Raw genomic sequence first — 57,671 nt, 5'->3', positions numbered from 1 at the left:
TATAAATATAAAATATAACATAAAAAGTATTTTTATAAATTACAGGAATTTAAAGTTAGATTATTATATTCATAGAAAATAGGTTTGGGGAGGAGACAACGTGGCTAATAGAAAGAAGAAAGTACTTCTTAGAATTATTATAACGAGTGTAATTATTTTTATATTAATATCAAGTGGATTTGTTATATGCATAAAATCTGTAAAAATTTTATTGAATGAAGGAAATGAAGCAACTATTACAGAAATTTCTGATAAAAATGCGATAGTTGTAGAAGATAAAATAAAAGGTACATTTGACTATATGAAATGTATATCTAATATTTTTAGTCAACAAAGCACATTTGATATTGATTCAATGTTGAGTTTCTTAAAAACAGAAACTGAAAGAACTTCATTTTTAAGAATGGGAATTATAAATTCAGAAGGTATTTTAAAATCAACTGATAATATAAGTTTAAACGTATCAAACACAGACTATTTTAACAGAGCAATGAATGGAGATACTATAATATCCAGAGAGGTCATTGATACAACAACCAAAGAAAAGGTTTTCATATATACTACTCCACTATTATATGATGGAGCTATTAAAGGTGTTATATATGGTACTGTACTGTGTGATAATATGGAGGAAATATTGTTATCAAATGCAGGCTTTGAAGGAAAGGTAAAATCTTGTATAATTGATAAAGATGGAAATATAGTAGTTGGTGCAAAAAATTCAAAGGAAGTAGTTGAAAGAGAAAATATATTTACAAATGAGAAATCTAATGAAGAAAGTGATAAAACAGAATTAGAAAATTTTAAGCAGGATTTAATAAGTGGAAATGAAGGAACGAGAGTTCTTGAAATAAACGGCAAAAAGTCTCTTTTTAGTTATTCAAAAGTAGAGAATTTACAAGATCACTATGTTTTATCACAAATAGAGCAATCTATTATAAGTGATAAGGATAATCATATAAGATCTATGATGATTTTGTTAGGTAGTTTTATTTCTATAATTTTTGTAATGTTATTAATTTATATAAATGAATATAGAAATAAAAAAGAAAAACTAATTAAAGATATTGCTTTTGTTGATGACATTACTGGTGGAAAAACTCTAATGAAATTTAAAATGGATATTAAAGAATTACTATCAAATAATAAAAATGGTTCTTATGCTTTGGTTGAATTTGATATAAATAGATTTAAAATCATTAATGATATATGGGGATATAAGACTGGTAATTTATTATTAAAACATATTTCAGAAGTGTTAGAAGAGAAGTTATGTTTTAACGAAATGTTTTGTAGGGTTCGAGATGATTTATTTATAATGTTATTAAATTATAGTAATTATAAAGATATGTTGGAAAGACTTAAGGTTTTAGATAATGATATTCGCTTTTTTGAAAAAAGGGAGCCAATTCCTAATTTCACCTTATCTTATGGTGCATATGTGATAGATGAATCTGAAGCAGATATACAAAAAATGATAGATAACACAGCACTTGCAAGAGAGACTTCAAAAAACAATTGTAATAGTATAATAGCATTTTATGATACTAAATTACAAAATAAGTTAATTAAACAAAAGCAAATAGAAGATGTTATGCATAGCGCTTTAATAAGTGGAGAATTTGAAGTATATTTACAACCTAAATATGATATAAAATTAGGAGTTTCAATTGGTGCTGAAGCTCTTGTTAGATGGAGACATCCTACGAGAGGATTAATAAGTCCTATAAACTTCATACCATTATTCGAGAAAAATGGATTTATAGTAAATCTAGATATGTTTATTTTTGAGCAAGTGTGTATAAAACTGAATGAATGGAAAGGAAAAGAATCAAGATTAGTTCCTATTTCAGTAAATATTTCAAGAGTTAATTTGAAGAATGTAGAGTACTTTATTAAAAATATTACAAGGATATTTGATAAATATGACATATCACCAAGCTTAATAGAAATTGAAATAACAGAAAGCGCAGTATTTGATGATTATGAAAATATATTTGAGGCATTATCTAAGTTAAAAGAAATAGGATTTAGTATTTCATTAGATGATTTTGGTACAGGCTTTTCATCACTTAACATCTTGAAGGATTTACCGATTGATATTATAAAGCTTGATCGTGAGTTCTTAAATAGCAAGGATAGTTCTAAAAAGGGAGAAATAGTTATAGAAAATATAGTTAGAATGGCTAATGAATTAGATTTAACTGTAATTTGTGAAGGTGTAGAAACACATGAACAAGCTGAATTCTTAAATAAGGTAGGGTGTAACAGAGCTCAAGGATATTTATATGCAAGGCCAATGCCTGTGAGGGACTTTGAAGAAACTGAATTATGGCCTAAAAGTTAATATATAAGTTCTAATTAATAAAATTCATTATTTGCAAAGCTAGCTTGTTGCAATTTCTAAAAGTACAGATTCAATTTAAATGAACAAACTTTTTTAGAACATATATATTAATAATATAATAAAAAATTTAATAAGAAGTAAATATAGATGAATTTGTATAAAAAAATTCATCTATATTACTTCTTATTTTTATTAAATTTTATATAATAAGTTTAATAGAAATATAATTAAACTTAAATTATTTTGATTTATATTAATTTAAGTTTAACTATTAATATTCTATAAATAGGAATTATTGTATCTTTTAATTAAGGATATTATTTAAATATAGTTCACCTTTACCAAAAATAATTATAGAATCACCTTCCTTTAATGTTCCTACAGAGAATGGATAAGGCTTTCCTGAGTCCTTAGAATCAAATCTTTTAGAATATCTTTGAATGTTATTATTATCTATTATATATACATAAACAATAGAGTTAGATGAGATTAATTCAACTTTATATTTTCCAGGGACAAAATTTGCATTATTCTCACCTACTTTGTATATACCTTGAACTACTATATTGGTATTTATAGGGTTTTGTGAAGCAAATGTTAAATCACCTGTTGTACAAATAAGTAACATTATTACAATAAGTATATTTATAAATCTCTTCATAAAAATTAAAAACTCCTTTCAATTAATAGATTTTAATTATATTTTATATTTAAGTAAATTATTTATTCATTAGAAGTAAATAATATGGTGACATGATAAATATCTATTGTTGACTCAAAGTAGTCCAGTCAGCTTTTTGACTTCTTTATTATAATTAGTTTTAGCTTTATAATATAATTTAGACATTAAAATAAAGAATATAAAAAAATATATAAAAAACTATAAGGATAAAACAGTATTATTTTGATAATAACTTAATAAAAGGGAGTGAATTTATTTTGTCAAAAACTATAAGATTATCAGGAATTGCTTATGAAAGTTTAGTAAATGGACCTGGAATGAGAAGGGTATTTTTTTCACAAGGGTGTAATCATAACTGTAAGGGGTGTTTTAATCCGGATACTCATGATTTTAATGGCGGAGAAGAAATGGATATGGATGAATTAATACAAGATGTGTTAGGTAATTCAATGATAAGAGGAGTGACTTTTAGTGGAGGAGATCCTTTTGAAAGAGCATATCAGTTTTCATATATGGCAAAGATATTTAAAAATAATAAATTAAATATATGGTGTTATACAGGATATACTTTTGAATATATAATGAGTCATTTAGAAAGTAATAATGCATGGAAGGAGCTTTTAAGTAATATAGATGTGTTAGTAGATGGACGATTTGAAGAAGATAAGATGGAAGATGGATTAAAGTTTAGAGGATCATTGAATCAAAGAATAGTAGATGTTCAAGAAAGTCTTAAACATAATAAAGTGATTAAATTTAAGGAATATGAAATAAAATAAAAAGTGATAGAAGATGTGGACATTAGCAATGGTATAGATAGATAAACTTAAATAATTAAGGCATATTTTTGATCTATTGTTTTCTTTCATGTGCTTAAGAATAATAAATATAAAGATTAATAAAAAGTGTGGTGATCTAATTTGATATTAAATAAAGAATTTTATAAAGGGAATGCATTAGAAATAGCTAAAAATTTGTTAGGTAAAACACTTGTAAGATCTATTGATGGTATTACGTTAAAAGGAAAGATTGTAGAGACAGAAGCATATATTGCAGAAATAGATAAAGCATCTCATGCTTATAATGGAAGACGAACCGACAGAACAGAACCTTTATTTAGAGAAGGCGGAATAGCATATGTTTATTTCATTTATGGTATGTATCATTGCTTTAATGTAATAACTGGTGAGAATAATAATGCACAGGGAGTTTTAATTAGAGCAATAGAACCTTTAAATAATTTTGATTATATTTCTTTAAATAGATTTAAAAAGAAGTATTGTGAATTATCTTTAGCTAAAAAGAGGGAATTAACAAATGGACCATCAAAGTTATGCATGGCTTTTTCTATAGATAAAAATGATAATTATAAAATTCTTAGTGAAGAAAGTGGATTATACATAGAAGAAGGAAATAATATAGATTATGATATAGTTGAAACCACACGAATAGGTATAGATTATGCAGAAGAAGCAAGAGAATTTCCTTGGAGATTTTATATAAAAGATAATAGATATATTTCTAAGAAATGAGTACATAGTGTTTTTATTAAAAATATTTAAAAGACCTCTGTTTTAAAAACAGAAGTCTTTTGTGTAAATAAATATTTTATTTTTTTAGTATAATGTATAGGCATTACACTAAATTAGGGGAACTGATTATTATATCGTGGATACATTATTATTATGGACAAGCAAATAATTTTTATACACAAATATAAAAATAAATATTATTTTTATATTAAATATTTCACTAAAATTTATATTTAAGTAGTTCCTTTACATTTCATATCGTATATTGGTTATAACTATTGAAAGTTCTTCTATTAGATTAATTTCTTCCCCTATTGTATTGGTTTTAGAACTTTTAAGTATTTCTACAATAGGTCTTAGTGGAAAATTAGGTAAAGTCTCTTTAACTATAGCTATATCACCATTGCTAAGATTAACTAGAGTTCCATTTGAAAATGGAACCACTACTTTACAAAAAGTATTAACTATATCATAATCAAACATTTTACCAGCATTAGACATTAAATATTCTAAGACATCACTTGGAAACATTGCTCTTTTGTTAGGTCTGCCTGATGATAAAGTATCATACGCATCAGCGATACTTACAATCTTGCTAAAAATACTTATTTTATCACCACATAATCCATCTGGATAACCTAATCCATCTGGTCTTTCATGATGTTGTAATGCTACTGATTTACTATTAGCACTTAGATTATAAGAATCAGATAAATAATTATATCCCAATCTTGGATGTTGTTCTAGAAGTATATTTTCTTCTGGAGTTAATTCTTCTTCTGTCATTAGAACTTTTTTAGGGACAAATGATTTTCCGATATCATGAATTAAAGCTCCCATACAAAGATATTCTAACTTTTTCTTAGGAAGTTTTAAAGCTATACCAAGAATCATCGATATTATAGCAACATTTACAGAATGAGAATAAATATAATTATCCATACTCCTTATATCTACTAATGAAAGTAATACATCCTCATTAGTTAGTATATTCTCCATTAACTCTTCTGACATAGTTTGGATATTTTTAAAGTAAACTTCAGATTTCTTTGAAAATTTATCAGCAATAGTAATTTTATTTATATTAAAAAAGGCGTCTTTTATTGTTAAAATTGCCTTTTGCCTCAATTCTGGCTTAATAATATCTACAATTTCATCAGAGCTATATTCATCAACTATATATAGTGATAGAACATTTATTTCTTTTATCTTAGCAATCATTCTCTTTGTTAAAACCATTCCAGATTTTACTAGCATTCTACCATCAATAGTATATAATGTTTTACCAAGTATTGTATTTGGTTTTACATATTCAATTGGAATTAGTCTCATATATACCCTCTCCTCAAGTGATTGTTTTTAGTATAAAATATCGGCAATAAAATTTCATTAAGATATAAAGTATTTTTAAATATAAGCTCATTATATCAATAATATGGATTTATTTGTAGTATTATAGAAAAAAAACAACTATTTAATATATTATTATCGATTTGCAGAATATATTATAATATATCAGATTTAATATCATTTTCATAAGCTGAAATTTAATAATATGTAAGGTATTTTCAAAAAATAATTAGTTAGTATACAAGTTTATTTAGTTAAGACATAGCGAATTAGAATATAAATATTAAAAAAAGGCTAACTTTCTTATGTAATTTGAGAATTCATATAGAAAGATAACCTTTTTATATTTTAAAGTTTAAATTTATTTACTAAGCACCAAATTCATATCTTTATGAGCAACAAATATTTGAAACGTTTGGAAAATTTTAAAAAGCATTTTCCCCATAAGTTCTAGTTTTTTTAGATTCAGAATGTTTATAAATAATCAATATATATTTCTAGTTTTTCTCTTGCAGAATTTAAAAGGTTTAAATCTTATGGATAATTTATATCAACCTGAGTACATTTTGCATTAACAATAAGGGTGTCTTAATTAGTTTGACTAGAAGTATTGTCATTATCATTAATTAAATACATATAAACTCACTCCTAAGTGCAAGGGTATTGAAATATCTATGAGATTAGTATTACATGAAATAACTACTCTAAGCACTTAAGCAAATTTGGGCAAATCATAAATAATAGAATAATTTAATATTTAAATTGTAATATATTATTTATAGGATGGATATATTATTATAAAATCAATTAAATTAGAGGTAAGTATGTATTTATCAATACCAAAAAAAATTATTGTACCAGTTTCTTATGTTGAAAAGGAGAGTCTAGATATTGAAGAAATAATATTTTTACAACAAAAAAATTCTGATGAAAATCTTACAAATGAAGTAAATAGAATTCAAAAACAGTTTATAAATATTATGAAAGAAAATATTTATAACAATTATTATAGAAATTACTATAGAGATAAATAAAGCTTTATTATTAAATCAATCATTTATGGAAGAGCACTAAAATTAAAAAGCTGACATATATATATTATTACATTATTAATTTAAAGGAGTTATTATTTTGGAAAAAGACAATTCAAAATTGGGGAATGATATGGATATAGCTGATATGAAAGAAATGATGCAAATGATGTACATTATGTCTATGATGCAAGCTATGCAAGGGATGCAAGGCATGCAAGGCATGGATGGCATGAAAGGAATGCAAGGCATGGATGGCATGAAAGGCATGGATGGTATGAATGGAATGCAAGGTATGAATGGCATGAGTGGAATGCAAGGCATGGATGGCATGAAAGGCATGGATGGTATGAATGGAATGCAAGGTATGAATGGCATGAGTGGAATGCAAGGCATGAATGGAATGCAAGGAATGAATGGAATGAGCGGAATGCAAGGCATGAATGGTATGAATGGAATGCAAGGAATGAATGGAATGAGCGGAATGCAAGGCATGAATGGTATGAATGGAATGCAAGGCATGAATGGAATGAGCGGAATGCAAGGCATGAACGGCATGAATGGAATGCAAGGCATGTCAGAAATGAAACCAATGAAAGTAAAAGAAAAATAATGCAAATTAAAATGTAAAAATATATCTTTTTAAAATAAATTTATTGTTTAGGAGGACTTATTTTTAGTCCTCTTGTTTCTAAAAAAGAGAAAACAATAATACTCTAGAATTTGCAATTTATTTTGAAACAGACTATTAGTTAATTAATAATAATATATATTATAATGAGGTGATAACGTGTGAATAAATATAAAGATATAAATTTTAAAGATAATAATCCAGACATAACAATAAATAAGATAAAAACTATTTTGGATAAAATCGGAATAAAAACATTTGAAAGTAATTGGCGTAATTCAATTGAAAATTACTATTCAGTTACAATAAGGATTAATAATAGTAATCTAGCTACTAATGGAAAAGGAATAAGCCCTTCATATGCTTTAGCAAGTGCCTATGGAGAGTTAATGGAGCGACTTCAAAATCAAGCATTTTTTAAGTTATCTGTTGATGTCAGCCAAAAGGCACTTAAACATAAAGGATTTTATTATTGTCCAGATGAAAAATCTATGACGTTTGATGAAGTATTGAAGTTTGAGAATGATTGGTTTAAAATTCAAGAAAAGCTTATTAGAAAAACTGTTTATAAAAGAGATCTTTTAAAAAAATGGATGCCAATTGCATATGAAAATTTCAATACAGACTTTATCTCTATTCCATATATAAATATATTAACAAAAAGAGAATCATATATACCAATAAAAATGGTTTCGAAAATGTATATGTCTAATGGTATGTGTGCAGGCAATACAAAAGAAGAGGCTCTTGTTCAGGGATTATCAGAAATATTTGAAAGACACGTTAATCAGAAAATATTAATGGAAAATATTGTTCCACCAGATATACCAATAAGTTATATAGCTAAATATCCACTAATTGAAAAAATGTTAAAGGACCTAGAGTTATCTGGTAATTATAAAGTCATGGTTAAAGATTGTTCGCTCGGTAAAGGTTACCCAGTAGTTGGAGTAATTATAATTAACAAATCAGATCAAACATATTTTATAAAATTTGGTGCACATCCCAAATTTGAAATTGCGTTACAAAGAACACTTACTGAATTATTACAAGGTCAACACATAAAAGTGCTCAAAGGTGTTACAGAATTTTCTTCAATTCCACAGATTGGAAATGTTCATGATAATATGATCGGAATTTTAGTAAATGGCTCTGGACTTTATGATAAAAATTTATTCTCTAATAAAGAATCATATGAATTTAAAGAATTTGATAACGTGCAGGGTGATAGCAATTCAGATATGTTAGAATATTTATTAAATATATTGAAAAGAGATGATTATTCTATATTTATCAGAGATGTGTCTTTCTTAGGTTTTCCAAGCTATCATGTAATTGTGCCAGGATTTAGTGAAGTCGAGAGTATTAATGATATTAAATCTCTTGACAATTATAGTAACTATATTAAAATTAAGAAATATTTAAGAGATATTGACAATATAAGCGATGTTGAAATTACTGAATTAATAAATAATCTAAATAGTACAAGTATAAAAAAGAAAATATCAGTACCGGAGATATTAAATATAAATATATTTGATAAAATTAACTGGTACTATTCAGATATAGAATTGTTAAAATGTGCATTGTCTTATAAAATAGGTAAATATGAAGAAAGTTTTAATTATATAAATAATTTCATAAATTCATTAAACTATCCTAACAATGATAAATTTAATTATACTTATTACAAATGTGTTAGAGATTATATTGGTAATAGAGTTTCTAATTTTGATAGTAACACTAGTATGGAATTATTAGAGCAGTTTTATCCATCAGAAATAATTCATGATGTAATTAAAAATTTCCATAACAATAAAAACGTTATTGAGAAGTTTGGTGCAATTTCTTGCTGGAATTGTGATAACTGTGATTATGTTGATAGTTGTTGGAGTAAAGAACATGATAGAATATTTATGATTTTAAAAGATCAGTATTCTTCAAATATTTAGAGTATTGTTTATTAGACAATATGACCAATGTTTACTTAAAAGAGGCTGATTCACAAGTAGTTTTGATCAGCTTTTTTAGTGTGCGAGGAAATTATAGAATTTTCAAAGCTGAAAGTCTTATGAAATCTAGTGTTAGAGGCAAGATAAACTATTCTTTTTGTAAATCGGTTGAAAAAAAGAATAGTTTATTTCTTTTAAGGCATATGGAATAAGATACCAATTAAAAGACACTTATATAGATGTCTTTTACTTTTATGATTTTATACTATGTTAATATAACACTTTCAACATATATTATCTTTATGGATAAATAAACAAAAAGGGGGCACTTTTCTAATATGAGAACTATTTTTATAATTATTGAATCAATATTTATATGTTGATAAAGTCGCAAAACATTGGAATTTATAGAACTTTATAAGATGTGATAGAATTTATAAAAATGTATATGACGGCTTCCGCTGAGAGTACAATATATTAATTTTCAGATAGAAGATATAAGTAATTCAAGTTATTCATTAGAGTATTTACTGTATAAGAAAATTGATTTATAGAAGCAAAAGAGTAATAAAATATATAAGATAAATTCAATAAAAAATAATAATATTAAGGTATTCATCTATATAGTGAGTACCTTTCATTATATTTAAAACAGTATACTAAAAAATGATATTTGAAAAAAAGATAATATATAAATATATATATTTTTTTATAAATTAAGAGAGGTAAAAAAATTTTACCTCTCTTTTTACCCTTTATAGAATAATATAAAACAAGAATGATAATATAGCACAGGTTGATGTATATTAAAAATCGAACAATTAGAACTCGCTAGTTCCTGGAGTTCTTGGGAATGGAATTACGTCTCTAATGTTTGTCATACCTGTTATATACATAATTAATCTTTCGAAGCCTAAACCAAAACCTGCATGTTTAGTTTCTCCATATTTTCTTAATTCTAAGTACCACCAGTAATCTTCCTCATTTAAGTTTAACTCAGCCATTCTAGTTTTTAATTTATCTAGTCTTTCTTCTCTTTGGCTACCACCAATTATTTCGCCTATACCTGGTACTAAAAGGTCAGTAGCAGCAACAGTTTTATTATCTTCATTCATTCTCATGTAGAATGCCTTAATTTCTTTTGGATAATCTGTTACAAAAAGAGGCTTTTTAAAGTGCTCTTCTGTAAGGTATCTTTCGTGTTCAGTTTGAAGATCAATACCCCAAGAAACAGGGAAATCAAATTCTTTTCCACATTTTTCAAGGATTTCAACAGCTTCTGTATAAGTAACTCTAGCGAAGTCTGATGAAACTACATGATTTAATCTTTCTAATAAACTTTTATCAATAAATTGATTAAAGAATTGTAGTTCTTCAGGACACTCTTGCATAACATACTCAATAACATACTTAAGCATAGCTTCAGCAAGTTCCATATCATCTTGTAAATCAGCAAAAGCTATTTCAGGTTCTATCATCCAGAATTCAGCTGCATGTCTTGTAGTATTAGAGTTTTCAGCTCTAAATGTTGGTCCAAATGTATAAATATTTCTAAAAGCTAAAGCAAAACATTCAGCATTTAATTGTCCAGAAACAGTAAGGTTAGTTTCTTTACCAAAAAAGTCTTTGCTATAATCTATAGCTCCATCTTTTGTTAGTTCTGGAGATTTTAGATCAAGAGTAGTTACTCTAAACATTTCTCCAGCACCTTCACAGTCACTTCCGGTTATTATTGGTGTATGAGTGTATACAAAATTTTGATCTTGGAAGAACTTATGTATTGCATAGGCAGCAACTGAACGTACTCTGAAAGTTGCTGAAAAAGCATTACTTCTTGGTCTTAAATGGGCTATTGATCTTAAGTATTCAAAAGTATGTCTTTTCTTTTGAAGTGGATAATCAGAACTTGACATTCCTTCAATAATGATTTCCTTTGCTTGAACTTCAAATGGTTGCTTTGCATTTGGAGTAGCAACTAATGCACCAACAACTGTAATTGAAGAACTTATAGGTAACTTTGATATTTCTTTAAAATTTCCTAATTTATCATCAAAAACTACTTGGATGTTTTTAAAGAAAGAACCATCATTTACTTCGATAAATCCAAAGGCATTAGAAGCTCTTAAAGTTCTTATCCAACCTGATAATGTTATTTCTTTTGATAAAAATTCATCAGTTTCTCTATAAATCTTTTTGATTAAAACTACATTTTTCATTTATATAACCTCCATAAGTTAAGTTATTAGACAACTTGAAATAAAATAACTAGCTCAATATAAAAGAATATTGATTGTAATTTTTTAACAATGTCTTATATAAAAAAAACCTCCGCCCCTATAATGGGACGAAAGGTATTATTTCGTGGTACCACCCAAATTGTCATATAATATATTTTTATATGACCTCTTTGTCAAAAGCAAAATAAGTGCTTTTATAACATATAACGGGTTAAATCCGTCTAAGCCTACTAATAAAAAACGTTCGGTTAGAAACTCAGAGATGTTTTTCAGAATAGATATCGTATAAGGCTTACACCATTCCTCACTCGCTAAGACTATATTCTAAACTTACTCTTCTCATCATAGTACTTAAAATATTACATTGTGTATAATTTTACAATATTTTTTGAATAAATGCAACTGGACTTATTCTAATCCTTTTTCAAAACTTTGTATTAATTTTGATGGAAATTTTAATATAGTCATATCTTTAACTATTCTTTTATATTCATAAGGTATTTCTTTTATTTGAACATTAACACGATTACTTTTATTTATCTCTAATATACAGTAAGTAGCATTAGGTCTTCCTATTTTAGGCTTACCAACACTACCACAATTTATATAAATTTTATTTTTAAAATCTTTTACATAAGGGATATGTGTATGAGCACAAACTAAAACATCTTCATTAAGAGAAGTCATAATTTGAGATGTATTTTCATCATCTTCAAATAAATATTCATTAATTACGTTAGGACTACCATGAACGAATAGGATTTTTTTATCTACAATATTTAATGAAATTGAAGAAGGTAAATTTTCTAAAAAGTATTTATTCTCTTCTCTTAGTTCATTAAAGGTCCAAGGAAGAGAAAAACTATTGATTTCAGTTTCTCTTATAAAAGAATATTTATTATCAATAACGGAAGTATCATAATTTCCTTTAATGCAAACAATATTACGTCTTCTAATCATTGCAATTACTTCATTAGGGTGAGGACCATATCCAACTAAGTCACCTAAACAAATAATTGTATCTACTTTTTGATAGTCTATATCTTGTAATGCTCTAATAAGTGAATAGATATTTCCATGAATATCTGAAATTACTGCTATTTTCATAAGTAAGCCCCCTAATATTAAATAATAAGGATATTATATCATTTAATGTTATTTTTATATGTAAAGTTATATAATAAAACTTATAAAATATTTAAAAAAATAGGAGGAATATTAATAGTGAAGGAAAATAGAGTATCAAAAGTAATAAAAGAAATGAAAATTCAAGGATTATCACAAATTATTGTTACAGCACCATCATCTATATATTATCTTACTGGAAAGTGGATGTCACCAGGAGAGAGGATGATAGCTCTTTATATAAATGCTTCTGGAAATCATAAATTTATCGTTAACAAACTTTTTCCAATAGAAGAGGACTTGGGTGTAGATATAGTTTGGTATACAGATAGTGATGATTCTATTGAATTATTAAGTAAAATAGTAGAAAAAGATAGTATATTAGGTATTGATAAAGACTGGAGTGCAAAGTTTTTAATAAGATTGATGGAGCTTAATGTAGCAAAGGGATTTGTTAATTCATCTGTAATAATTGATAATTTACGAATGATTAAGGATGAAGAAGAAATAGACCTTATGAGAAAATCTTCACAAATAAATGACAGAGTTATGCTTAAACTTCAATCAGAACTTAAGGAAGGGTTAACTGAAAAATACTATCAACGATTATTAGCAGAAATATATGAACAAGAGGGTGCAGATACATTTTCTTTTACTCCAATAGTAGCATTTGACACTAATGGAGCAGACCCACACAATGAATGTGGTGGAACAAAACTTAAAAAGGGTGATACTGTAGTTTTAGATATTGGGGGAGTGTATAATTATTATTGCTCTGATATGACTAGAACTATCTTCTTTGGTGAAGAACCAAGCAGTGAAAAAAAAGAAATATATGAAATTGTAAGAACAGCAAATTTAAAAGCAATTGCAAAGGTAAAAGAGGGTACTAAATTTTCGGAAATTGATGCAGGAGCAAGGGATTATATTGAAGGAAAAGGATACGGTGAATATTTCACTCATAGAACTGGTCATAGCGTAGGATTAGAAATACATGATAAAGGTGATGTTAGTTCTATTAATCATGATGAAGTTAAAGCAGGAATGATTTTTTCAATTGAACCAGGTATATATTTAAAGGATAAAATAGGTGTGAGAATTGAAGATTTAGTGTTAGTAACCAAAGATGGTGTAGAGATATTAAATTCAGTAACCAAGAATCTTACAATAATATAAGATAATCAATTAAATTTGCCTATGTTTTAAGTAAATGTTTATATTGTAATATAAAGCTCATGGACAGTGGAATTCGCTTTAAGAACTGTAAAATAAACATTAGTCCTATTAATGCATGCTCCCAATCAAAGATTGTGACAAGCAATTAATAGGACAAATATTCAAGGAAACTCGACTCACATTCGCTCGCTGAGTAAGTTTGAGATACCAAATATAAAATTTGGACTCTCACTTAAGAGTTCTACAAAGTAAATTCCAATGCCAGTTCGCCTTTATATTAAAATATCAACATGGTTTTAAAACAGAGCCAAGATTAAAAAATTTCAAGGTGCATTCAAAAAATAACAAGTCAGTATGTCAGACAAAATATACGTCATATCTTTGACTTGTTATTTTTTTATATGCCTTAATTATTTTTGACTTGCTTCATTTAAGTATTTTTCACCAACTATAACTACATCTCCAGCACCAACTGTTAATAATAAATCATTTTTTGAAAGATTTAATTTTACATAAGCTAATGCTTCATCATGAGAATGTACATTAATACATTTAATATTTTTAGATCTTAATGCATCACCTAATTTATCAGAAGATATTAAGCCAGTATCCTTTTCACGAGCAGCATAAATATCCATTAAAATAACTTCGTCTGCATCAAAAAATGCATCTGTAAATTCATTAAATAATGTTTTTGTTCTAGTATAAGTATGAGGTTGGAATACACAATAAATTTTATTATGTGGAATTTTCTTAGCTGTATTTAAAGTAGCTTTAATTTCTACTGGATGATGAGCGTAATCATCTATTATAGTAATACCATCTACTTTTCCTTTGAATTCAAATCTTTTATGGGCACCTTCACATTCTAATAAGCCTTCAACAATACTATTAATATCAACGTCAAATATAATAGAAACACAGATTGAAGAAAGTGCATTTAGTATATTGTGCTCACCTGGAGTATTTAAAGTGATGTCAGATAGTTTAACATCTTTTTGATAAACTTCAAAAGAAGCACAACCTTTTTCATTGAAAGTAATATTTTTTGCGGTAACATCTGCATCTTTAAAACCATAGCTTAAAGTATTACACTTAGCTTTAGATATAACGTCTTTTACCCTAGAATCGCCATTATAACCAACTAGATATCCATCCGTAGGTATAAGCTTTGAAAACTGTAAAAATGTATCTGCAATGTCATCTATATCTTTATAATAGTCTAAATGATCTGCATCAATATTTAGAATTACTCCAACATAAGGGAAAAATTTTAAAAATGAACGTTTATATTCACATGCTTCAGTCAAGAAAAAATCACTATTTCCTATTCTAAAGTTACCACCAATAGCATCTAACTCACCGCCAACTAAAATAGTTGGATCTAAATTTGCTTTTAATGCAATATTAGAAATCATAGAAGTACAAGTTGTCTTTCCATGAGTACCAGCTACAGCTATATTGTATTTATGTCCTTTCATAATTTTTCCTAAGAATTCTGCTCTATCCATTAAATCTATGTTTTGCTCTTTAGCATATATAATTTCTGGATTATTTGCAGGTATTGCTGCTGTATAAACTACCAAATCAACATCTTTGATATTTTCTTTTTTATGTCCTATGTAAACTTCAGCACCTGAAAGCTCTAATTTTTTAGTGATTTTAGATTCTTTAAAGTCAGATCCAGAAACTTTAAATCCACTATTTAATAAAATGGCAGCAAGACCGCTCATGCTAATTCCACCAATACCTATAAAGTGAACTTTTTTATCTCTATCTTTTATAAAATCGAAAGACAAAATATCAACCCCTTTTTATTAATACAACTATAATTATATACATTTTTTTAAAAATGAACCATATAAAAAATAATTACTTAGATATTTTATGTGATTTTTATAGATATGTGAAGAATTTTTATTAATGATAGTAGTTTTATGGTTAAAAACATTGCTATTGAACAAAATTTAGAATAAAATATGAATGTTAGTATAGATTAATCAAAAAATAATTCGGGAAATAATATGTGTAGGTGATTTTAGTGGAAAAATTAAGCAGAAACAATAGGGTAGTTGCCATAACTAAGATATTAATGGAAAATCCTAATAAAATAATAGGACTAAATAAATTTTCGGAATTACTAAACGCTGCAAAATCTACAATAAGTGAAGATATAGTTATAGTAAGAGAAGTATTAGATAAGCTTAATATGGGGAGAGTAGAAACAATTGCAGGGGTAGCTGGTGGAATTAAATATATTCCCGAAATCGGGAAAAAGGAAGCAAGAGAATTCTCTTTGAAATTATGTGATCAATTAAAAGATGATGGAAGAGTTATACCTGGAAACATAATATATATGACTGATTTAATGTATAATCCAGAAATAATTAGCACAGCTGGAGTTATGTTATCATCATGTTTTCAAGGATCAAATGTAGATTATGTTATAACCGTTGAAACTAAAGGAATTCCTTTGGCATATGAAGTAGCTAGGAACTTAGGAGTACAACTAGTTATAGCAAGACGAGATAGTCAAGTTACAGAAGGCACTACTGTTAGTATAAACTATGTTTCAGGAAGCAGTGGTAGATTACAACAAATGGCACTTTCAAAAAAATCAATGAAGCCTAAAAGTAAATGCATATTTATTGATGATTTTATGAAAGCTGGGGGAACAGCACTTGGAATTAAGGATTTATTAAAGGAATTTGAAAGTGACTTAGTTGGAATTGGAGTTTTAGTAGATAATAAAGAATTTGATAAGAAATTAGTAGATGAGTATGTTTCTATAGTAGAATTAAAAGCTGTAGATAAAGAATCAATAATAGAGATTCAACCTTCAAAAAAATTTATTTAAGGCATATGAAAGAAAATAACAAGAAAGATGTTACAGACATTTTGTGCAAGGCAAGGAGTTAAGTTTATCCAATAGCGGGCTATTAGATAAACTTATTGACGCTGTATGATTCAAAATAGACTAACATATTAACTTGTTATTTTTTTTTTTTTGAATATGACTAAACTGTACTTGGATATAAAAAAACAAATTTTCTAAAAATTCAATCAAATATAAAAGGAATTTTAAGGTTTGTAGAGAACTTACTATAATATAAGTATTTTTAGGGAGCTGAAAATAAATAACTAGTCAAAAATAGATCATCATACTGACTAATTATTTTTTTGAAGCTCCCTTAAGCAAAGCAACTGGAGGTGTAGTGAAATGCAAATCACAGACGTTAGGGTTAGAAAAATAACTTCAGAAGGAAAAATGAAGGGCATAGTTTCTGTTACTTTTGATAATGAGTTTGTAGTACATGATATTAAGGTTATTGAAGGACAAAATGGATTATTTATAGCTATGCCAAGTAGAAAAACACCAAATGGAGAATTTAAGGACATAGCGCATCCTATAAGCATGGAATCAAGAGGAAAAATTCAATCTGAAATTCTAAATGCTTATGAAAAAGCGGTTTCAGAACAAGGGTTAGAAGAGTAAAACTTTAATTAATTAAAAAAATAAAAGAAAGTAAAAATGACTTTCTTTTATTTTTTTGGCAAAAATATGGAGAGATTGACACTTAAACGATTACACAACTTGAAATAAAAACATGTTTCAAATATAATTAACTAGTATGAATTTAATAAACGGATTATTAGCGTAATTTGCTAATAATAATCTGTGAATGAGGTGGTATATTAATGTATAAATGTGCCTTAGTTTTGGCAGCTGGACAGGGAAAAAGGATAAAATCAGATTTGCCTAAAGTACTACATAAAGTGTGTGGAAAGGAAATGGTAATCCACGTAATAGATACAATAAGAAAAGCAGAAATTAATGATGTAAATGTAATTGTAGGAAATGGAGCTGAACTTGTAAAAGATAGGACAAAAGTTAAAAATGTAGAATATTCCCTTCAATCTGAACAATTAGGTACAGGGCATGCAGTAAAATGTGCCTCTGAATTTCTAAAGGATAAAAAAGGTGTAGTAGCAGTTTTTACTGGTGATACTCCTTTAATAAGTGACGCTACAATTAAAAAATTAGTGGATAGTCATATAAATAATAATAATTCAGCTACAATTTTAACTTCAATAGTTGAAGATCCAACAGGTTATGGAAGAATAATCAGAGATGGTAATGAAGTACTAAAAATTGTTGAACATAAAGATTGTAATGAGCAAGAATTAAAAGTTAATGAAATGAATGCCGGAATATATTGTTTTGATATTGAATTATTAAGTAAATCTTTAAACAAACTAAGTAATGATAATGAACAAGGAGAATATTATCTTACTGATCTTATAGAAATATTAAAGTCTGAAAATAAAACTGTAGGAGCTGTTATAACAGATTATGAAGAAACAATAGGTGTTAATTCTAGAGTACAGTTAGCTCAAGCAGAAGAAATATTTAAAGATAGAATAAATATTAAACACATGGAAAATGGTGTTACATTAATAGATCCTAAAACAACTTACATTGGTGTAGATGTTGTAATAGGAAAAGATACAATAGTATATCCTAATAATATATTTGAAGGAAATACAACAATAGGAAACGGATGCATAATTTATCAAAATTCAAGAATAAAAGATAGTACTATTGGTGATGAAGTAGATATTCAATCTTCAGTAATTTTAGATAGTATAATTGGAGATAATACAACTGTTGGTCCATTTGCATATTTAAGGCCTGAAACTAAAGTAGGTAAAAATGCTAGAATAGGTGACTTTGTAGAAATAAAGAAGTCAACTATTGGAGATGGAACTAAGGTATCACATTTAACTTATATAGGAGATGCCGAAGTAGGGAAAAAATGTAATTTTGGTTGTGGTACAGTAGTTGTAAATTATGATGGTAAGAATAAGTATAAAACTATTATTGGGGACAATAGTTTTATAGGTTGTAACACTAATTTAGTATCACCAGTAGAAGTTGGGGATAATACTTATATTGCAGCCGGATCAACTATTACAGCTGAGGTAAAAGAAGGCGATCTTGCAGTAGCAAGAGCTAAGCAAAGGAATATCAAAGGCTGGGTAGAGAAAAAGGGATTAAAAAAGTAAATTTTTAATTATAAATGAACCAAAATTTTAAGGAGGTCTTCATAATTATGATAACCCATGGAAGAAATATAAAGGTATTTACAGGAAACTCACATTCACAACTAGCACAAGATATAGCGGATATATTAGGTGTTCCAGTTGGAAAATCTAAGGTATCAACTTTTAGTGATGGAGAGATATCTGTTGATATTAATGAAACAGTTAGAGGAAATGATGTATTCATAGTACAATCTACATGTTCACCTGTTAATAACAACTTAATGGAACTATTAATTATGATTGATGCATTTAAAAGAGCATCAGCAGGTAGAATAACAACTGTTATTCCATATTATGGATATGCAAGACAAGATAGAAAAGCTAAGTCAAGAGATCCAATTACTGCAAAATTAGTTGCTGATTTATTAACTGCAGCTGGAGCACATAGAGTTTTAACTATGGATTTACATGCTTCACAAATTCAAGGATATTTTAATATTCCAGTTGATCACTTATTGGGAGCACCAATATTAGCTAAGCATTTTATTTCAAAGGGATTAGCTGATCAAGATGATGTAGTTATAGTATCACCAGATTTAGGTAGTGTAACTAGAGCTAGAAATTTCGCTGATAAGTTACATGCACCAATAGCAATTATAGATAAGAGAAGACCTAAAGCAAATGTTTCAGAAATCATGAATATAATAGGTGATGTCGAAGGTAAAAGATGCATCTTAATTGATGATATGATAGACACAGCTGGAACTATAGCAAATGCAGCAAATGCACTTAAGGATTTAGGTGCTAAAAATGTATATGCTTGTTGTACCCATGGAGTATTATCAGGACCGGCGATTGAAAGAATAAATAACTCAGAAATAGAAGAGTTAGTTATGCTAAATACAATTCCATTAACAAAAGATATGGATGTAGCTAAATTCACATCTCTTTCAGTTGCACCATTATTTGCTGAAGCAATAAAGAGAATTTATGATGATGAACCAATAAGTAAATTATTTGAAGTTTAAACAAACTATACATATAATAAACCTCCTGTAGTTTCTACTATGGGAGGTTTATTAAGTTTAATAAAAGGTATTGTATTTGCTTTCAATATAGTGATAAATTTATATTAAGATATTTGAAAGAAGATACTAAGCATAGATATATAAAGCACACTAATATATTTTTTTAAAAAAGCTAATGTAAATCTAAGAAAGAGGTGTTAGGATGGATAAGATTCTTGGAAAGATTTTAATAATAGATAGCGATGAAAGTATTAATCAAATAACAGATATGTATTTAAAAAAATCTGGATATAAGACTAAGTTTGCTTTAAATGGAAAAGAAATTCAAAAACTTTTTATAGAATATAAACCGGATATAGTCTTATTAGATTTACTTACAAAAAATATTCATGGAATAGATTTTTTAAAATGGGTTAGAAATCAAAGCAACATACCAGTTATAATAATTACTCAAAAAAATGATACTTTTGATAAGGTTTTAGCATTAGATTTGGGCGCAGATGATTATATTGTAAAGCCATTTGAACCAGAAGAATTAATAGCTAGGCTTAAGGCTGTTTTAAGGAGATATTGTATAAAAAGCGTAAAAAGCCAAATAATATTTTTAAGTGATTTAGTAATATATTTAAATTCATATAGAGTAGTTTATAAAGATAAAGATTTAAAAATGCCACTAAAAGAGTTTGAATTATTATGTTATTTAGCAAATAATAAAAATAAAGTATTCACAAGAAAAGAATTACTTTGTGAAGTATGGGGACATGATTATTTAGGCGATTCTAGAACTGTAGATGTACATATCAAAAGATTAAGAGAAAAGCTAAATGGAAGTATAAATTGGAGTATACAAACTGTTTGGGGTATTGGATATAAATTTGAAGTCAAAGAATAATGTATAATATAAAGTATAAACATAGTATAGATATAAGATAAAGGAGTAATTTAAAATGTTTTTAATAGTAGGGCTTGGAAATCCAGGTAAGGAATATGATAATACAAGACATAATATTGGATTTGAAGTTGTTGATAATATTGCGAAAGAGTATAATATTGAAATAAATAGGCAAAAATTTAAAGGGGTATATGGTGAAGGTTTTATAGCTAACAATAAAGTTATCTTACTAAAACCAAGTACATACATGAATTTAAGCGGTGAGAGTATAAGAGAGGTTGCTAATTTTTATAAAATAAGTAATGAAGAAATTTTAGTTATATACGATGATATTAGTTTAGATATAGGAAAATTAAGAATAAGAGAAAAGGGAAGTGCTGGGGGACATAATGGAATCAAAAGTATAATTTCTAATTTAGGCACTGATATATTTCCTAGAATAAAAGTGGGGGTTGGACAACCTAATGTTAATTTAGTTAATTATGTGTTAGGTAAGTTTAGCAAAGAAGAGAAGAGTGTTTTAACAGAAAGCATATCAGCAGTTACACAATCGGTTAAGGTTGTGATCAGTGAGGATGTTAAGTCAGCTATGAACAAATTTAATGGGTTTAAGCCTAATACAAGTATTTAAGGATGGTGCATAAAATGAGATTGAAAGGGTTATTAGAGCCCTTAGAAGCTAGTACTGAGTTACAAAATATAATAAAATTCATTCAAGAAAAAAGACATCCTATCGGTGTATATGGAATTTCAGAATCAGGAAAAGGATGTATGATAGATAGTATTTTTGAGAATGTTGATAAATCCATAGCTATTGTTGCTCAAAGTGATATGGAAGCAAAGAATATTTATGAAGATTTAATTTTATACACTAATGAAGTATACTATTTCCCAATTAAAGAAACAGTTTTTTATAATATAGATGCTATTTCAGGGGATTTAAGGTGGGCAAGATTAAAAGTAATAAAAGAAATATTAAATAATAAAAAGAAAATAATTATAACATCTATAGATGCTTTTACAGGAAATTATACTCCTCATAAACGATTTCTTGATTATAGTATGAATATAAAACAAGGAGATAAAATCGATTTTAATGAAATAATTTTAAAATTAGTTGAGTGTGGATATGAAAGAGTAGAAATAGTCGATGGCAAAGGACAATTTGCTGTAAGAGGTGGAATATTAGATGTATTTCCAACAGGTTCAACTTATCCTTATAGAGTTGAACTTTTTGGTGATGAAATAGAATCAATCAGGATATTTAATACTGAATCTCAAAGAAGTATAGATAAGGTTAAATCTTTTGAAATTTTTCCGGCTAAAGAAATTATTGTGTCTAAAGAAGGAGTGCAACTGGCAAAGGATAGATTATTAAACGAGTTAAATGGAATTTTATTAGCAGATAAGCAAAAGGAAAGAGTAGATAAGCTGAGAAAAATAGTTAATTCAAATATAGAATTACTAGAAGAAAGTTTAACATTTGAAACAATAGATAGTTATCTTCCTTATTTTTATGATAAGACTGAAACTCTTTTCGATTATTTTAAAGATTACTTTTTTATAATAGATGATGCTAAAAGATGCGAAGGAAAATTAGAATCCACATACTTAGAATTTAGAGAAAGCTTTACGGCATTTCTTGAGCGAGGGGATATACTTCCGGGACAAGAAAAATTATTGGTTAGTAAAGAAACCGTTTTAGAATCGTTTGAACAAAGAGATACGCTTTTCTTTGAAGCATTAAATAAAAAATCTAAGTTTTTGGAACCTGTTGAGATTATTAATGTAGTTCAATCAACATTAAGTAATTATCAAGGACAATTAAGTTTATTGATAAGTGATATTTTAGATAAAAAAGAAAAAGGATATAAAACATTAATATTATCAGGAACTAGAGCAAGGGGAGAAAGACTTGTAGATACTTTAAGAGAAAGAGGAGTAGAAAGTTCTTATAAGGATACTGTAGATGAAATTCAATTTGGTGAAGTTGTAATAACTTTTGGTAATCAATTGAAGGGTTTTGAATATCCACAATATAAGATATGTGTCATATCAGACAAAGAAGTGTTTGGAGAAGCTAAAAGGAGATTGAAAAATAGAAATACAAAGAAAAAGGGTATTTCTAAGATTAAAAGTTTTACTGACTTAAAACCAGGAGATTATGTAGTTCATGTAAATCATGGAATAGGGGTATATAAGGGAATTAAGCAAATTGAAGTAGCAGGACATAAAAGAGACTATTTAGATATTATATATGATAAGGGCGATAAGCTTTATGTTCCTGTAGATCAACTTGATTTAATTCAAAAATATATTGGAAGTGAAGGTAAAAATCCTAAGGTTACTAAACTTGGAGGAACTGAATGGCAAAAAGCAAAAGCGAAGGTTAAAAAATCTATTAATGACATTGCAGAAGATTTAATAAAACTTTATGCAACTAGAGCTACATTGAAGGGATATAAATTTAGCAGGGACACTCAATGGCAAAGACAATTTGAAGATGAATTTCCATTTGAAGAAACTCCAGACCAACTAACTTCACTAGAGGAAATAAAGAAAGACATGGAGTCTGACAAGGCTATGGATAGGTTGCTTTGTGGAGATGTTGGATATGGTAAGACTGAAGTAGCTTTAAGAGCAGCATTTAAAGCTGTGATGGATGGAAAACAAGTTGCATTACTAGTACCAACTACTATTTTAGCAGATCAACATTATAAAAATATGAAAAAAAGGTTTTCGGATTTTCCAGTAAAAATAGATATGATTAGTAGATTTAGGACCGCAAAACAACAAAAGGTCACTATGCAAAGTGTTAAAGAGGGAAATTTAGATATTTTAGTAGGTACTCATAGATTAGTATCAAAGGACATTCAATTTAAAGACTTAGGATTATTGGTAGTAGACGAAGAACAAAGATTTGGAGTAGCGCAAAAAGAAAAAATTAAAAATATTAAGAAGAATGTTGATGTTTTAACTTTAAGTGCAACTCCTATCCCTAGAACTTTACATATGTCTTTAACAGGGGTTAGAGATATATCGATAATAGAAACACCACCAGAAGAGAGGTATCCAGTACAAACATATGTTGTAGAACAAAATGATCAACTTATAAGAGATGCTATACTTAGAGAAATTGGTAGGGATGGGCAAGTTTATTTTGTATATAATAGAGTTGAAGATATTGATAAAATGGCTAAATATATTCAAGGATTGGTTCCAGAGAGTAAAGTTGCAGTAACACATGGACAGATGACAGAGAGACAATTAGAAAAAGAAATGGTTAGCTTTATGGATAAAGAATCTAATGTGTTAGTGTGTACAACTATAATAGAAACAGGAATAGATATTCCAAATGTAAACACAATAATAGTTTATAATTCTGATAAAATGGGATTGTCTCAGTTATATCAATTAAGGGGAAGAGTAGGACGTTCTAATAGGATTGCCTATGCTTATTTGCTTTATACTAAAGATAAGGTTTTAACTGAAGTGGCTGAAAAGAGACTTAAGGCTTTAAAAGATTTTACGGAACTTGGATCAGGCTTTAAGATAGCCATGAGAGATCTAGAAATTAGAGGAGCAGGAAGTATGATGGGATCTTCTCAACATGGCCACATGGCATCTGTTGGATATGATTTGTATTGTAGGATGCTTGAAGATACAGTTAAGTTAATTAAGGGAGATATAAGCAAAGAACCAATTGAAACAACAGTAGAGATTAAAGTGGATGCATTCATATCAGAAAGCTATATTGATGATGAAATTCAAAAAATAGAAATTTATAAAAAGATAGCGGCTATTGAAAATCTAGAAGATTATAATGATATAAAAGAGGAATTAGAAGATAGATATTCTAAAATTCCAGAACCAGTATATAATTTAATGGATATTGCATACATCAAAAGCAGGGCTAAGCAATTATTTATAGAGGAGATAAAAGAAACTCAAAAAGAAATATTATTTAAATTTGCTTATGGAGAAGATGGTTATAAAAACATATTTAAGATGTTAATAGAAAATTATAAAGATAGTGTTATGTTGAAGTTTGGATCAAAGCCATATTTCTCATTCAGACTAAAAGATATAAAAAAAGAGAACATGTTAGAATTTTTAAAAGGAATTTTAGATAAGGCACATCAAATAGACTAAGGCACATTCAAAAAAATAACAAGTCAGTATGCTAGTCTATTTCGTATCATACTACGTCAGCAATATTAGCCCATAGCCTGCTATGAACTAATATTACTTCCTTGTCTGACGCAAAATATACGTCTCATCTTTGACTTGTTATTTTCTTTCATGTGCCCAACATGCTGATTTGTTATTTTTAAAAATATGACTAAAATGGAACTTTATTAGTGAAAATTAAACCATATCTTAGCTTAATAAGAACTTAAGTATTGTAATAAAAAAGTAAGATAAATAATTTGAATTGTGAAAATAATATTGTTATACTAATATTATGATTTTTTTGAGAGAAATTTAGAAAAGAAGTGAGGGAAAAATTTTGAAAAAGATAAAAAAAGTTATTGCATCAGTAGTAATAACTATACTTGCGTTTTCAATTGTAGGTTGTAAGATGATTGAGAGAACGCCAGAATCTATACAAAAAACAGTACTTGCAACGGTAGAAAAAGAAAAAATAACACAAGGTGATTTAGATAAAGATTTAAAGTCAATTACCGAGTCTTTAAAACAAAAGTATGGAAATGACTATGCTCAGAATGCAGATATTAAGGATAAACTTAAACAGTTAAAACAACAATACTTAACTGCAATAGTAAATGAAAAGATAATATTAAATAGAGCAGAAGCATTAAGCTTAGAACCAGATGAAGATACTTTGAATAAAGAAGTAGATACTGCTATACAGTATTATAAAGATGGATACCAAACAGATGAACAATACAATGCATTTTTAGAGCAAAATGGATTTACAGCAGATTCATTTAAAGAATATCAAAAGAATCAAGCTATAGTAAAATATGTGCAACAAGATATAGTAAAAGATGTAGAAGTTACAGATGCTGATATTAAATCATACTATGATGAAAATCAAGCAAATTATAAACAAGGTGCTGGAGCTACAGTATCTCATATTTTAGTAGCTGATGAAGCTACAGCAAAGGATGTTAAATCTCAACTTGATAAAGGAGCAGATTTTGCAAGCTTAGCAGCACAAGTATCAATAGATGGAACAAAAGCTAAAGGTGGTTCACTTGGTTTTATAGAATATTCATCAACTAAATATGTCCCTGAGTTTATGAACGGTTTTAAAGATTTAAAAGAGGGTCAAATTTCAGAACCAGTAAAGAGTCAATTTGGATATCATATAATTAAGGTTACTGGAGTACAATTAGAAGACAAAGTAACACCATTAGATCAAGTTAAGGAAGAAATTAGATCTCAATTATTACAACAAAAGCAAGGTGATGCATTTAATGCAAAAATCGAAGAATGGAAAAAAGACATTAAAGTAAAAGTTTATGAAGATAAATTATAATAATATTTAATATTTATTTTGATATGCCTAATTTGAACTCTGATAAGTATGTAAGTTAAAAACTATATATACTTATTAGAGTTTTTTTGTTATTTAGGCACATTTAAAAAAATAACAGACCAGTATGCTAGTCTATTTTGTCTTCTTGTCTGACACAAAATATACGTCGTATCTTTGACTTGTTATTTTCTTTAATATGCCTAAGTTCAACTAAATTCATCTGGAATATAAAATTCTATCTGAAAAGTTTCACTTTATGTCATACTTCGTTGGTATATTTACTTAATAGCCTACTATTAGGTAAATATACCTCCTTGTCTGATGCAAAATATACGATGCATCTTTGGTCTGTTATTTTATTTCATGTGCCTTAACTATTCCTTTATAAATGTCTAAAAATAATATCTTATATAAAAATTGACTATAAGTGTATAAAATTTCTAAGAATTCAAATAATAATAATGTAAATAATTAATAGAGTTTTAAAGGAGGTTAAATAACCAATGAAGGCAACAGGAATTGTTAGAAGAATTGACGATTTAGGAAGAGTAGTAATTCCAAAGGAAATAAGGAGAACCTTAAGGATAAGAGAAGGAGACCCACTTGAAATATTTACTGATAGAGAAGGTGGAGTAATTCTCAAAAAATATTCACCAATAGGAGAACTTACGGATTTCTCAAAGGAATATGCTGAGAGTTTACAACAAGCTATAGGACATATTGTCTTAATAGCAGACAAAGATGCATTTATTTCAGCTAGTGGAGCACCTAAAAAAGATTATGTTGAAAGAAAAATAAGTGCTGAACTAGAAAAAGTTATGGATGATAGAAAGACAGTTTTATTAGATAAAACTGCAAATGTAGTAATACCATTGCATAATGATGATGCTGGTGAGAATTATGTAAACCAAGTTATATCTCCGATTTTAGCAGAAGGAGATGCTATTGGAACAGTAATAATTTTATCTAAGGAGGAAGGTCATAATTTAGGAGAAGTAGAATTAAAATTAGCAGAGACAGCAGCGACATTCCTAGGAAAACAAATGGAACAATAAATATTTTATTTTATTAGGTGAAATATTTATCAAATAAAAATAAGAGTCATAATACCTTCAAATTTACAATAAGAATTATTAGTAGCATGTAAAATTTGGAGGTATTTTATGAAAAAACAATCCTTAATAAAAGGGAGTTTAATTCTTGGGACAGCAGGAATATTAACTAGATTTTTAGGTCTATTTTTTAGATGGCCATTAATAATGTTAATTGGGGATGAAGGAATAGGATATTATCAAATGTCATACCCTTTATATATGTTTTTTGTTGCGATGGCATCAGGAGTTCCAGTTGCAATTTCAAAAATGATATCAGAAAATAATGCAGTTGATGATATAAATAGTAGCTTTGAAGTAATGAAAGAATCAGCAATATTGATGACTATTTTAGGGACAGGCACAACGTTCGTATTGTTCTTTTTTGCAAGACCAATAATAAGTTTCTTAAGATGGGATTCAAAGGCATACTATTCTCTTATGGGGATATCATTTGCACCTATTGTAATATCATTTATGACGATATTTAGGGGCTTTTTTCAAGGACTACAAAATATGTCCCCATCAGCAATATCACAAATAATAGAGCAGATTGGAAGAATTATATTTGGTGTAGGGCTTGCTATATTATTGTTACCTAAAGGAATAGAATATTCAGCAGGCGGAGCAGCATTTGGAGCAACCGGAGGTGCAGTATTAGGAGGAATATATTTATATAATAAGTATATAAATATAAAAAAATCTTATGGAATTAAAAGGGTTAAGAGCAATCCAGAAATATTAAATAAAATATTAAAAATTGCAATTCCTATTTCTTTAGGTGCAACAGTTGGAACTATTATGAGCTTAATAGATTCTATTTTAGTGCCTCAAAAACTTTCGCAAGCAGGATTTAGTAATATGCAATGTACAGTTTTATATGCACAATTAACAGGTAAAGCTTCTGTAATTGTAAATATTCCGTTAACTCTTTCAATGGCTTTATGTACTTCATTAATCCCTATTATTGCAGAAAATTTTATACTTAAAAATGATAGGGAAGTTAAAAGAAAAATCAACATGTCGATGAAATTATCAGCAGTAATAGCTATACCATGTATGTTTGGAATCTTTTTTTTGGCAGAACCTATAATGAAATTTATATTCCCAGGTAGGTTTGAGGGGATCGAAATATTGAAGTACCTGTCATTATCCATTCCATTTATAATAATAACTCAAACAACTACATCAATATTACAGGGAACAGGAAACTATATTGTTCCAGTAATTAATTTATTTATTGGATGCATAATTAAAGTGATATTGACATGGACGCTAGTACCATTAAAATCTTTTAATATCTATGGAGCTGTTATTGCGAGTATAAGTGCATATATTGTTGCAACTATTTTAAATCTACTAACTATGAAGTTAAAATTAAAGATCAAGCTTAATTTATATGAAATATTAATAAAACCAGCTTATGCTTCAACTTTAATGATGTTATTAGTGCTAATGAGCTATAATTATGTCTATAAGAGCACAGCAAGTAATGGTATATCTTGCTTAATATCTATATTTTTAGGTATTATAGTATATATACTATTAATAATTTTATTTAAAGTGTTTAAAATTGAAGAGATAAAGAGTAGATTTAGAAAAAACTGAGAAGGAGCGTCCAAATGATTAAGATAGTGGGATTAGGACCAGGAGCACAAGAAGCTTTGACTATAGGATGTATAAATGAACTTGAAAATTGTAAAAATATTTTTTTGAGAACAGAAAAACATCCAACTGTGGAATATTTAAATAAAAAAGATATTCAATTTAAAACTTACGATTATGTTTATGATAGCATGGAAAGTTTTGATGAAGTATACTTAAACATAGCAGAAGATTTAATTAAAAAACACAAGGAATTAGGTGAATTGGTTTATTCAGTACCAGGACATCCGTTGGTAGCTGAAAAATCAGTATTTAATTTAATATCATTATGTAAGAAAGAGAATATAGAATATAAAGTTATTCCGGCAGTAAGTTTTATTGATGCAATGATGGAAAGTTTATCAATAGATCCAATAGAAGGACTGAAAGTAATAGATGCTTTTGATATAAGTAACCAAGTATTAGATAAGAGAATAGGAACAATAATTACTCAGGTATATAATCAGCTTATTGCATCAGAAGTAAAACTAAAATTATTACAACAATATAATGATGAAACAGAAATTTATTATGTAAGAGCAGCAGGTATTAAAGAAGAAGAAAGTATAAGAAAGATACCATTATTTGAGCTAGATATGCAAGAAGATATAGATTATTTAACATCTATATATATTCCTAAAGACTTAAATAATAAAAAGGATTTCTATGATTTATTAGAGATAATAGAAGTTTTAAGAGGAGAAGATGGATGTCCTTGGGATAGAGAGCAAACACATGAGTCTATAAAAAAAGCATTAATAGAAGAAAGTTATGAAGTTGTAGATGCTATAGATCAAGAGGATGCTAATTCCTTGATTGAAGAATTAGGGGATATATTACTTCAAGTAGTATTTCATGCATCTATTGGACAAGAAGATGGATATTTTAACATAAGTGATGTAATTGAGGGGATTTGTAAAAAGATGATATATAGACATCCTCATGTTTTTAATAAAACAGAAAAAATTAATTCCTCAGAAGATGTTATTTTAAAATGGGATGATTTAAAGAAAGAAGAAAAAGGATATTCATCATTAACCCAAGAAATGCAAGGAATAACAAAGGGTTTACCTTCTCTTTTAAGAGCTCACAAAGTTCAAGTAAAAGCAAAAAAAGTAGGATTTGATTGGAACGATGTTAGCTTTGCAATAAAAAAGGTAGAAGAAGAATTAAAAGAAGTAGTAAGTGCATATAATATGGATAGTAAGGCAAAAATAAAGGAAGAAGTAGGTGACTTATTATTTTCATGTGTAAATGTTGCAAGGTTTTTGGGGATAGATGAAGAAATTGCATTAAATGCTACAACTGATAAATTCATTAAAAGATTTTCATATATTGAGGATCAAGCAACACAAAAAGGGCTAAATTTAAAGGATATGTCATTAGAATATATGGATAAAATCTGGGAAGAATCAAAAAAACTAGATAAATAATTATTAAAATAAAGGAATTATCTAGTTATTGAAGAATAGTTTATAAAGAACTATATTACAATTATTTATTTATATTATCTTTTTGATATATGAAATAGCCTATTTTCCTATAGACTACTAAGCTAAGAGGTTATATAATAAAGAAGTGTAATTTAGTACATATACGAAGAGTTAGAACTAAATGTATAACTTGATTTTAAGGAGGATGTAATTGTGAATAAAGCAGAATTAATAACTAGCATGGCTGAAAAAAGTAAATTAACTAAAAAAGATGCTGAACTAGCTTTAAAGGCTTTTATTGAAAGTGTTGAAGAAGCGTTAGAAAGTGGTGAAAAAGTTCAATTAGTGGGCTTTGGTACTTTTGAAATAAGAGAAAGAGCAGCTAGAGAAGGCAGAAACCCTAGAACTAAAGAAGTAATTAATATTGCAGCTACAACAGTTCCAGTATTTAAAGCTGGTAAAGAGTTTAAAGACAAGGTTAATAAGTAGAAAATATGAACCCGAGTTTTCTCGGGTTCTTTTAATAAGGGAGTATTATGAGATTAGACAAATATTTAAAGGTTTCAAGAATTATAAAGAGAAGAACAGTAGCAAAAGAAGTTTGCGAAAGTGGTCGTGTTTCTATAAATGATAAAGTAGCAAAACCATCAACAGACATAAAAGAAGAAGATGTAATTAAAATAACTTTTGCAAACAGAGTGTTAAAAGCTAAAATAATCAATATTAAAGAGCATGTAAAAAAAGAAGATGCAAAAGAAATGTATATAATCCTTGAAGGAGAAGAAGATAAAGAGTAGCCTGTATTTTTAATAGGCTACTTTTTAAATATACATAAATAGCGTTAAGATCACATATATAATAAATTAAAAAATGAATAAACTGAAATATCCCCTCATATATTGTATAAGGCACATTCAAAAAATAACAGACCAGTATGCTTGTCTATTTTGTGTCATAAGGAAGCTCGACTCGTATACACTCGCTGAGTAAGTGATTCACACAAAATCATTTTTCAATGAGGTTAACGCCATTTGGTTGTTAACTAAGTTCGAGAAATCAAATGTAAAATGCTCACAGAGAAAGTTTGAGCAACCAAATATAAAATGCTCACAGAGAAAGTTCGAGGAACCAAATATGAAATTTGGACTCTTACTTTTGGACTCTCACTTATCTACTCACGTCGGCAAGTTCATCTAATAGCTCGCTATTAACTAAATTTAGCTCCTTGCCTGACTCAAAATATACGACTCATCTTTGAACTGTTATTTTATTTAATATGCCTAAGAAGAATATATGGAGGAATTTCTTTATGGAGAAGAAAGTAGAAAATAAAATTGATGATAAAAATTCTAGTTTATCTTTAGAAAATAGACAAAAGCTAACCTTGAGTGGGGTTGTAGAAGTAATAAGCTTTGATAGTCAAAAAATAGATTTAACAACTATACTAGGAAATCTAAGCATTAAGGGAGAAGAATTAAAAATGAATAAATTAGATGTTAAAAATGGAGATATCATTATTAATGGTAGCATAGCTTCAATGATTTATAGTGGAAAAGAAACAAAGAAGAGTAAAGAAAGTATAATAACTAGATTGTTCAAATAAAAAAGGATAGATAATATTAATGCCATTAAATTTAAATATGCAATTTAATCTTCTTATGTATAGTTTAATAGCAGGATTTATAACAGGAGTGTTATTTGATATATACAGAGGAATAAGAGGTTTAAATTCAATAAAAGTATTAACAGTTATCGAAGACATATTATTTTGGATACTTACTGCTCTGATTGTTTTCACTTTTTTATTATATACAAACTATGCATTTTTAACTCCTTATGTTTATATTTTTATAATTATCTCTCTTTTGATTTATTTAAGAGTGTTTAGTAATGATTTTTACTCAATTGAACAGTTAATAGCAAAAAAAATAAATAAGACAATAAGAATAATATTTAAAAACATAATATATCCAATTAAGATAATTTTCAGCAAAGTAATTGATAAAAGCAAGTAGCTTAAAAAAAATTACTTGAATAATACCTATATAGTGTTTACAATATAGATAGGAGAATTTGAAAAAGTAAGAGGTTCTAAGAATGAAGAAGTTAACATTTAGAAACTTAATAATTATTGGATTAGCTAGTATTTTTGTTTTTAGTTATGTTAGACAACAATTAACGATGGGTAGAATTGAAAAAGAACTTAATGATAAACAGTACCAGCTAGAAGAAATAACAAAGAAAAATGAACGTCTTCAAGATGAAGTTGAAAAAATTAACACTGGTTCAGGACAGTATCTTGAAAAATTAGCTAGAGAAAGACTTGGAATGATAAAGCCAGGGGAAAAAGTAGTTAATAGTGGAAATTAACGATCAAATTCTAACAATTAGTTTTTAATTATAATTATATATATTTTTATATTTTAAGGAGGAGTCTTTTAAACATGACCTTAGAGGCAGGAAACATATTAGAAGGTACAGTAATAAACATCACAAACTTTGGGGCTTTTATTGAAGTTGAAGGCAAAACTGGATTAGTTCATATTTCAGAAGTTGCAGATTCTTATGTAAAAGACATTAGAGAACACCTTAAGGAACAAGACAAAGTTAAGGTGAAAGTTATCTCAATAGACGATAACGGTAAAATTAGTCTTTCAATAAAACAAGCAAACATTCAAAAAAAATCAGTTAAACCAGCAGAAATTGACTGGAATACTAACGACAAGAAAAAAACTAATTCAGGAAATTTTGAAGACATCATGTCTAGATTTTTAAAAGATAGTGAAGAAAGAATGCAGGATGTAAAAAAACATCAAGAATTTAAAGGCAAAGGTGGCAAAAAAGGCTGCTAAGAATTAACTTTAGACATTATATAAAATTAATATATAAATCTAAAAATCGAAGGATTACTAATTATATTTAGTAATCCTTCAGTTTTTAATTATATAAGACATATTCAAAAAAATAACTAGTCAATATTCTAGTCTATTTTGTACCATATATTTTTTTTGGAATTAGCACAAAATGTACATAATATATTGGATCATTATCCTTTTTAGATGTCTAAAATAAAAAAAATGAAATAGTTGTTGACAGTACAAAAAGTATGCAGTATAATAAGTCTTGTTGTTGGTGATTTAAACCAACTGGCAAGCCGAAGTGGCGGAACTGGCAGACGCACAGGACTTAAAATCCTGCGGTGGTTAAACACCGTACCGGTTCGATTCCGGTCTTCGGCACCAATATAATATCGCGGGGTGGAGCAGTTGGTAGCTCGTCGGGCTCATAACCCGAAGGTCGTAGGTTCAAGTCCTGCCCCCGCAACCATAAATTTTGGCGGAATAGCTCAGCTGGCTAGAGCATTCGGTTCATACCCGAAGGGTCGTAGGTTCAAGTCCTATTTCCGCTACCAAAATGTGCCGAAGTGGCGGAACTGGCAGACGCACAGGACTTAAAATCCTGCGGTGGTTAAACACCGTACCGGTTCGATTCCGGTCTTCGGCACCAATATAATATCGCGGGGTGGAGCAGTTGGTAGCTCGTCGGGCTCATAACCCGAAGGTCGTAGGTTCAAGTCCTGCCTCCGCAACCATAAATTTTGGCGGAATAGCTCAGCTGGCTAGAGCATTCGGTTCATACCCGAAGGGTCGTAGGTTCAAGTCCTATTTCCGCTACCATAGATGTGCCGAAGTGGCGGAACTGGCAGACGCACAGGACTTAAAATCCTGCGGTGGTTAAACACCGTACCGGTTCGATTCCGGTCTTCGGCACCAAAAAACACTTAAGTTTATAACTTAAGTGTTTTTTTTATGTTAAAAATAATAATAAGAACATACTGGAAATATATAATAAACATAGAATGATATATTCAATGAATTATAAAATTATGAAAAAATAAATCCTTATAAACTTTTAAGAAGTTTATTTTAACGACAAATTAATTTAAAAAATAAAATGAAATATTTTTTACATTAATAACAAAATTAAGAGTAAATACTTTAGCTATAACTATTTTTAATGGTTAAAAGCAAAGTAAATATATTTGTGTATAAAAAAGAAATATAGAAAATGTTGTCCTACGAAAAAATAATGTTAGGTTATTTTATGACATTTATCTTAAAAACATGGTGTTATAATTTAATTACATTATTTGGAAAAAGGAGTGAAGATATATGCAGTATGAACTACAGGTAAATTCATATAAAAAAACCGAGGAAAGTAGGAAAATAAAAAGAAGCTTTTTTACAAAAATAATATCATCAAAATTAGTATTTATATTAGTAGGTGGAATTCTACTTGGGAGAGTAACATTATTATTAAATCAAACAGGTAGTACTGGAATTGCCCCATTTGGGATAGCATATTTGATAGCTATAGTTATGAAGAATGATAAGTTAAAAACAATTATGGCTGCATTAGGAGTCACATTGGGATATTTAACTATAATTCAAACATTAACAAATGGATTAGTTTACGTTGTAGCTATAGGTATGTTAACTATATATTATGAATTGTTCAATACAACAACAAGAAAGAAAAGAGAACTAGTAAGTTTTGGCATAGTTTTATTTAGTTTTATAACTTATGGGTTTCTATTTAATAAATATGAACTTGGAGTTAACATAACAATATCATTAATAGAAACATTAATTATAGTACCAATATATTATATTATAAAATATTCATTAACATGTTTAGAGGAGGTTAATACCAATTATTTTTTTACATCAGAAGAGGTAGTTAGTATAGCTATATTATTTTGTTTATTTGTTGCAGGAGTAGGAAACATAACTTTAATGAATTATTCAGTAAGGGATATATTAGCATTAATATTAGTTTTAGTTATTGCGTATATAGGTGGTGCATCCTATGGGGCAACAATGGGTGTTACTATGGGGATTATATTAGGGTGTGCATCAAATAACATGATGAGTGCTGTTGGATTTTATGGGATAGGTGGATTAGTAGTTGGGATATTTAAAGATACAGGAAAGATATTTTCTACGCTTGCTGGTATAATAATTTATTTCGCACTAGGTCTGTATTCAGAAAACATAACATTAAAGTTGATAGTTGAAGTTTTGACTAGTTCAGTAATATTTCTATGCTTACCTAGAAATCTATATCAAAACGTTGAGGTTGAAATAAATACTGAAAAGAAACGCGACTGTATAAATCAACTTCACTTAAATGGAATAAAAGAAGAGTTTACTTTTAAATTGAAAAATTTGACAGAGGTTTTAAATGAGGTATCTAAAACTTTAGAGAATATGGACGATAACGAGAATTTATTAATTAAAAATAAGAGTAGTGCATTAATAGAAAGTCTAGCAGATAGAGTATGTACAAATTGCGAGAATAAAAATTCATGTTGGAAAAGAGATTTTAATACAACATATAATTCTTTTCAAACTTTAATAAAGAGTTGTGAAGAAGAAAAAATAGTTCTTCCTAAGTATTTAGAGATAAGTTGTGTGAAGAATTTTACACTATTAAAAAATGCAGAAGATATTGTGAATAATTATGCTTTAAATTCTAATATAAAAGAAAGATTGGGTGATGGAAGGCAAATATTATCAGGTCATATAAATAAAATTTCAAGCAAATTGGATGATGTTTTGGGTGAGTTTAAAAGAGAGGTAACGATTTGTGGAGATTTAGAAAGAATAATTAAAAGGGGGCTAAACAAGAATTCTATTGAGTATAATGATATTTTTTGTTATACAGATAAAAATGGAAGAATAAAAGTAAAATTAACTATGAAACATTGTGAAGGAGCAAATTATTGTGCTAATAAATTAGTACCGATAATAAGTAATATTATGAGAATTCCAGTATGCGTTGGAGGAGATGGATGTAATATTGATTACGAAACAAAGACTTGTACTATATTAATAGAAGAAACACCAAGATATAATGTGGTTTCATATGGAGCAATGGCATCTAAAGATGGCGAAAGCCAAACTGGTGACAATTATAGCTTTGGAAAAGCTATAGATGGATGCTACATTACAATTTTAAGTGATGGGATGGGCTCAGGACCAGAAGCAGGAAAGGAAAGTAAATCAACGGTAGATTTAGTTGGAAAATTTATGGAGGCTGGGTTTAATGAAGATACAACTATTAATACAGTAAATTCTATTATGGGAATGAAATTTTCAGAAAATGAAAAGTATGCTACTTTAGATTTGAGTAAAATTGATTTATATAATGGAGATGCTACTTTTGTTAAAATAGGTGCAGTATCGAGTTTTATAAAAAGAGGTGATGAAGTAAGTATAATTAATTCTAAAAATTTACCATTTGGTCTTGTAGATGAGGTAGAATTAGATATAGTAAAGAAGGAATTAATGCCAGGAGATATTTTAGTAAATGTTAGTGATGGTATATTAGATATAAATAAATTGAATACAAGTAATTTTATTTGGTTAAAAGAATATTTAAAGGATTGCTGCACAGATCCTAGGGAATTATCAGAAAAAATATTACAAAAGGCTAGGCAATTAAGTGAAGATATATTGAAAGATGATATGACTGTGGTGGTTTCTAAAGTTTATGCTGTTTAGACATTTAAAAAAATAGTGAGTCTAAGATACAAGTATACTGGCTTATTATTTTGTGATGATGCCTTATAGACTAAAATTAAAAAACTGCTGTATTATTACAGCAGTTTTTATTAATGAAATCATTTAATTTTATTGTTAAGGTTATTTACATTTAAAATAAATATAAGGTATTATATTATATGTCGTAAAAATAATTAGGAAGTGTTAAATTTGAATAAAAGAGTATTATCTTACATCAAGGATAATAAATTAATAAAGGTAGGAGATAAAATATTAGTAGCTCTTTCGGGAGGACCTGATTCCCTATGTCTTTTAAATATCTTACTTGAATTAAAGGATGAACTAAAAATAGATATTGGAGCAGCTCATTTAAATCATCTTTTAAGAGGCGAAGATGCCTTTAATGATGAAAAATTTGTAATTAATACATGCAAGGAGATGAAAATTCCTTATTTTATTAAAAGAGTAGATATAAATCAATATGCCAAAGAATATAAATTATCTTCAGAGATGGCTGGAAGAAATGCTAGATATGATTTTTTTGATGAAATTTTAAAGAATCATGGATTTAATAAAATTGCTACTGCACATAATGCAAATGATCAAGCTGAAACTATATTGTTTAGATTAATGAGAGGAACGGGTCTTGAAGGCTTGGGCGGGATTAAGGTTTCGAGAGAAGATAAAATAATAAGACCAATTTTATGTTTATCTAGAAAGGAAGTAGAACAATATATAAAAGATAAAAAATTAAATCCTAGAATAGATAAAACTAACTTTGAAAAGACTTATAATAGAAACAAAATAAGATTAGATATTTTACCTTATATGAAACAAAATTTTAATGAAGAAATAGTTCAAACATTAAATAGAATGTCACTCTTAATACAAAAAGACAATACTTTCATTGAGAGTTTATCAACAAAGGCCTATAATAAATATTGTGAAAGAACAAATATTAATAATGATTTGTTATTAAGGAAAGAATTGTTTAATGAAGAAGAAGTTTTAGTAACTAGAGTTATAAGAAATGCTGTGGTTGAGTGTTCAGAATCTCATTATGATTTTGAGATGAAACATATATATGATATTTTGGACCTTTCAAAGAAAGCAACAGGGAAAATTATAAGTTTACCTAAAGAAATTTATGCTGAAAATATTTATGGAGATATACATCTAAAACATAATAGTAAAAAAAATGAAAAAGTATCTAATGAAAATAAAGTTATCTTAAACAAAAAAAATGTAGGTAAAGATTTAATTGAATTTAATGAGTACACCATTAAAATGTCTGTAATTTCAAATAAGTTAGACGAAGAATTAGACTTAAAACAAAATAACTTGATAAAATATTTTGACTTTGATAAAATAAATTCTATTATTTCAGTAAGGAAAAGATTAGATGGAGATAAGATGATTCCGTTAGGAATGAAAGGCAAAAAGAAGATAAAAGATATTTTCATAGATATGAAAGTACCAAAGGAAGAAAGAGATAATATTCCATTACTATGTTTTGATGATGATATTGCATGGGTAGCTGGGATAAGAGTAGCTGAAGATTATAAAATTACAAATAGCAGTAAAAATATATTAAAAGTAGTGGTTAAAAGAAAGGAATAAAATAATGAGAGAAGACATACAAGAAATATTATTTGATGAAGAGGCTTTAAGTAATAAGATTAATGAATTAGGAAAACAAATAAGCAATGATTACAAAGGAAAAGAGTTAGTTGTAGTAGGAATACTTAAGGGTTCTGTGATTTTTGCAGCAGAGTTACTTAAAAATATATCAATTCCTTGCGAAATAGATTTTATGGCTGTATCAAGCTATGGAAATTCAACAGAAAGCTCAGGAGTTGTAAGAATTTTAAAGGATTTAGATCACAGTGTTGAAGGAAAAGATATTTTATTAGTAGAAGATATAGTGGATAGTGGAGTTACTCTTAGTTATCTACTTAAATATTTAAAAGCAAGAAAGGCTAATAGTATAGAGATAGTTTCTTTATTGAATAAGCCTGCAAGAAGAAAGGCTGAATTAGATGTAAAATACATAGGTTTTGGAGTGCCAGATGCATTTATAGTAGGATATGGAATTGACTATGCGGAAAAATATAGGAACCTACCTTTTATTGGAACATTAAAACCAGAAGTATATGAAAAATAGAGATTGCAATTTATTGTAATAAAAATATCCCTATGGTAAAATTAAAATCATGTAGAAGAGAGGGGGGCCTTGAATGAAAAAATATTCAAGTGCAGCTTTGTGGATCGTAGTTTCAGTTATGCTTGTTTTAGCATCAGTTGCTATGTGGCAAACAGGAAAAAGTTCTGATAATATAGCATATAGTTCATTTCAACAAAAGTGGAGTGAAAATCAAATAGAGAGTATTGTTGTTAAAGAAGATAAGAAAATTGTTGAAGGAAAAACTAGAGATAATAAAAGTTTCATTACTAATGTCCCAGATGATGTTATTAATTCTTTGCTTAAAGAAGAACCAAAATCGGATGTAAGGATAGATTTTGAACAGCCATCTAACAGTGGAGTGTGGCTTACAACATTAATACCAAGTGTTTTATTAGTTGTAGTTTTCTTAGTATTTCTATTTGTATTTACTCAACAATCGCAAGGTGGCGGTGGTGGAAGAGGTGTCATGAACTTTGGAAAAAGTAAGGCTAAAATGGCTACTCCAGAATCGCAAAAAGTCACATTTAAAGATGTTGCAGGTGCAGATGAGGAAAAAGTGGAATTAGAAGAAATAGTTGACTTTTTAAAGAATCCATCAAGATATCTTGAAATAGGTGCAAGAATACCAAAGGGTGTATTATTGGTTGGACCTCCAGGAACAGGTAAAACATTGCTTGCAAAAGCTGTATCAGGAGAAGCTGGAGTACCATTCTTTAGTATTTCAGGATCAGACTTCGTTGAAATGTTTGTTGGAGTAGGTGCATCAAGGGTTAGAAGTTTATTTGAGGATGCAAAGAAAAATGCGCCGTGTTTAATTTTTATAGATGAAATAGATGCTGTTGGAAGACAAAGAGGTGCAGGTCTTGGCGGTGGACATGATGAAAGAGAACAAACATTAAATCAACTTCTTGTTGAGATGGACGGATTTGGTGCTAATGAAGGTATTATTATGATAGCTGCAACTAACAGACCAGATATATTAGATCCAGCATTATTAAGACCAGGTAGATTTGATAGGCAAGTGCTTGTAGGAATTCCTGACGTAAAAGGAAGAGAAGAGATTCTTGTAGTTCATACAAGAAAGAAACCTCTTGAGGAAAATGTTGAGTTAAATGTATTAGCTAAAAGAACACCTGGTTTTTCAGGTGCAGATTTAGAAAATTTAGCTAATGAAGCAGCATTGCTTGCTGTAAGAAGAGAGAAAAAAAGAATTTCAATGCAAGAAATGGAAGAAGCAATAACAAGAGTAATTGCAGGACCTGAAAAGAAGAGTAGGCTTATAACTGATCATGATAAAAAGCTAACAGCATATCATGAAGCTGGGCATGCAGTTGTTATGAAATTACTTCCTAATTCAGATAAAGTTCATGAAATAAGTATAATTCCAAGAGGTAGAGCTGGTGGATATACTATGCATCTTCCGAATGAGGATACTTCATATACATCAAAGACAAAACTTAAGAATGATATGATAGGTCTTTTAGGCGGAAGGGTTGCTGAAAAGCTAATTCTTGGAGATATAAGTACTGGTGCAAAGAATGATATTGATAGGGCCAGTGCTATAGCAAGAAGTATGGTTATGGAATACGGTATGAGTGACAAAATTGGTACTATATCTTATGGAGCAGATAATGATAATGAAGTATTCCTAGGAAGAAATTTGGGAAAAGGAAGAAACTTCAGTGAGGAAATTAGTTCTAAAATAGATAAAGAAATAAAAGATTTTATAGACGAAGCTTATTCTAAGGCAGAAAGTCTATTAAAAGAAAATATGAATAAATTACATGCAGTTGCTGGAGTCTTACTTGAAAAAGAAAAGATTGAAGGGAAAGAATTTGAAGAAATTTTTGCAAGTAATTAATGAAAAAAAGAGGTTTTTTAAGAGAAGTAATTCTTTTAAAAAACCTCTTTTTTTAAATATGCTTAAAGTATGAAAAAACTTTATATATTTTGGTATAGTACAAATATATAAATAATTAATGAAATAAGTGTAGTGATTTATCCGATAGCCAGCATCTGTAATACTCACCCTTCTACAAGTGGGAAATAACAGCTACACACTCCTGAATACGATTTCTATGTTTCGGATGGAGTTAAAACGCCAACTGAGACTAAGCATCCTACTTACACGAATGATTTATAAAAATATGAGCTAAATATTCGAAAAATCTTTCGCCTTTAAGATTAAAATGATATAATAAGTTTAATTTTTATGTTTATTAAATTAATATATGATTAATAGGAGGCTTATTCAATGAAAAGTGATATTCAAATTGCTCAAGAGGCAAAAATGGAACCAATAAAAAGTGTGGCTGAAAAGTTAGGATTATGTGAAGATGACATTGAATACTATGGCAAATACAAATGTAAAATTTCTTTAGATGTTTATGATAAAGTTAAAGATAATAAAGATGGAAAATTAGTGTTAGTGACAGCTATAAATCCTACTCCAGCAGGTGAAGGAAAATCAACTGTAACTGTAGGTCTTGGTCAGGCATTAAATAAAATGGGTAAAAAGGCAGTTATAGCATTAAGAGAACCATCTTTAGGACCAGTATTTGGAATAAAAGGTGGAGCTGCAGGTGGTGGATATGCACAAGTAGTTCCAATGGAAGATATTAATCTTCATTTTACTGGTGACATGCATGCTATTACATGTGCTAATAATTTATTATCAGCTGCAATAGATAATCATATACACCAAGGAAATAATTTAAAAATAGATTCAAGAAGAATACTATTTAAAAGAGTTATGGACATGAATGATAGAGCTTTAAGAAAAATTATTGTTGGTATGGGTGGAAAAATCAACGGATTTGTTAGAGAAGATGGATTTACTATAACTGTTGCATCAGAAATAATGGCTATACTTTGTTTAGCTACTGATTTAGAAGATTTAAAGGAAAGAATGGGTAATATTTTAATAGCATATGATTTAGATGCAAATCCAGTTTATGCAAAGCAGTTAGAAGTTCAAGGTGCAATGGCTTTGTTAATGAAAGATGCTATTAAGCCTAACTTAGTTCAAACTTTAGAAAATACTCCTGCATTAATACATGGAGGACCATTTGCTAATATAGCTCATGGATGTAATTCTATAATGGCAACTAAACTAGCAATGAAATTAGGAGATATTACAATAACTGAAGCAGGGTTTGGTGCTGATTTAGGAGCTGAAAAATTCTTTGATATTAAATGTAGATACGGAAATTTAAATCCATCTTGTGTTGTTATTGTAGCAACCATAAGAGCTTTAAAACATCATGGAGGAGTTGCAAAGGATAAATTAAACACTCCAAATGTAGAAGCCTTAGCAAATGGAATAGCTAATCTAGAGAAACAAATAGAAAATATTAAGAAATTTAATGTTGATACTGTAGTAGCAATTAATAGATTTGTAACTGACAGTGATGAAGAAGTTAAATTTGTAAAAGATTTTTGTGATAAATTAGGCGTTAAAGTTGCACTTTCAGATGTATGGGAAAAAGGTGGAGAAGGTGGATTAGAATTAGGAAAAATAGTAGTAGATATTTTAGACAAAAATGATTCGAAATTTATGCCAATTTATGATGTGGATAAGACTATTGAAGAAAAGGTATTAACTATAGCTAAGGAAATATATGGAGCTAATGGAGTTTCATATAGCAATGAAGCTAAAAAGCAAATATCTGAATTAGTTAAGTTTGGTTTAGATAAACTACCTATATGTATGGCAAAGACTCAATATTCATTGTCAGATAATCCTAATCTTTTAGCTAAACCAGAAGGCTTTGACATAACAGTGCAAGAAGTAAGAGTTTCTAATGGTGCTGGATTTATAGTGGTACAAACAGGAAATATAATGACAATGCCAGGACTTCCAAAGGTTCCAGCAGCAAATAAGATGGATGTACTTAAGGATGGAGAAATAGTAGGCTTATTTTAATTTTCATTGAAACCCTTGACAAATTAGTGTGAATTGTTAAAATTATATTGTTATTTTGAAGTAAATTACTAAATTAAGGCAGCTCTAGGGCTGCTTTTTAATTAATATTAAGGTGGTGCTTTTAATGATTTTACTCGTTGATGCAGGTAATACTAATATTGTATTTGGAGTATACAAGGATAAAAAATATATAGCAAGTTGGCGTATTTCAACTGAAGGAAACAAGACTTCAGATGAATATAGTATACAAATAATGCAATTGTTTAATTTAAGCGATTTGGATGCTAAACAGGTTAAAGGGATCATTGTTTCATCTGTTGTTCCCAATATAATGCATTCCTTAGAAAATATGTTAAGAAGATGTTTCGGTAAGGAACCTATAATAGTTGGACCTGGCATAAAAACAGGAATTAATATTAAATATGATAATCCTAAAGAGGTTGGAGCAGATAGGATAGTAAATGCTGTTGCTGCTTTTGAAATTTATAAAAGACCAGTTATTATTTTAGACTTTGGAACAGCTACAACATTTTGTGCTGTAACAGGTAATGGGGACTATTTAGGCGGATGTATATGTCCAGGACTTAGAATTGCTTCAGATGCATTGTTTGAGAGAGCAGCTAAGTTACCAAGAGTAGAATTAGAAGTACCAAGAAAGGTTATTTGTAAAAATACTGTAGCAAGTATTCAATCTGGTGTTGTATTTGGATATGTAGGGCAAGTTGAATATATTATAAAGAAAATGAAAGAGGAAATGAGTAATGAAGAAGAACCTTTTGTTATAGCAACAGGAGGATTAGCTAATTTGATTGCGAATGAAACGAATGTAATAGATAAGGTAGATTCAGATTTAACTTTAGAAGGATTAAAAATATTATACGAAAAGAATAAGGAGTAGAGTCTAAATGAAAATAGGAAATATGAGTTTTGAGAATAGTGTATTTCTAGCACCTATGGCAGGTGTCACTGATATATCATTTAGAGGTCTATGCAAAGAAATGGGATGTGAATTAGTTTATACAGAAATGGTAAGCGCGAAGGCATTATACTATGGAAGTGAAAATACTCAAACATTACTTAGGGTATCTGATGAAGAAGCTCCTGTGGCTGTTCAAATTTTTGGTCGTGAGCCTGAAATAATGGCAGAAATCTGTGAAAAATATTTAAACCCTAGAGAAGATATTTGCATTATTGATATAAATATGGGATGCCCCGCACCAAAGATAGTTAGAAACAAAGAAGGATCTGCATTAATGTTAGAACCTAATTTAGCTTATGATATTGTGCGTGCTATAAAAAGGGTTTCAACAAAGCCTGTTACAGTAAAATTTAGAAAAGGATATGATGAAGATCATATAAATGCAGTAGAATTTGGTAAGATAATAGAGCAAGCTGGAGCTGATGCGATAGCCGTGCATGGAAGAACTCGAAAGCAAATGTATGAAGGAAGTGCAGATTGGGATATAATAAGAGAGGTTAAACAAGCGGTTTCTATTCCTGTTATAGGTAATGGAGATGTTTTTTCTCCAGAAGATGCATTGAAAATGAAAAAAATTACTGATTGTGATGGAATAATGATTGCAAGAGGAAGTATGGGAAATCCTTGGATTTTCAAACAAGTAGGAGATGCATTAAAAGGTAATAGTGTTAAAGAAATATCATATGAAGAGAAACTAGAAATGTGTATAAGACATTATGAACTAGCTATTAAAAATGATGGAGAATATAAAGCTATAAGAGAGATGAGGAAGCATGCTTCTTGGTATCTTAAAGGACTTCCAAGATCAACAGAGATTAAGAATCAAATAAATATAATAAATGAAAGTTTAACAGTTATTGAACTTTTAGAAGATTATAAAGAAAAATTATAAAATTTTATATTTAAGAATTATTGTAGAGTGTAAGGAATACATATAAGTTAATAACAATAATGAAATTGATTTAGTCCAGTAAGTGACTTTATTGACATATAAGATACACTGATTTATAATGAGTTAAATGATTTTGAAGTAAAATGCCTAGTTTAGGCACTTAAATATAAAAAAATAAAAGGTTATTTAAAGGGGAGCAAAATATGAGCGAAGCAAAACAATATGTAATGACTTATGAAGGTGTTAAGAAATTAGAAGGTGAACTAGAACATTTAAAAACAGTTAAAAGAAAAGAAATAACTGAAAAAATAAAAGTTGCATTAGGATATGGAGACTTAAGCGAAAACTCAGAATATGATGAAGCTAAGAATGACCAAGCGTTTACTGAAGGAAGAATTCTTCAGTTAGAAAACATGCTAAAAAATGCTGTTGTTGTAGACGAATCAGATATTCCAAGTGATATGATTGCAGTTGGATCAAAAGTTAAAGTTAAAGATTATGAATTTGACGAAGAAGTTGAATACTCAATTGTAGGTTCAGCAGAAGCAGATCCTATGAATTTTAAAATATCAAATGAATCACCAGTTGGAAAAGCTTTAGTAGGCAAAAAATTAGGTGATATAGTAGAAGTTGTAGTTCCAGATGGAGTAAATAAGTTCGAAGTATTAGAAATAAAAAGGAACTAATAATTTAAGAAGCGATTAACGGAGGGATAATATGTCAACTGACGAAATAAGTATACAGGAGTTAGAATCTCAGTATAACGAACAAGAAGGTTTAAGAAGAGATAAATTAACCGAATTACAAAAGGTAGGAAAAGATCCTTTTGATGTTTATAAAGTAGAAAGAACTCATACATCAGAAGAAGTTAAGTCTAATTATGAAACATTAGAAGGTAAAATAGTAACAGTTGCTGGAAGAATGATGTCAAAGAGAGGTCAAGGTAAAGTAGTTTTCTCAGATATACATGATAGAGATGGCAAAATGCAATTGTTTTTAAAGATTGATGAAGTTGGAGAAGAAAATTTAAAAGAATACAAAACTTATGATATTGGTGATTGGATTGAAGCAACAGGAGAAGTATTCAAAACAAGAACTGAAGAAGTTACAGTAAAGGTAAAAACTTTTAAATTAATCTGCAAATCTTTAAAACCACTACCAGAAAAATGGCACGGATTAAAAGATCCAGATTTAAGATATAGACAAAGAGAAGTTGATATAATTACAAATGTAGAAGTAAAAGATACATTTATAAAGAGAAGCAAGATTATTTCAGGAATAAGAGAATTTTTAGATAATAAGGGATTCTTAGAAGTTGAGACCCCTATTCTTGCACCAATAGCAGGAGGTGCTGCAGCTAAGCCATTTATTACTCATCATAATACTTTAGGTATTGACATGTATTTAAGAATTGCAACAGAATTATATCTTAAAAGATTAATTGTTGCTGGATTTGAAAAAGTATATGAAATGGGTAGAAACTTTAGAAATGAAGGAATGTCAATTAGACATAACCCAGAATTTACTGTTATTGAATTATATGAAGCATATTCTGATTATAATGATATGATGGAAATTACAGAAAATATGGTTGCACATGTGTGCAAAAAGGTAAATGGAACTACTAAGGTTATGTACCAAGGAACAGAAATAGACTTTATGCCACCATGGAGAAGAGTAACTATGGTTGATGTGGTAAAGGAACATGCTGGAGTAGACTTTAATGCAATAAAATCAAATGAAGAAGCTCAAGCTATAGCAAAGGAAAAACATTTAGAATTTGCTAAGCCTTTAGATACAGTGACAAAGGGAGAAGTATTAAATGCTTTATACGAAGAATTTGGTGAAGCAAATATGATTCAACCTACATTTGTAATGGATTATCCAGTTGAAGTTTCACCTCTTACTAAGAAGAAGAGAGGAAATCCAGAATTAACTGAAAGATTTGAAGGATTTGTATTTGGTAGAGAGATTTGTAATGCTTATTCAGAATTAAATGATCCTATAGTTCAAAGAGAAAGATTCGAACAACAAGCAAAAGATAGAGAACTAGGTGATGATGAAGCATATATGATGGATGAACAGTTTATGAGTGCGTTAGAAACAGGTATGCCTCCAACAGGTGGCTTAGGAATTGGAATTGATAGACTTATTATGTTTTTAACTGATTCAGCATCTATTAGAGATGTTCTATTATTCCCAACAATGAAACCACAAAGTTAGAAAGAATACTTTTTTAAGATATTTTTAGGCACCAGATAAATAGTTTTATACAGCTATTTGTCTGGTTCTTTTTATTTCATAATATTTGAAAAATGTAAAATGTAAAATGTGATGTTAATAAATTTAATATAAAAACAATAACCAAATATTGTTTTTGTATTTTTTAATAAAAAGGGTTGCATTTAAATTAAATCCTGTTATAATAGTAAAGGTAATGACGTTCCGCGATAGCTCAATGGTGGAGCACTCGGCTGTTAACCGATAGGTTGGAGGTTCGAGTCCTCTTCGCGGAGCCATTTTTTTTACCCTTTTTTAGGGATTAAAACATTAATAATTTTAACGATGATTAATAAAAGAAAGTTTATATATGTTATGTTGAGTGTGTAATGAGAGTAAGTGTGATTACTATTATTACACTATTATTTTGTGCTAATACATATATTCTAAAAATGATTGTTCATTTGAATTTGTTCATTATCTCTATTATTTCTTTAGAGGTTAACCATATAAATAGTGAATTATATTAATTATAATATTATTTGGTTTAAGCTTATACTAAGGGCAGTTTTAAATAGAATTAAGAGTTATATTAATTCTATTTAATTAATATAATTTAAATTTAAAAAAATACTTGCATTTTAATAAAATCCTGTTATAATAGTAAAGGTAATGACGTTCCGCGATAGCTCAATGGTGGAGCACTCGGCTGTTAACCGATAGGTTGGAGGTTCGAGTCCTCTTCGCGGAGCCATTTTTTTATTTAAAGAGTTTTGTAAGAACAGATAATGTCTGTTGATACAAAACTCTTTTTTATTTTATATAAAAAGAACAGAATTAACATTCATCATCTCTATAATGACTTTTGCAACAATCTGTTTTTTTCATACAACAAGAATCATCATCTATATCATTCGCTATACTTGAAGGGTAACAATGTTTTTCATGATAATGTATTTTTTTTGTAGAAGGGTAACAGTCGTTTTTAAAATTCCAATCTTCATCAGAACAGTTATGTTCCTTATCACAATGAATGATAGGAGGTGTATTTTTTGTATATACAGAAATACATAATGTGATTACGTTATAAAACCAAAGAGTATAAGAATCACAATGATTTAAATCACAATAACTTACTTTTGCATCTATTTTTACTATATTGCTACAAATTGGTATTGGAATCAATTCAAAAAAAGGAACAGTAAATGTTTTACATATAACTTTACCAGTACAATCATCTACTAAATATCTAATCTTTATAGCTTTGTACCCTTTAATCATTAATTTCTCATCACCACAAGTTTTTACGAATTTATTTTCAAAAACAAATATCTTTACTGCATAGTCTACAATTTCTTTAATTGGATCAGAACAAGCAGGTAAAGATATTGTGTCTGCAAAAGCACAGTTTTTAAATAGGATCTTCTTAGTATAGCAATTTGAATCCTTCATATAATTTCACCACCTGCAAAATTTATCAATATCATAATATGATTCGCTAACTTAATATGGACCTAATTTTAAATAATCACTTAAGGTTAAATATAACTTTAAGCGATATTGTGTCAAAAAAATTAGAATTAACATACATTATTTACAGGAGGTGATGAATTTGTCAGTTTATCCGATTTACAATAATGAAGAAAAGGGAAGAGAAAGATTGAGTACTAATACTTCAGGCAATGTTCAATATTATACACCTTCAGGAAACTATGTGATGCCAATAGCAGGACCCAAAGGAGATCAAGGATGTATGGGACCACAAGGATATCCAGGGTCAGCAGGAATAAAGGGAGACCAAGGAAGCATGGGGCCACAAGGATGTGCAGGGGCTACAGGACCAAAGGGAGATCAAGGATATATGGGACCACAAGGATATTCAGGACCTCCAGGACCTCAGGGACCAAAAGGAGAAAAAGGAGAAAAAGGAGAAAAAGGAGATTTAGCATCGCCGATGTGTCCACCATGCTATCCACAAATGTGTTCACAGATGTATCAACCTTATGGAATGGGGGGATGTTGTATGGCAAATAACAATTGTGGATGTAATAATAACTGTTGCTGCAATAATAATTGCTGTAACGTTGATGTCAAATGGAGTGATGACAAGAAACATTTGATGGTTAAAGGGCCTTGTGATTGTGAATATAAAGTTTCGGGAGATTTAACAGGACCAACAGGATCAACAGGTGCCAATGGTAATGATGGAAAGCCAGGCTCAGATGCAACTTGTTGCGTTGAATGTAATCACGTTTGTGATCCAAGTTTTGAATGTTGGCCGTTAGAAGGTTGTGTGTGGACTAAATATGGAGTTACAAGAACTGATGAAACTACTATAGGTACAACTATTACAGCAATACAATTACAAACATCGACTAATCCAGAAGTTCCTATAGTAGTAGATACAAGCAAATATTTTAATATAGCTCATACAGGAAAGTTTTCCGTATATCTACAACCTCCATATAACGGTAGTGTTTTTAAACCTGCATATTTAATGCAAGTAGTCAATATAGATCCTAAGTGCAATTATGAGTTAGAATTTTGGGCAGCCTTATATGATTATAATTTTCAACTAAATGGAGCAAGTAATAGAAGTGATTATAATCTTGCTGTAGCAGCTTATGTATATTGGGGAAATGTATCAAATGATATTAAATATATGCTTGATAATAGTTGGCCATTAATAGCTAATAACAATAGTAGTGGTGCTATATGTGCTAATCCAACTATTAAACCTGCATTTCAAATGGTAATTCCAAGAGGTACTAATGAACAGATTGTTATAGAGAAAGATAGTACAACTTCAGCTCTAGCTCTGACTGAATATGACTTTGAATCGTATGAAATTTCTCCTCAATGTTCAGCAACAGACGGATGTAGTTGTGGAGGAGGAATGGGCAATCCTAATCAAAGTCAAGCTACTATTTTATTTGTTGCAGAACCTGCTTTAAATAATAAGTTGCCAGCTGGGATATGGTTGATTGATGATGTAATGTTTGAATAAATTATAAAACTTGAAAAAAGGAGAGAAGAAGATGAAATGTAATGATGGATGTAACAAAGAATCATCATGTTCTTGTGGATGTACAGAAGAAGTTCCACAACAACACTGTGATGATTGTATCAATGAAGAAAGTATAGAATTTTCAGGTATTTGTGACCCTTCAGAATTTGAAGTAAATACTAAGTTTTGGACAGATATTTCAACAATAGGAACAGTTGCAGTTCCAAAAGAAAAACCATCTATTGAAGAAATTGATAAAATAGGTGTAACAGTAGAGATTTTAAAAAAGAAAACAATAGTTACGCCTAAAGGTCCTGATGGATTAATAACAAATTATGAAGGAAAAAGTAGTACAGGTAAAAAATTAGTAGTAGAAGGACTAATTTGTTTATCTATATCTTATGTTTCTTTAACTAAGGAACAAAGAGTTCATAGCTTTCATGGACAAATCCCATTTTCAACTTTTATAGTACTTCCAGCATCAGTTTGCTTAGATTATGATTATTTGATCAGTAATTGCGTACAAGAAGTGTGTGTAAAGAGAGTATGTGATAGAACAATCGATTTTTGTGTAGATTTATTATTAAAAGCAACACCAATAGTAACTGATTGTAATAAAAATTTACTTGACGAATCAGGATTAGAATGCACTTCAACTACAGGATTTAAATCTTGTAGTAAAAAAGATTGTTTTACAGATAATCCAGATATAAAGGGAATATGTGATTCTGAAAAACTTATTCAATTGTTACAAGATAAAGGAAAAGAATGGACCGAAATATCAGTTCCAGAACTTTTAACAATCCCTAAGTTAAAACCTGATATCTATCAAATATTATCAGTAAATTCAAGAGTTGAAATTATGTGTCAAAAGGTAATTGCAACACCTGATACTACAGTGACAAACTATGAAGGTCTTACTCTTACAGGATTTAAATTATTAGTGCATGCACTATTAAGACAAAGAATAACTTATATTTCAACATCTGAATGTGGATCTGTCCATTCAGCACATTATGATATGCCAATATCAGCATATATAGTTCTTGATGGTGATACAACTAATTTCACTGATAAGTTTAAAATAAAGGCTTGCATTGAGGATGTATTTGCATGTCCTCTTAATGAAAGACAAATATTTAAAAATACAACATTATTTATAAAAGCTGAGCCGATCGAAGTATGCTCTATAATTTAGGAGGGAGGAATAAGTATGTATTGTAAATGTACTAAAGGTAATAGTTATAAAGTAATAGGACTTTGTGATCCTAAAAATTTTAATCAAAAAGATAAAGCTGCTTGGACTCAAATAACAGTTCCTGAAATTCTTCCTCTACCTGAATGTTATCCTAATATTGAAGATATAGATAGAATTTATGTTAACGTGTTAATTGAATGTACTAGAGTTATTGAAACAGCAGTATCTGATGGGGCTAATGTGGAAGGTACAATTTTAACAGGACGTAAACTGATGGTAGATGGGAATATATGCCAAACTGTTGTTTATACAGCTGATACTTGTGAACAATCACTTCATTCAATAAATTTTAAATTTCCATTTTGCACTTCTATTGTATTAGATCCAAAAACAGATCTTGAAGAAGACGAGTTTTGTGTGGAAGTTTGTGTAGAAAATGTGTTTGCAAAAGCTCTAAATCCAAGAACAATATTTAAGAGCGTAACATTATTCTTATTAGCTAAAAAAGCTACAACTATTTGTCCTTCACAAAATACAATAAGTGGAGCAATAGCAAATACTACTGCAAAAGCAGCAGATGTTACTGTAGAATTATATGATGAAAATGGCAATGTTGTTGATTACAAGTCATATAAAATACCAGCTGGTGCAACTCAAGCTTATAGCTTTGTGGCTTTATGTAATGGTAAGTATAAAGTTGAGTTTGAAACTAGTACTGCTGGACTTAAAATGGATCCGACAATGTCATCTATAATAGATGTGCCACCTGGTGCAATAAATGTTAATTCAACAGTTAAAACTGTTTAATTTAAATCAGAAAATAATATGAGCTTTTAATTAAGCTTTTAATGTATAAAGAAAAGGATCACTTTAAATTTCTAAATTAGAATTTTAAAGAGTTCCTTTTACAATTAATATGTTTTTTACTTGACATATAAAAGCCTTTTGATAAAATTAAGATATAATTTAATATACGCTGTGAAAAAGAAAAGTAACTTTAATGCTTTTTTAGAGAGATGATGGTAGGTGCAAATCATTATAGTGTTAAAATGAAAGGAACTTTAGAGTGTTTAGATTAAAGTTGGGCTTTAGCCAAGAAGGGTGGAACCGCGGAAATAAAATTTCGTCCCTTTGTGGTTATAAGGTCTTTTTTATTTTATAAAAATATATGAATTGGAGGAAAACATAATGGCAGTAGAAAAAACAATGGATAAAATTACAGCACTTTGTAAAAACAGAGGATTCATTTTCCCTGGATCAGATATATATGGAGGATTGGCTAATTCGTGGGATTATGGCCCTTTAGGAGTAGAATTTAAGAATAATGTTAAAAAGGCATGGTGGAAGAAGTTTGTTCAAGAAAGTCCTTATAATGTAGGATTAGATTGTGCTATTTTAATGAATAAAGAAGTATGGGTAGCATCAGGACACATTGGTGGATTCTCAGATCCATTAATGGACTGTAAGGAATGTAAAGCAAGATTTAGGGCGGATAAGTTAGTTGAAGATCATATGACAGCTAATGGTGCTGAAGTAGCTACAGCTGATGGATGGACTAATGAAGAGTTAAAAGAATATATTGAAAAGAATAATATAGTTTGTCCGAAGTGTGGAAAAATGAATTATACAGATATAAGGAAGTTTAACCTTATGTTTAAAACATTCCAAGGAGTTACTGAGGATGCTAAATCAGAAGTTTTTTTAAGACCAGAAACAGCACAAGGTATATTTGTAAACTTTAAATCAGTACAAAGAACTTCAAGAAAGAAAGTACCATTTGGTATAGCTCAAATAGGAAAGTCTTTTAGAAATGAGATTACTCCAGGAAACTTTACTTTTAGAACAAGAGAATTTGAACAAATGGAATTAGAGTTCTTCTGTAAACCAGGAACAGATTTAGAATGGCATAAATATTGGAAGGACTATTGTTGGAAGTTCTTACTTGACCTTGGAGTTGAATCAGAAAGCATAAGAATGAGAGATCATGAACAAGAAGAATTATCATTCTATTCTAATGCAACTTCTGATATAGAATACTTATTCCCATTTGGCTGGGGTGAACTTTGGGGAATAGCAGATAGAACTGACTATGACTTAACTAAGCATCAAGAACATTCAGGTCAAGATTTAAGTTACTTAGATCCAACAACTAATGAAAAGTATATTCCATATGTTATAGAACCATCATTAGGTGCAGATAGAGTTGCTTTAGCATTTTTAGTTGAAGCTTATGATGAAGAAGAACTAGAAGGCGGAGATGTTAGAACAGTAATGCACTTACATCCAGCATTGGCTCCATATAAAGCAGCTATATTACCTCTTTCAAAGAAATTATCAGAAAACGCTTTAGATGTTTATGCAAATTTAAGTAAGAAGTTCAATATTGAATATGATGAAACAGGAAGTATTGGAAAAAGATATAGAAGACAAGATGAAATAGGAACTCCTTATTGTATAACAATTGACTTCGATACATTAGAAGACGAAGCAGTTACCATTAGACATAGAGATACTATGAAACAAGAAAGAATTAAAATAAGCGAATTAGAAGCTTATATAGAAAAGAATTTAGAATTTTAAATTAATGCTTGAAATTATTTAAATAACTAAAAGAAGCTGTAATCAAAAAAAGAGCTGTTTTGAAGTAGAAAGTAATTTCTGTTTTAAGACAGCTCTTTATGTATATTCGTGGAATAAGATTTTTTAAAGTGTTATAATCAAAAACATATTGGCAAGTTTAATAATATATCATAATATGATTTATAACATATGTTCACGTGGAGGAGAAAAATGAAAAAAGAATTTAAAGAATTTAAAGAATTTATATATGGAAAGAAAGTTGGAGTTGTAGGGATTGGGGTTAGTAATATCCCACTCATTAATTTTTTATTAGATTTAGGAGCAAAAGTTGTAGCTTTTGATAAAAAAGATCAAAAAGAATTAGGTGAGATTGCTGTTGATTTTAATAATAAAGGAGTGGTATTAGAATTAGGAGAAGGATACTTAAATAACCTTACTGGATTTGATGTTATATTCAAGACACCATCTATGAGGATTGATAGTGAAGCTTTACTAAGAGTAAAGGAAGAAGGCACATATATTACTTCAGAGATGGAGGAATTTGTTAGATATTGCAAAGGTAAAATTTATGGAGTAACTGGCAGCGATGGGAAGACAACAACAACGACGATTATATCTAAGATGCTAGAAGCAGAAGGATATAAGACCTGGGTTGGAGGTAATATTGGAAATCCACTATTTGCTCAAATAGAAGAAATAAAAGAGGTTGATAGAGTTGTACTAGAATTGTCTAGTTTTCAACTGATGACTATGAATTTACCAATAGATGTAGCAATTTGTACTAATTTAGCACCTAATCATTTAGATATGCATAAAGATATGCAAGAATATATAGATGCAAAGAAAAATATATTTTTATATCAAGAAGCAGAAAATGTGTTAGTAGTAAATCGTGAAAATGACATTACTTATGAATTTGAAAAGGAAGCAAAGGGAATAGTTAGAGAGTTTAGTTCCAAAAGAGAACTAAAAAGTGGAGCTTATTATAAAGACGATGTCCTTTATCTTTTAGGAGAAGAAGTTTGTAAAAAAGACAATATTATTATTAAGGGTATGCATAATGTTGAAAATTATTTAGCCGCATTTATAGCGACAAAAGATGATGTATGTATCAAAACCATGAAAAGTGTTGCTGAAAGTTTTAATGGGGTTGAACATAGATGCGAATTTGTAAAAGAAATAGATGGTGTGAAATATTATAATGATTCAATAGCATCAAGTCCAACAAGAACTTTAGCTGGACTTAAAGCATTCAATAGGAAGGTAATAATAATTGCAGGAGGATATGATAAGCATTTGAAATTTGAGCCATTAGCAGATGAAGGATATCCTTATATTAAAGAGTTAGTGCTTTTGGGTGCAACTAAAGATAAAATAAAAGAAGTTTTTACAGAGCTTGAAGAGAAAAAAGGAATTAAAGTTAATATTACAGAAACAAATTCATTAGAAGAGGCTGTGAATAAGGCTAAGAGTTTGGCTGATCCTGGAGATATTATTACATTGTCTCCGGCATGTGCATCTTTTGATATGTTCCCTAATTTTATGGTACGTGGTAATAAATTTAAAGAAATAGTTAATAATCTATAATAAGGTGCATTCAAAAAAAATAACAAGTCCATCTGCTAGCCTATTTTATATCATAGGAAGCTCGACTTGCATACGCTCACTGAGTAAGCGATTCACACCAAATCATAGATTTGGGTTCACTGCTCACGTCGGCAGATTGTCTTAATAGGCCCGCTATGAGACAAATCTGTCTCCTTGCCTGATGAAAAATATGCATAGCATTTTGGACTTATTATTTTATTTCATGTGCCTAATATGATAAAAAGGTTGAAGAAAGAAATTTTTCTTCAACCTTTTTTACGTTAAGTAATCCTTAGAGCTAGAATTGGTGCACTTTTTATAAGCATATATCTAACTTTTTGTTGGGAGAGCATAAAAATAGATGTTGTTTATATTGATTCCTTTTTCATAAAATATACCCGCAGGTGTTAAATAATAGTCGTTTATAGAATCAGAAATATAAGGTTTAGATGTTACTTCTGGTTTGGTTAAATCTACTGATAGAGAGTAGAGATAGTTTGGCTCATTGCTATCTATAAAGAATAATTGAGTGCCTATAGTTTTTAATTTTGAGCCTCTTATAAGAGATATTCGTCTGCTTTCTAATGTTGTTATATTTAATGAGTATAGAGTGTCATTGTCTGATGTATTGAAGAAAAGTAATTCCCCATTAAATGGAGCAAAACTATTTGCAGTATAATCAGTAAGCTTTTGCCTGTTAGTACCATCAGATTTTATTGAATAGATTTTTGAAGAATCACTTAAATTTTGATATATTATAAAATCACCATTAATTATAAAAGAACCAACGCTATCTGGAGATAAGGCAGATGCTTTATTAGTATTTATGTCATAACCATATAATTTGTTAGAATCACTTTTGTTTATGTAAAATAATTGTTCTCTTGAGCTAATTAAATTACTAACAGAATCTTTGTTTAAGTTTTTATAAGTTTTATCCTTAAGATTTAATGAACATAAGGAATCTCCATCAGCTCCATTAGCAAAATAAAGAATGTTACTAGTTAAAGCTAAATTAGTGGTAGAGTAATTTGCAAAGTCTGTTAGATTTTCACTTTTAAGTATATCTTTTGGGAGTGGTTCTGAAATCATGGAAATTCTATTATTTTCATCAGGATTTGGAAATACTAATGTAGTTCCATCAAAAACAAATGGACAAGGAAATGAAGTATTATCAGTTAATATAAATGGTGAAATTACATTTGGGCTAATTATATTATTAGAAGAAGAGTAGTTTTGGGGTGTATTATTAGAAGATGTCTTGTCTTGTTTTGAACAACCTATAATTGAAAACATAGAAAGTGATAATATTAAACATAATAATTTCTTTTTCATATAAAGTCCTCCTAGAATTTTTGAAGATTATTTTAAATTGATTTCTAAAATAAAGTACATACTATTAATATTAATAGTATGATAAGTTTCAAAAAGAGTAAAGAATAATAGTCTGGTTTTGTATGATTTAGGATAAGTTTTAATTTAAATTGGGATAACTTATCCAGGCGTATCAATATATATATATAATAGAAAATAAGAGAAAAATATAGTAATAATAAAATAAAGCCAAAAATACAGAATAAGATTATTTAGGTATAATAGATAAACATGATATTATAATATCCGTTGTTGAAAAAACACACAATTATTAGTTGAAGTTGATCAAAAATTATTTTAAATAAATGTTGACAATTAAAGCTGATGATGGTATCATAATAAAGCAGTCGAGAGACAGCAAAGATCTTTGAAAATTGAACAGAATATTAATAAATAGACCAGCAATTTTTATTGAGTAAGCTAAGATTAAACTTTTTAATGAGAGTTTGATCCTG

45 protein-coding genes, 9 tRNA genes and 2 other annotated features are annotated in these 57,671 nt (G+C 28.8%); of the genes, 47 read left to right on the top strand and 7 right to left on the bottom strand.

Annotated features, from left to right (window positions below; genetic code table 11):
- The first annotated feature begins 100 nt into the window (after nt 1-100).
- Entirely contained in the window at nt 101-2,347 is a 2,247-nt protein-coding gene (locus tag BM027_RS06560; protein WP_090089863.1) for a bifunctional diguanylate cyclase/phosphodiesterase, read from the top strand.
- A 304-nt stretch (nt 2,348-2,651) separates the two neighbouring features.
- Here BM027_RS06560 and BM027_RS06555 read toward each other — a convergent pair whose 3' ends face one another.
- Nucleotides 2,652-3,008 (bottom strand): hypothetical protein, encoded by a 357-nt coding sequence (locus BM027_RS06555; protein ID WP_090089860.1) that lies wholly within the window; start codon nt 3,006-3,008, stop codon nt 2,652-2,654.
- A gap of 278 nt (nt 3,009-3,286) precedes the next feature.
- Here BM027_RS06555 and nrdG point away from each other — a divergent pair, with 278 nt between their 5' ends.
- Both nrdG and BM027_RS06545 read left to right on the top strand, forming a co-directional pair.
- The gene (nrdG, locus tag BM027_RS06550) at nt 3,287-3,808 is read left to right on the top strand and encodes an anaerobic ribonucleoside-triphosphate reductase activating protein (RefSeq protein ID WP_090089858.1); all 522 of its coding nucleotides are present in this window, start codon (nt 3,287-3,289) and stop codon (nt 3,806-3,808) included.
- Between the two features lie 141 nt (nt 3,809-3,949).
- On the top strand, nt 3,950-4,561 hold the full coding sequence (locus BM027_RS06545) for a DNA-3-methyladenine glycosylase (protein ID WP_090089856.1): 612 nt from the start codon (nt 3,950-3,952) through the stop codon (nt 4,559-4,561).
- Nucleotides 4,562-4,807: 246 nt separating this feature from the next.
- Here the strand turns inward: BM027_RS06545 and BM027_RS06540 are convergent, their stop codons facing one another.
- Entirely contained in the window at nt 4,808-5,893 is a 1,086-nt protein-coding gene (locus tag BM027_RS06540; RefSeq protein ID WP_090089855.1) for an HD-GYP domain-containing protein, read from the bottom strand.
- 842 nt (nt 5,894-6,735) lie between these two features.
- On the opposite strand from BM027_RS06540, the gene BM027_RS06535 reads away from it, so the two are divergent.
- The 3 genes from BM027_RS06535 to BM027_RS06525 all read left to right on the top strand — a co-directional run bounded on the left by BM027_RS06535 (nt 6,736) and on the right by BM027_RS06525 (nt 9,525).
- On the top strand, nt 6,736-6,945 hold the full coding sequence (locus tag BM027_RS06535; RefSeq protein WP_090089854.1) for a hypothetical protein: 210 nt from the start codon (nt 6,736-6,738) through the stop codon (nt 6,943-6,945).
- Nucleotides 6,946-7,042: 97 nt separating this feature from the next.
- Entirely contained in the window at nt 7,043-7,555 is a 513-nt protein-coding gene (locus BM027_RS06530; protein ID WP_175559951.1) for a hypothetical protein, read from the top strand.
- Between the two features lie 179 nt (nt 7,556-7,734).
- Nucleotides 7,735-9,525 (top strand): YcaO-like family protein, encoded by a 1,791-nt coding sequence (locus BM027_RS06525; RefSeq protein WP_090089852.1) that lies wholly within the window; start codon nt 7,735-7,737, stop codon nt 9,523-9,525.
- An 821-nt stretch (nt 9,526-10,346) separates the two neighbouring features.
- On the opposite strand, the gene asnS is transcribed toward BM027_RS06525, so the two are convergent.
- Entirely contained in the window at nt 10,347-11,741 is a 1,395-nt protein-coding gene (asnS, locus tag BM027_RS06520) for an asparagine--tRNA ligase (protein ID WP_090089849.1), read from the bottom strand.
- 121 nt (nt 11,742-11,862) lie between these two features.
- Nucleotides 11,863-12,117, bottom strand: a binding site (T-box leader).
- Nucleotides 12,118-12,170: 53 nt separating this feature from the next.
- A complete protein-coding gene (locus BM027_RS06515) occupies nt 12,171-12,869 on the bottom strand; it encodes a metallophosphoesterase family protein (protein WP_090089847.1) in 699 nt (232 codons plus the stop codon).
- 117 nt (nt 12,870-12,986) lie between these two features.
- Here BM027_RS06515 and BM027_RS06510 point away from each other — a divergent pair, with 117 nt between their 5' ends.
- Nucleotides 12,987-14,063 (top strand): M24 family metallopeptidase, encoded by a 1,077-nt coding sequence (locus BM027_RS06510; protein ID WP_090090064.1) that lies wholly within the window; start codon nt 12,987-12,989, stop codon nt 14,061-14,063.
- 410 nt (nt 14,064-14,473) lie between these two features.
- On the opposite strand, the gene murC is transcribed toward BM027_RS06510, so the two are convergent.
- On the bottom strand, nt 14,474-15,862 hold the full coding sequence (gene murC, locus BM027_RS06505; protein WP_090089845.1) for a UDP-N-acetylmuramate--L-alanine ligase: 1,389 nt from the start codon (nt 15,860-15,862) through the stop codon (nt 14,474-14,476).
- Between the two features lie 242 nt (nt 15,863-16,104).
- Here murC and purR point away from each other — a divergent pair, with 242 nt between their 5' ends.
- From purR to BM027_RS06330, 35 genes are all read left to right on the top strand, one after another.
- Nucleotides 16,105-16,920: a pur operon repressor gene (gene purR / locus BM027_RS06500; RefSeq protein ID WP_090089842.1), complete on the top strand. Its 816-nt coding sequence runs from the start codon at nt 16,105-16,107 to the stop codon at nt 16,918-16,920.
- Nucleotides 16,921-17,283: 363 nt separating this feature from the next.
- Nucleotides 17,284-17,559 (top strand): septation regulator SpoVG, encoded by a 276-nt coding sequence (gene spoVG, locus BM027_RS06495; protein ID WP_090089840.1) that lies wholly within the window; start codon nt 17,284-17,286, stop codon nt 17,557-17,559.
- A gap of 203 nt (nt 17,560-17,762) precedes the next feature.
- A complete protein-coding gene (gene glmU / locus BM027_RS06490) occupies nt 17,763-19,130 on the top strand; it encodes a bifunctional UDP-N-acetylglucosamine diphosphorylase/glucosamine-1-phosphate N-acetyltransferase GlmU (protein ID WP_090089839.1) in 1,368 nt (455 codons plus the stop codon).
- 47 nt (nt 19,131-19,177) lie between these two features.
- Complete coding sequence (locus BM027_RS06485) at nt 19,178-20,137, top strand: ribose-phosphate diphosphokinase (protein WP_090089836.1); 960 nt, start codon at nt 19,178-19,180, stop codon at nt 20,135-20,137.
- Nucleotides 20,138-20,339: 202 nt separating this feature from the next.
- Nucleotides 20,340-21,029 carry a response regulator transcription factor gene (locus BM027_RS06480; RefSeq protein WP_090089833.1) on the top strand — a complete coding sequence of 230 codons (690 nt, stop codon included), beginning with the start codon at nt 20,340-20,342 and terminating at the stop codon, nt 21,027-21,029.
- A 55-nt stretch (nt 21,030-21,084) separates the two neighbouring features.
- On the top strand, nt 21,085-21,660 hold the full coding sequence (pth, locus tag BM027_RS06475) for an aminoacyl-tRNA hydrolase (protein ID WP_090089830.1): 576 nt from the start codon (nt 21,085-21,087) through the stop codon (nt 21,658-21,660).
- A 14-nt stretch (nt 21,661-21,674) separates the two neighbouring features.
- Nucleotides 21,675-25,181, top strand: coding sequence for a transcription-repair coupling factor (gene mfd / locus BM027_RS06470; RefSeq protein ID WP_090089828.1), 3,507 nt, complete (start codon nt 21,675-21,677; stop codon nt 25,179-25,181).
- Nucleotides 25,182-25,539: 358 nt separating this feature from the next.
- Nucleotides 25,540-26,535, top strand: a complete 996-nt coding sequence (locus BM027_RS06465; protein ID WP_090089826.1) for a peptidylprolyl isomerase — start codon at nt 25,540-25,542, stop codon at nt 26,533-26,535.
- Between the two features lie 503 nt (nt 26,536-27,038).
- A complete protein-coding gene (gene spoVT, locus BM027_RS06460) occupies nt 27,039-27,590 on the top strand; it encodes a stage V sporulation protein T (protein WP_090089823.1) in 552 nt (183 codons plus the stop codon).
- Nucleotides 27,591-27,698: 108 nt separating this feature from the next.
- Nucleotides 27,699-29,234 (top strand): putative polysaccharide biosynthesis protein, encoded by a 1,536-nt coding sequence (locus tag BM027_RS06455; protein WP_090089820.1) that lies wholly within the window; start codon nt 27,699-27,701, stop codon nt 29,232-29,234.
- A 14-nt stretch (nt 29,235-29,248) separates the two neighbouring features.
- On the top strand, nt 29,249-30,703 hold the full coding sequence (yabN, locus tag BM027_RS06450) for a bifunctional methyltransferase/pyrophosphohydrolase YabN (RefSeq protein WP_090089818.1): 1,455 nt from the start codon (nt 29,249-29,251) through the stop codon (nt 30,701-30,703).
- Nucleotides 30,704-30,916: 213 nt separating this feature from the next.
- A complete protein-coding gene (locus BM027_RS06445) occupies nt 30,917-31,192 on the top strand; it encodes an HU family DNA-binding protein (RefSeq protein WP_090089816.1) in 276 nt (91 codons plus the stop codon).
- 47 nt (nt 31,193-31,239) lie between these two features.
- A complete protein-coding gene (locus tag BM027_RS06440) occupies nt 31,240-31,500 on the top strand; it encodes an RNA-binding S4 domain-containing protein (protein ID WP_090089815.1) in 261 nt (86 codons plus the stop codon).
- Between the two features lie 512 nt (nt 31,501-32,012).
- A complete protein-coding gene (yabP, locus tag BM027_RS06435) occupies nt 32,013-32,306 on the top strand; it encodes a sporulation protein YabP (protein ID WP_090089813.1) in 294 nt (97 codons plus the stop codon).
- A 19-nt stretch (nt 32,307-32,325) separates the two neighbouring features.
- Nucleotides 32,326-32,718: a spore cortex biosynthesis protein YabQ gene (yabQ, locus tag BM027_RS06430; RefSeq protein ID WP_090089811.1), complete on the top strand. Its 393-nt coding sequence runs from the start codon at nt 32,326-32,328 to the stop codon at nt 32,716-32,718.
- Nucleotides 32,719-32,800: 82 nt separating this feature from the next.
- The gene (locus tag BM027_RS06425; protein ID WP_090089809.1) at nt 32,801-33,073 is read left to right on the top strand and encodes an FtsB family cell division protein; all 273 of its coding nucleotides are present in this window, start codon (nt 32,801-32,803) and stop codon (nt 33,071-33,073) included.
- Between the two features lie 74 nt (nt 33,074-33,147).
- Nucleotides 33,148-33,555, top strand: coding sequence for a S1 domain-containing RNA-binding protein (locus BM027_RS06420; protein WP_090089806.1), 408 nt, complete (start codon nt 33,148-33,150; stop codon nt 33,553-33,555).
- A 301-nt stretch (nt 33,556-33,856) separates the two neighbouring features.
- A tRNA-Leu gene (locus BM027_RS06415) sits at nt 33,857-33,945 on the top strand.
- A gap of 9 nt (nt 33,946-33,954) precedes the next feature.
- A tRNA-Met gene (locus tag BM027_RS06410) sits at nt 33,955-34,030 on the top strand.
- Nucleotides 34,031-34,038: 8 nt separating this feature from the next.
- Nucleotides 34,039-34,115, top strand: a tRNA-Met gene (locus BM027_RS06405).
- A gap of 6 nt (nt 34,116-34,121) precedes the next feature.
- Nucleotides 34,122-34,210 (top strand) — tRNA-Leu (locus BM027_RS06400).
- Nucleotides 34,211-34,219: 9 nt separating this feature from the next.
- Nucleotides 34,220-34,295, top strand: a tRNA-Met gene (locus BM027_RS06395).
- Between the two features lie 8 nt (nt 34,296-34,303).
- A tRNA-Met gene (locus tag BM027_RS06390) sits at nt 34,304-34,380 on the top strand.
- Between the two features lie 7 nt (nt 34,381-34,387).
- Nucleotides 34,388-34,476 (top strand) — tRNA-Leu (locus BM027_RS06385).
- A 399-nt stretch (nt 34,477-34,875) separates the two neighbouring features.
- A complete protein-coding gene (gene spoIIE, locus BM027_RS06380; RefSeq protein ID WP_090089804.1) occupies nt 34,876-37,269 on the top strand; it encodes a stage II sporulation protein E in 2,394 nt (797 codons plus the stop codon).
- Nucleotides 37,270-37,479: 210 nt separating this feature from the next.
- Nucleotides 37,480-38,889, top strand: coding sequence for a tRNA lysidine(34) synthetase TilS (gene tilS, locus BM027_RS06375; protein WP_090089802.1), 1,410 nt, complete (start codon nt 37,480-37,482; stop codon nt 38,887-38,889).
- A 4-nt stretch (nt 38,890-38,893) separates the two neighbouring features.
- Nucleotides 38,894-39,433, top strand: coding sequence for a hypoxanthine phosphoribosyltransferase (gene hpt / locus BM027_RS06370; RefSeq protein ID WP_090089800.1), 540 nt, complete (start codon nt 38,894-38,896; stop codon nt 39,431-39,433).
- Nucleotides 39,434-39,506: 73 nt separating this feature from the next.
- Nucleotides 39,507-41,315 carry an ATP-dependent zinc metalloprotease FtsH gene (gene ftsH, locus BM027_RS06365; protein WP_090089798.1) on the top strand — a complete coding sequence of 603 codons (1,809 nt, stop codon included), beginning with the start codon at nt 39,507-39,509 and terminating at the stop codon, nt 41,313-41,315.
- Nucleotides 41,316-41,708: 393 nt separating this feature from the next.
- Nucleotides 41,709-43,379, top strand: a complete 1,671-nt coding sequence (locus BM027_RS06360) for a formate--tetrahydrofolate ligase (RefSeq protein WP_090089796.1) — start codon at nt 41,709-41,711, stop codon at nt 43,377-43,379.
- Nucleotides 43,380-43,503: 124 nt separating this feature from the next.
- Complete coding sequence (locus BM027_RS06355) at nt 43,504-44,277, top strand: type III pantothenate kinase (protein ID WP_090089793.1); 774 nt, start codon at nt 43,504-43,506, stop codon at nt 44,275-44,277.
- Nucleotides 44,278-44,284: 7 nt separating this feature from the next.
- Nucleotides 44,285-45,250: a tRNA dihydrouridine synthase DusB gene (gene dusB / locus BM027_RS06350; RefSeq protein WP_090089790.1), complete on the top strand. Its 966-nt coding sequence runs from the start codon at nt 44,285-44,287 to the stop codon at nt 45,248-45,250.
- Nucleotides 45,251-45,453: 203 nt separating this feature from the next.
- Nucleotides 45,454-45,936: a transcription elongation factor GreA gene (gene greA, locus BM027_RS06345; RefSeq protein ID WP_090089788.1), complete on the top strand. Its 483-nt coding sequence runs from the start codon at nt 45,454-45,456 to the stop codon at nt 45,934-45,936.
- Nucleotides 45,937-45,967: 31 nt separating this feature from the next.
- Nucleotides 45,968-47,473 carry a lysine--tRNA ligase gene (gene lysS, locus BM027_RS06340; protein WP_090089786.1) on the top strand — a complete coding sequence of 502 codons (1,506 nt, stop codon included), beginning with the start codon at nt 45,968-45,970 and terminating at the stop codon, nt 47,471-47,473.
- A 221-nt stretch (nt 47,474-47,694) separates the two neighbouring features.
- Nucleotides 47,695-47,769 (top strand) — tRNA-Asn (locus tag BM027_RS06335).
- Nucleotides 47,770-48,149: 380 nt separating this feature from the next.
- Nucleotides 48,150-48,224 (top strand) — tRNA-Asn (locus BM027_RS06330).
- An 83-nt stretch (nt 48,225-48,307) separates the two neighbouring features.
- Here BM027_RS06330 and BM027_RS06325 read toward each other — a convergent pair.
- Nucleotides 48,308-48,922, bottom strand: coding sequence for a DUF3794 domain-containing protein (locus BM027_RS06325; RefSeq protein ID WP_090089784.1), 615 nt, complete (start codon nt 48,920-48,922; stop codon nt 48,308-48,310).
- A gap of 160 nt (nt 48,923-49,082) precedes the next feature.
- Between BM027_RS06325 and BM027_RS06320 the strand changes: the two genes are divergently transcribed.
- The 5 genes from BM027_RS06320 (at nt 49,083) to murD (ending at nt 55,842) form a co-directional block, all read left to right on the top strand.
- Nucleotides 49,083-50,477, top strand: a complete 1,395-nt coding sequence (locus BM027_RS06320) for a collagen-like protein (RefSeq protein WP_090089781.1) — start codon at nt 49,083-49,085, stop codon at nt 50,475-50,477.
- A gap of 31 nt (nt 50,478-50,508) precedes the next feature.
- A complete protein-coding gene (locus BM027_RS06315; RefSeq protein WP_090089779.1) occupies nt 50,509-51,675 on the top strand; it encodes a DUF3794 domain-containing protein in 1,167 nt (388 codons plus the stop codon).
- A 15-nt stretch (nt 51,676-51,690) separates the two neighbouring features.
- Nucleotides 51,691-52,482 carry an SPOCS domain-containing protein gene (locus BM027_RS06310; RefSeq protein WP_090089775.1) on the top strand — a complete coding sequence of 264 codons (792 nt, stop codon included), beginning with the start codon at nt 51,691-51,693 and terminating at the stop codon, nt 52,480-52,482.
- A 162-nt stretch (nt 52,483-52,644) separates the two neighbouring features.
- Nucleotides 52,645-52,809, top strand: a binding site (T-box leader).
- 54 nt (nt 52,810-52,863) lie between these two features.
- Nucleotides 52,864-54,255 (top strand): glycine--tRNA ligase, encoded by a 1,392-nt coding sequence (locus BM027_RS06305; RefSeq protein ID WP_090089773.1) that lies wholly within the window; start codon nt 52,864-52,866, stop codon nt 54,253-54,255.
- A gap of 210 nt (nt 54,256-54,465) precedes the next feature.
- Entirely contained in the window at nt 54,466-55,842 is a 1,377-nt protein-coding gene (murD, locus tag BM027_RS06300; protein WP_090089770.1) for a UDP-N-acetylmuramoyl-L-alanine--D-glutamate ligase, read from the top strand.
- Between the two features lie 330 nt (nt 55,843-56,172).
- On the opposite strand, the gene BM027_RS06295 is transcribed toward murD, so the two are convergent.
- Nucleotides 56,173-57,177, bottom strand: coding sequence for a DUF5050 domain-containing protein (locus tag BM027_RS06295; RefSeq protein ID WP_090089766.1), 1,005 nt, complete (start codon nt 57,175-57,177; stop codon nt 56,173-56,175).
- Nucleotides 57,178-57,671: the final 494 nt, after the last annotated feature.

The sequence above is a fragment of the Clostridium uliginosum genome (genome assembly GCF_900112485.1).
Taxonomy (GTDB): domain Bacteria; phylum Bacillota; class Clostridia; order Clostridiales; family Clostridiaceae; genus Clostridium; species Clostridium uliginosum.
This window is presented reverse-complemented; position numbering and strand designations above follow the sequence as displayed.

Coding starts and splice junctions, on each gene's coding strand:
- BM027_RS06555 (WP_090089860.1), bottom strand. CDS start 3,008: ATGAAGAGATTTATAAATATACTTATTGTAATAATGTTACTTATTTGT.
- BM027_RS06540 (WP_090089855.1), bottom strand. CDS start 5,893: ATGAGACTAATTCCAATTGAATATGTAAAACCAAATACAATACTTGGT.
- BM027_RS06535 (WP_090089854.1), top strand. CDS start 6,736: ATGTATTTATCAATACCAAAAAAAATTATTGTACCAGTTTCTTATGTT.
- asnS (WP_090089849.1), bottom strand. CDS start 11,741: ATGAAAAATGTAGTTTTAATCAAAAAGATTTATAGAGAAACTGATGAA.
- BM027_RS06515 (WP_090089847.1), bottom strand. CDS start 12,869: ATGAAAATAGCAGTAATTTCAGATATTCATGGAAATATCTATTCACTT.
- spoVG (WP_090089840.1), top strand. CDS start 17,284: ATGCAAATCACAGACGTTAGGGTTAGAAAAATAACTTCAGAAGGAAAA.
- glmU (WP_090089839.1), top strand. CDS start 17,763: ATGTATAAATGTGCCTTAGTTTTGGCAGCTGGACAGGGAAAAAGGATA.
- BM027_RS06485 (WP_090089836.1), top strand. CDS start 19,178: ATGATAACCCATGGAAGAAATATAAAGGTATTTACAGGAAACTCACAT.
- BM027_RS06480 (WP_090089833.1), top strand. CDS start 20,340: ATGGATAAGATTCTTGGAAAGATTTTAATAATAGATAGCGATGAAAGT.
- pth (WP_090089830.1), top strand. CDS start 21,085: ATGTTTTTAATAGTAGGGCTTGGAAATCCAGGTAAGGAATATGATAAT.
- mfd (WP_090089828.1), top strand. CDS start 21,675: ATGAGATTGAAAGGGTTATTAGAGCCCTTAGAAGCTAGTACTGAGTTA.
- spoVT (WP_090089823.1), top strand. CDS start 27,039: ATGAAGGCAACAGGAATTGTTAGAAGAATTGACGATTTAGGAAGAGTA.
- BM027_RS06455 (WP_090089820.1), top strand. CDS start 27,699: ATGAAAAAACAATCCTTAATAAAAGGGAGTTTAATTCTTGGGACAGCA.
- yabN (WP_090089818.1), top strand. CDS start 29,249: ATGATTAAGATAGTGGGATTAGGACCAGGAGCACAAGAAGCTTTGACT.
- BM027_RS06440 (WP_090089815.1), top strand. CDS start 31,240: ATGAGATTAGACAAATATTTAAAGGTTTCAAGAATTATAAAGAGAAGA.
- yabP (WP_090089813.1), top strand. CDS start 32,013: ATGGAGAAGAAAGTAGAAAATAAAATTGATGATAAAAATTCTAGTTTA.
- yabQ (WP_090089811.1), top strand. CDS start 32,326: ATGCCATTAAATTTAAATATGCAATTTAATCTTCTTATGTATAGTTTA.
- BM027_RS06425 (WP_090089809.1), top strand. CDS start 32,801: ATGAAGAAGTTAACATTTAGAAACTTAATAATTATTGGATTAGCTAGT.
- BM027_RS06420 (WP_090089806.1), top strand. CDS start 33,148: ATGACCTTAGAGGCAGGAAACATATTAGAAGGTACAGTAATAAACATC.
- spoIIE (WP_090089804.1), top strand. CDS start 34,876: ATGCAGTATGAACTACAGGTAAATTCATATAAAAAAACCGAGGAAAGT.
- hpt (WP_090089800.1), top strand. CDS start 38,894: ATGAGAGAAGACATACAAGAAATATTATTTGATGAAGAGGCTTTAAGT.
- ftsH (WP_090089798.1), top strand. CDS start 39,507: ATGAAAAAATATTCAAGTGCAGCTTTGTGGATCGTAGTTTCAGTTATG.
- BM027_RS06360 (WP_090089796.1), top strand. CDS start 41,709: ATGAAAAGTGATATTCAAATTGCTCAAGAGGCAAAAATGGAACCAATA.
- BM027_RS06355 (WP_090089793.1), top strand. CDS start 43,504: ATGATTTTACTCGTTGATGCAGGTAATACTAATATTGTATTTGGAGTA.
- dusB (WP_090089790.1), top strand. CDS start 44,285: ATGAAAATAGGAAATATGAGTTTTGAGAATAGTGTATTTCTAGCACCT.
- greA (WP_090089788.1), top strand. CDS start 45,454: ATGAGCGAAGCAAAACAATATGTAATGACTTATGAAGGTGTTAAGAAA.
- lysS (WP_090089786.1), top strand. CDS start 45,968: ATGTCAACTGACGAAATAAGTATACAGGAGTTAGAATCTCAGTATAAC.
- BM027_RS06325 (WP_090089784.1), bottom strand. CDS start 48,922: ATGAAGGATTCAAATTGCTATACTAAGAAGATCCTATTTAAAAACTGT.
- BM027_RS06315 (WP_090089779.1), top strand. CDS start 50,509: ATGAAATGTAATGATGGATGTAACAAAGAATCATCATGTTCTTGTGGA.
- BM027_RS06310 (WP_090089775.1), top strand. CDS start 51,691: ATGTATTGTAAATGTACTAAAGGTAATAGTTATAAAGTAATAGGACTT.
- BM027_RS06305 (WP_090089773.1), top strand. CDS start 52,864: ATGGCAGTAGAAAAAACAATGGATAAAATTACAGCACTTTGTAAAAAC.
- murD (WP_090089770.1), top strand. CDS start 54,466: ATGAAAAAAGAATTTAAAGAATTTAAAGAATTTATATATGGAAAGAAA.
- BM027_RS06295 (WP_090089766.1), bottom strand. CDS start 57,177: ATGAAAAAGAAATTATTATGTTTAATATTATCACTTTCTATGTTTTCA.